Below are 57,671 nucleotides of genomic sequence, written 5' to 3' on the forward strand. Positions count from 1 at the left end.
CGGTTGGCGCTGGAAACCGGCACCAGCTGCAACTTCAGTTTCATCTGTTTGGCAAGGTACTTCGCCATATCAATATCGTAGCCCTGCGGCTGCAAATCGGTGCCCACCGAGCCGAACGGCGGGAAATCCTGCGGTACCGCCACGCGGATCACGCCGCGCTTCTGGATATCCTGCAACTGATCGGCCATCGCGCTACCGACCTGCGCCATCAGCAAAGCCGCGCCCGCTACCGCCAATAATACTTTTTTCATTATGCACCCCGGTGAGTTTACGTGAAACAAAAGATTCTTGATGAATCATTCTGCAACTAATGTGCCAACCGCAGCGTCAGGGAAAGAAAGAGGAAAAAATGAGGTTTTACTGAATACAAGGCGAAAAAAACGGGCCTAGCGCCCGTGGAAGTTAACGTTCTAAAACAGTGCAACGCACCAAAATGGCGCCCGTTAACGGTGTTCCAGCTCGTCGAGATGCTGATAAAGATCGGCGATTTGATGGATGCGCTGACGCCCCTGCGACAACATTTCATGTAGCAAAGCGTTGGCCAGCAGATTAATCAGGCTCATGGCGGAGGCGTAGCTATCAAAGGCGGAAACGCTATCGAGCGATGCACACAGCTGCCAGCGCGCCAGCGTAATGATGCCCTGCGCCTGCGGCTCACACAGCGCCAGCACCGGAATGTTGCTCTGCTGCAGCTGCTGCATCAGCGGACGAATGATGCGCGGGCGGCGGCGAAACGCCATCACCACTACAATGTCCTCCGGCGTGATGTCCACCAGCTCTTCGCCCAGCGTCTGGCCCGGCTGCGGCAGGACATGCACCTGTGGACGCGCCTGCATCAGCTGCTGACGCAGGTGCAGCGCCACCGGATACGCATTGCGCATGCCGATGATAAACACCCGTTTAGCCACGCCCAGCGCCGCAATCACTTCACCGAACTGCTGCGGATCGATGCTGTTAACCCACTGCGTCAGATTCGCCATTTCTTGCTTGTAGTGGCGTGACAGTAAGGTGTTGCCCTGCACCGCATCGCGATTGTCGGTGAGCGGCATGCCGCTCTGGCGCAGGATGCGCAGCTCATCGCGCATGTCCTTGTATTTTTCGTAACCGAGACGCTTGAATAAACGACTGACCGTGGCCTTTGAGACACCGCTCAATCGCGCCAGCTCGGCGCTGTTGTAGCTGATCAGGTCATCAAAATGGTCAAATACGAAGTCGGCAATGCGCTGCTCCTGCGGCGACAGTTGCGGATAGTGACTACGAAGTCGTTCATCAAGTTGTTTCATCATCGGTCCTGTAACTTTTGTTTCATCACAAGCTAGCATAAATCGATCCAGATTGATGTCCGAGCAAAACTGGAACAGCTCTTGCTTAGGTTTATGCAGGATCTGCCAGGTGCGCATAAACCCGCACATTCCGTAGCGGCGCGATTTATCGCGCAATAAATTGCGCCGCTACGGAATGTGCGGGGATTAAATAGCGTGCTCACAAAAGAACAAGAGAAGAAATCACTATGATACAGAGCAATATGGCGCCGTTAGGCATGGCCGTTACGCCGCATCATCTTGCCAGCGAAAGCGCGTTAGCGGTGCTGCGTGAAGGCGGCAGCGCAATTGAAGCGATGGTGGCTGCGGCCGCCACCATCGCCGTGGTTTATCCGCACATGAACGGTTTGGGCGGCGACGGTTTCTGGTTGGTGGTGCCACCTAACGGCGATCCCATCGCCATTGACGCCAGCGGGGCGGCCGGTTCGCTGGCGCATGTCGATTTCTATCACGGCGAAACCCATATTCCGCATCGCGGGCCGAAAGCGGCATTAACCGTTGCCGGCACCGTGAGCGGCTGGCAGGAAGCCTTAACGCTGGCGCAGGAACTCGGTGCCGCGCAGCTGCCGTTAACGCGCCTGCTGCGCGATGCGATTCGCTATGCCGCCGACGGCATTCCGGTCACCGCTTCGCAAGCCGCCGCCACCGCCGCTAAGCAGCATGAGCTGCAGCATCAGCCCGGTTTCGCCGCCACTTTCCTGCCAGATGGCAACGTACCGACTGCGGGCAGCCGCTTTACCCAACCGGCGCTGGCCAATACGCTGAGCATGCTGTGCGATCACGGGCTGGAGAGTTTTTATCGCGGCGAACTGGCGCACCATCTGGCGCGCGAAATGACCGCACTCGGGATGCCGATCACCCTGGAAGATTTGCAAACCCACCAAGCGCGGCGCTGCACGCCACTGCATCTGGCACACAGCGAAGGCGATATCTGGAACATGACGCCGCCGACGCAGGGTTTGGTGTCGCTGGCGATCCTCGGCATTACCGATCGGCTCGCTATGGCAGACGCCGATGAGGCACAAACCGTGCACCGCATCGTTGAAGCCACCAAAAAAGCCTTCGCGCTGCGCGACCAGCACATCACCGATCCGCGCCACATCGACATTAATGTGCAGAGCCTGCTGGACGCCGAACATCTCAGCACGCTGGCGGCACAGGTAGACGACAGGCAAGCCGCGTCGTGGGGCACCGGGCGCGGACCCGGCGACACGGTGTGGATGGGCGTGATGGACAGCAGCGGGCTGGCGGTCTCCTTTATCCAGAGCATCTACCACGAATTCGGCAGCGGCGTGGTATTGCCCGGCACCGGCATCACCTGGCAAAACCGTGGCGCTGCGTTCAGCCTGCAGCCCGACCATCTACTGGCGCTGCAGCCGGGCAAACAGCCGTTCCACACGCTTAATCCCGCCGCCGCGCGTCTTAAAGATGGCCGCACCATGGTGTATGGCTCAATGGGCGGCGACGGCCAGCCGCAAACCCAGGCGGCGATTTTCACGCGCCATGTGATTCAGGGGCAGCCGTTGCAACAGGCAGTGAGCGCGCCGCGCTGGCTGCTGGGGCGCACCTGGGGACAATCATCGGACTCGCTCAAGCTTGAAGCTCGCATCGCGCCGGAAACGGTGCAGCAGCTGCGCACGCTCGGCCATGAGGTGGAACTGCTGCCTGATTTCAGTGAAGTGGTCGGCCATGCGGGTGCCATCGTTCGACATAACAACGGCATGCTGGAAGGCGCGTTCGATCCGCGCAGCAACGGCAGCGCCGCCGGTTTCTAACGGAGATTATTGATGAGTTCACAACCGGACTGGGCCTCCTATATCGCCCAAATGGAGCAGATTCTGGCGCTGGAGCTGGACGATGCGCGCCGTGCCGAATTGCTGACGCAATTTAATCGCATCGCCGCGATGGCCGAGCCGCTGATGGCGCTGCCGCTCGACGATCGGCTGGAAGTGGCGGGAGTGTTCCATCCATGAAACTGTCGTCATTATCGATTAACGCCCTGCATCAGGCGCTCAGCCTGGGTGAAATTAGCGCCCGCGAGATCGCACAAACGACGCTGGCAGCGATTGAGCAACATAACCCGGCGCTCAACGCCTGGACCGAAGTGACCGGCCAACGCATGCTGCGTGAAGCCGAGCAACTCGATCAGCAACGCCAGCGCGGCGAGACATTAGCGCCGTTGGCCGGCATTCCGTATGCGGTAAAGAACCTGTTTGATGTCGCTGGACACAGCACTTTAGCCGGTGCCAGCCTGTTCAGCGATCGCGCCGCGGCACGCGAAGATGCCTGGGCGGTGAGCAAACTGCGTCAGTCCGGCGCGCTGCTCTCCGGTATGTTGAATATGGATGCCTACGCTTACGGCTTTACCACCGAAAACACCCATTATGGCGCGACGCACAACCCACGAGATCTAACCCGCGTGGCGGGCGGCTCGTCCGGCGGTTCGGCGGCGGCGGTTGCAGCGGGTTTGGTGCACTTTTCACTCGGCACCGACACTAACGGTTCGATCCGCGTACCCGCTTCGCTGTGCGGCATCTTCGGTTTAAAACCCACTTTTGGTCGCCTGTCGCGCAGCGGCAGCCATCCGTTTGTCGCCAGTCTCGATCACATCGGCCCGTTTGCCCGGTCGGTGGAAGATTTGAGCCTGGTGTATGACACTCTGCAAGGCGCGGATGCCAGCGATGCCTTCCAGGCCGCGCAGCCGGTTGCGCCGGTCAGCGATTTACTGCGCCATGGCGCAGAAGGCGTGCGCAGCGCAGTGCTCGGTGGTTTCTTCTCAACCTGGTGCAGCGATGAAGCGCGTGCAGCCGTCGCAGTGGTCGCCAAAGCGTTAAATGCCGTGGAGGAAGTCAGCTTACCCAATGCTGAAATCGCGCGTTCGGCGGCCTTTATCATGACCGCTGCCGAAGGTGGCAATCACTATTTACCTGCGCTGCGTAGCCAGCCGGAGCAGTTCGAGCCTAATTCGCGTGAACGCTTGCTGGCTGGCGCAATGCTGCCTTCGGCGTGGTACGTGCAGGCACAGCGTTTCCGCCGTCACTTCCAGCAGCAGGTGCTACCGCTGTTTGAGCAGTTCGACGTGCTGATCGCCCCTGCCACGCCGTGCACCGCCACCACCATCGGCCAGGAAACCATTCACATCAACGGCCAGGATTTACCGACGCGCGCCAGCATGGGCATGCTCACCCAGCCGATCTCCTTCCTCGGCTTACCGGTGTGCACCGTACCGCTGCACACCGCCAGCGGCTTGCCAATTGGTTTGCAATTGATCGCCGCACCGTTTAAAGAACATCTGGCACTGCGCGCCGCCTGGGCACTGCAACAGCAGGGGCTGACGCTGCCACAAACCACCTTATTGGACGCCTGAAGATGACACCTGAAGATATCGACCGCCCGGCGGTACTCGCCGACGTCACCGCCGCCTTTTATCGCTACGAGCAAGCGCTGATTAGCAATGACATCGCGGTGCTGGATGAGCTGTTCTGGCACGACCCACGCACCGTGCGCCTGGGTGCGGGTGAGAATTTATATGGCATCGACGAGATCCGCGCGTTTCGCGCCGCGCGCCCGTCAAAAGGCCTGGATCGTACGCTGCGCAATACGGTGATCACTACCTTTGGTGATGATTATGCGGTGTGCAGTACTGAGTTTACGCGCGCGGGCGTGGAGAAGATTGGGCGTCAACAACAGACGTGGGTGAGATTGCCTTGCGGCTGGCGGATTGTGGCAGCACAAGTGAGCTTGATGAGCTGAGGGCGCAGCGTTTCGCCCTGATTGGCAATCAGACTGCTTTTTTCAACGTCCACTTCAAGGTCAAGGTCAAGGTCAAAGTCAAGGTCAAGGTCAAGGGCGGTTTCGATCGGCTTTCAGCCGACCGACCCAGGGGAGGCAGTCGCCCCTCCCCTGGGAACCCGGGCTTTTCGGCAGCACTCTCGCCCGCTACGCGGGTTCCCTCGTCAAATCCCACTTCCTGACGGACCGGCCCTGATTCGCCATCCTGGCTCAGCAGGCCCTTTCGCCGCCGTCCTGGCGGCTCATCCTGGAAGCAGGCTTCTCCTCGGCGAAAGTGATGCCGACTCAACACCCCCGCGGCAAGATTTTTAATAAAATCAAATATTCTTATCGCGATGCGATCTCTTTTTTGGTGCAGAGGTTTTGCAGCGGGAGAGTGTCGTCAGAATTGCCGAACGGAGGGGGGATTCCAGGATGAGCCGCCAAGACGGCGGCGAGAGGCTGCGCTGAGCAGGAGCGAATCGCAGCCGGTCCGTCAGAAATTCACCTGAAGTGAGGGGACCGCGCAGCGGCAATTCTGCCGACAAAGAGACCGGGTCCCCAGGGGAGGGGCGACTGCCTCCCCTGGGTCGGTTGTCCGCAGGACAATCGAAACCGCCTTTGACCTTGAAGTTGCCTTTAAAAAAGCGGTCTGGCAGCCCGCCAGCGCCCATCAAGCATCCGGCGCGGGATGCGTCTTAATCCAATGGTCGGCAATTTGCTGCCTCGTACACACCCATACATCCTCATGCTGCTGAATATGATCGAGGAAGCGCTGCAGTCCGCGGAATTTCCCCGGACGCCCCAGCAGGCGACAGTGCATGCCAATCGACATCATCTTCGGCGCGGTTTCGCCCTCTTCATACAGCACATCAAAGGTGTCACGCAGGTAGGTGAAGAACTGCTCTGCGGTGTTGAAGCCCTGCGGCGAGGCGAAGCGCATGTCGTTGCACTCCAGCGTGTAGGGAATGATCAGATGCGGTTTTACCGTGCCGTCCTGACAGGTGACCTGCGTCCAGAATGGCAGGTCGTCGCCGTAGTAATCGCTGTCGTAGCTGAAGCCGCCCTGCTCGACCACTAAGCGACGCGTGTTGGGGCTGTCGCGGCCGGTGTACCAGCCGGTCGGCGCTTTGCCAAACAGATCGGTTAACACATCAACCGCCTGCTGCATATGCTGGCGCTCGGTTTTCGCGTCCATCGCCTGATAGTGGATCCAGCGCCAGCCATGGCTGACTACATCGTAATCTGCCGCTTTAATCGCGTTGACGATTTCCGGATGACGCGCCAGCGCCATCGCCACGCCAAACACCGTTAACGGCAAACCGCGCTTTTGAAATTCATTATGGATGCGCCAGAAACCGGCGCGTGAGCCATATTCATACAGCGAATCCATCGACATATGACGATCGGCGTAGCTGGCCGCACCGATAATATCGGAAAGAAACTGCTCGGAACCGGCATCGCCGTGCAGCACGTTATTCTCGGCACCCTCTTCGTAGTTGAGGACAAACTGCACCGCCACCCGCGCCTTGCCTGGCCACTGCGCATGCGGTGGGTTGCCGGCATAGCCGATCAGATCGCGTGGATAGTTCTTGTTGAAGCTGTACTCTTTCTTTTCAGATACATCATTCATTCTGCAAGTTCCTGTCGTCAGTCCTCAACCAGCACTTAGTTTAGGTGCTGAAATGCCCCGCTGAGCGGTTTTTCGAGCGGATAATCGAGATCGCCATGCTTACTGGTGCCGAAGCCTAGCGCCACCAGCGACTCCACCATTTTCACCGCGGCGCTTACGCCGTCGATCACCGGCAATCCAAGCTCTTTGGTTAACTCTTGCGCCAGCGATGCCATGCCGCCGCAACCTAAGACAATCGCACCGCTGCCATCTTCACGTTTCGCCTGAATGCAGCGCTGACGCACCTTCTCCTGCGCCACACCGCTACCGTCCTCCAGCGCCAGCACCGGCAGATCGATGGCGTGCAGCGCAGCGCAATGGTGGGTAAAACCGTATTGCTGCAGCAAATGGCGGGCAATTACCAGCGTGCGCGGCAAGGTGGTGACGATTGAGAAGCGCGTTGCCACCAGCGTGGCGGTGTGCATCGCCGCTTCTGCAATGCCGATCACCGGTCCGCTCGCCAGTTCGCGCGCCGCCAGTAATCCCGGATCGCCAAAGCAGGCAATAATATGGCCGATAACCCCCTGCTCTTTACCGCGCTTCACCTGCTCCAGCACGCCAATTGCCGCAATGGCTTCATCAAAATGCCCTTCAATCGACGGCACGCCGTGGTCTGGACATACCGCCAGAATCTCGGTGCCCGGTGCGGCGACCGCGCGGGCGGCGGCGCCAATGGTTTCCGTCATCGCCAGGCTGGTATTGGGATTGATCACCTGGATCAGGCTCATGATGCCGCTCCTTTGTTACCGGCAAATAACCGGGAGAAATCGGGTAACGTTTCGCCGCTGCGCTCAAAGTGCAGACTGCTAACAATGTGCTCAAAGTGGTGCTGCAGAGCGGCGGTTAACGCCGGCAGATCTTTTTTTCGTAGCAGATCCACGAGCCGATCGTGATGATCGCAACGGCAGCCGCGCTGCCACGGCGCGCCGTAAGCGGCGATCACCAGCGACGAGCGCTGCGTTAAACGCGTCACCATATCGGTAAGCACTGCATTACCGGAAATCGCCTGCAGCTGAATATGGAAGGCGGCGGATAAGCGGATCGCGGCGGCACCATTGTGCTGCTGGTGCGCCTGCTGTTCGGACTCAATCAGATCGGCCAGCGCAGCCAAATGCGGTTGCTGCACATGGCTCAGCACCGCCGGCAGATTTGCACACTCCAATAAACTGCGAGTGGTGAAGATATCGCGTGCTTCATCCACGCCCGGCGTCGCCACTTGTGCACCACGTCTGGGCGACAAGGTGATCATTTGCACCGCGGCGAGGCGTTGCAGCACTTTACGAATGCCGGTGCGGCTCACGCCAAATACTTCTGATAAGGCTTCTTCCGGCAATTTACTGCCCGGCGGCAGTTGATGTTCAACGATGGCGGTGAGAAGCGCCTGGTAGATGGGTTCATCGCGATCGGTCAGATCGGCAGCCGTTTTCTGGCCTGTTTCACTCTTCATTACCTGCTCCGGTAAGTGCCTGTGTGCTGCACATCGTATACGTGAAATTAATTTTTTGTATACAAGAAATCAATTCTGGCCTGGATCCTGCAATACCGTTTCACGCTGTGATTATTTTTCCATGATGTTGAGAGGAGCAGGTTTCATGCCAAAACATTCTGAAGTGACCTCGCGGGTGGCCTCTGAAGCCAACGCGCAATACAGTCCGCGCCTGTGCAATGACGATCTGGCGCCAACGCGCGATCAGAACTGGTCGTGGTACAACATCTTTTCATTCTGGATGTCGGATGTGCATAGCATGGGCGGCTATGTCGTTGCCGCCAGCTTCTTTACCTTAGGCCTGGCGAGCTGGCAGGTTCTGCTGTGTTTGTTAGTGGGCATCTGCATCGTGCAGCTGTGTGCCAATCTGGTGGCCAAACCAAGCCAGATGGCGGGCGTGCCGTACGCGGTGATTTCGCGTCAGGCGTTTGGCGTATTCGGTGCCAACATCCCGGCCATCATTCGCGGGCTGATCGCCTTCGCGTGGTATGGCATCCAGACATATCTGGCGGCCAACGCCCTGATGCTGGTGCTGCTGAAGTTCTTCCCGACGCTTAGCAGCATGACGCAAAGCAGCTGGCTCGGCTTATCGCAGCTTGGCTGGTGCTGTTTCGGCGTGATGTGGTTACTGCAGGCAATGGTGTTCTGGCATGGGATGAGCGCCATTAAACGCTTTATCGATGTCGCGGGTCCAGCGGTATACGTAGTGATGGTGGCACTGGCCGGCTGGATTGTATACAAAACCGGTTTTGACGGCATCTCCTTTACACTGGCCAGCAAACAGTTGAGCACCGGCGAGCAAACCTGGCAGATGATCACCGCTACCGCGCTGGTGGTCTCTTACTTCTCCGGTCCGCTGCTCAACTTTGGTGACTTCTCGCGCTACGGCAAAAGTATGGGTGAAATTCGTCGCGGTAACCGCTGGGGCTTGCCGTTCAACTTCCTGCTGTTCTCGATTGTCACCGTGGTCATTGTCTCCGGCACGCAATCGCTGTTCGGCAGAATGATCACCGATCCGATTGAGACCGTGAGCATGGTAGGTAACGACGTGGCGGTAGCGATTGGTCTGCTGACCATGATTATCGCCACCATCGGCATTAATATCGTGGCCAACTTTGTTTCGCCCGCGTTCGATTTCTCTAACTGTTCGCCGCAGAAAATTAGCTTCCGTACCGGTGGCATGATTGCCGCCGTCGGCTCGGTGTTGCTGACGCCGTGGAACCTGTTTCAGTCACCGGAATTGATTCACTATACGTTGGATGTACTGGGCGCGTTCATTGGACCGCTGTTCGGAATTTTGATTGCTGATTTCTACCTGATTAAACGCAGCAAAGTGTACGTTGACGATCTGTTTGATGACACGCCGAAAGGACGTTACTGGTATCGCGGCGGCTTCAACCCGAAAGCAATTGCTGCGCTGCTGCCGTCGGTGGGCATCGGTTTAGTGATTAGCTTTATTCCCTCACTGCATGCAGTGGCGAACTTTAGCTGGTTTATCGGCGTGGCGTTGGGCGCCGGCTGCTACCGCTGGCTGGGGCGCGCCGACCGTGAAGAATCTGTGGCGACGTATCACGTGGCGGTGCAGAAAGATTAATTGTGTGCTGGTCGCCATGAATGGCGACCCTACGCTGGATGTGTAGGGCTGGCATTTATGTCAGCCAGAAAAAGCAAAAAGCCGATGCATTTCTGCATCGGCTTCTTTAAATAGATTGGCGGAACGGACGGGGCTCGAACCCGCGACCCCCTGCGTGACAGGCAGGTATTCTAACCAACTGAACTACCGCTCCGCGCTTTGTTCCCCGTCGAGAACGAGGCGCATATTAATAGCAGCTTCCACACCCGTCAACGCTTTTTCTGTGGGAATGTTTCGTTTGCCGCTTTTTTCAGCTTAACGTCGATTATGCGTGCAAAACCAGCCGTTTTACGCGCGCCACAGGCAGCTGCCGCCCTTCTTCTGCACTAAATCCAGACGACCTTCATGCGCAACGATCTCTTCATCACTGGCGCTAACCACGCGCAAGCCTGAACTCGGGCGCACAATGCGCTGAATACTTTCACCGGAGCCCTGATTGTTCTGCTCACCGTCCAGTGAAAACGAGAGTGAGGTTTGGCCACCGGTCATCATCAGGAACACTTCTGCCAAAATCTCGGCATCGAGCAGTGCGCCGTGCAGCGTACGTTTACTGTTGTCTATTTCATAACGGTTGCACAACGCATCAAGGCTGTTGCGCTTGCCGGGATACATCTTACGCGCCATTGCCAGGCTATCGGTGATCTGGCAGAAGGTCTCGGTTTTGCCGATATCCCGCTTCAGCATGCCGAATTCGTAATCCATAAAACCGATATCGAACGAGGCGTTATGGATCACCAGCTCCGCGCCGCGAATGTACTCAAGGAATTCGTCGGCAATATCTGCAAACAGCGGCTTATCCGCGAGAAACTCATCGGCAATGCCGTGCACGCCGAAAGCTTCGGGATCTACCAGCCGATCGGGCTTCAGATACATGTGGAAGTTGTTGCCGGTCAGGCGACGGTTGATCACCTCAACCGCACCAATTTCAATGATGCGATGCCCTTCATAATGCACACCGATCATGTTCATGCCGGTGGTTTCAGTATCGAGGACAATCTGGCGGTTATTTGCAGTGCTCATAGGACTCGTTTTATGTCAGACTTGGCGTTTTGTCAGAAGGAAGTCTACCAGAGATGCGCAAACAGGTAGAAATATTCACCGATGGATCTTGCCTGGGCAATCCCGGTCCCGGCGGTTATGGTGCCATTCTCCGCTATCGCGAACACGAAAAATTATTCAGCACCGGCTATCGTCTCACGACCAATAATCGCATGGAATTGATGGCGGCGATTGTGGCGCTTGAAGCGTTGACGCAGCCGTGTGACGTGGTAATCAGCACCGACAGCCAATATGTACGCCAGGGGATCACCAGCTGGATCCATAACTGGAAGAAGCGCGGCTGGAAAACGGCCGATAAGAAGCCGGTGAAGAATGTCGATTTGTGGAAACGCCTCGATCTGGCGCTCAGCAATCATGAAATTAAGTGGGAATGGGTAAAAGGCCATGCCGGTCATCCAGAAAACGAACGCTGCGACGAATTAGCACGCAGCGCGGCGGGCAACCCAACCCAGGATGATATTGGATATCAGGTTGAGTCCTGATCCTTCACTTCACGAAACTGGCGCGTCACGTTGACGGTTTGGCGCAGTTGGCTTTGACTCAGACTCTTCTTCATTTTGGTGGGCGTTAGCGGGAACGTGCGCTTACGTGCCACCACAATATTCAGACAGCCCAGCGCAGGTAAATGCGCACTAATCACTCGGCCGCCTTGCCGATGCCACGGCACCACCTGAAAACGCGTGCGATATACTACTTCATAATTGAGCAGGCTTAGCCAATCGAGCAGACGAACCTGACTGAACATGCGTCCACTCCACGGCGCGCGCGAGTGCAAGCCCGGAATGACTTTACTGATACCGAGTAAACTGAAGGGATTGAAGCCGCTGATGATCATCCAGCCATCATCGATTAATACCCGATCCACCTCGCGCAACACACGATGTGGATCCTGACTCCAGGCCAGCGTGTGCGCGAGTAAGCAGGCATCAATCGATTTAGATTCAAAGGGTAATTGTGTGTTATTGGCGATAACCTGCAACTCATCGCCCTCAATGCCCACATTCACCTGGTGCGATATGGCACACTGACTCGTATTGATTTCTGCGCTAAGACTGCCAATTTTAAGCATATGAAAGCCATACAGCTTTCCGAGGTAGGGCTGCAGTTGCTGCGTGAGCGCATCGCGAAAATAATCTCCCATGGGCATATCGCGCCAGGAGCGCGGTGCAGTCAGGATTTGGCGTGTTTTAGCCGGCTTCATGCTCTACCATTTTCCTTTTTCTACGACCTGAGAGGTGTTTATGAATCTTACCAGCATTCCCGCATTGCAGGATAACTACATCTGGACACTGACGGACGAGGATAACAAGTGCCTGATTGTCGATCCCGGCGAAGCACAGCCGGTAATGGATAAAATTAAGGCCAATCGGTGGCAACCGGTCGCGATTTTATTGACCCATCATCATCACGATCATGTTGGCGGCGTGGAGGAGCTGTTGCAGCACTATCCCGATCTGGAGGTTTTCGGCCCACAGGAAACGGCAGATAAAGGTGCAAAACGTATTGTGGCTGAAGGAGATGAATTTACGCTGCTTGGGCTAAACTTCTGTGTCATCGCCACCCCCGGCCACACTTTAGGACATATCTCATATTTCAGTTCTCCTTATCTTTTCTGTGGCGACACGATGTTTTCTGGTGGCTGCGGGCGTCTTTTTGAAGGCACTGCAGAACAAATGTTTGATTCATTTCAAAAGCTTAATCAGCTTCCTGAAGATACTCTTATTTGCTGTGCGCATGAATACACTTTATCCAATATGAAGTTTGCGGCAGCAATTTTGCCTCATGACCCGAAAATTTTGGCAAGGTATCAGCAAATTAAGGACTTACGCGCAGAAAATCGCATTACTTTACCGACAAAACTGGCCCTTGAGCGAGAAATAAATTTATTTTTACGCACGCAAGATCCTGATTTACAACAGGCTTTAGGCGGTAATGTCTCATCGTCGGCGTTATGGCAAACTTTCGCCGATCTACGCGAGAAGAAAGACCGCTTTTAATTTTTGAGGTTGTGTTGTGGCGGACCGTCACGTATAGTTGCTCGTCTTTTAAGCGAACTATTGACACACACATGAAGGCTAAAGCGATATTACTCGCCTCGGTCTTGCTGGTAGGATGTCAGGCATCAAGGAATGACGCCAATATCCCCGTACAGCATGCACAGAGTCTGTCTTCAGCTGGTCAAGGTGAAAATGGAAAGTACGGAGATCGATTGTTGTCGCCGCGATGGCAGGATGATGGAACAAGCCTCGCAGAAGATACTGATCTCTGGAATCACATTAGTGACGAGTTGAAGATGGGGATTCCGGAAAACAGCCGGATCCGCGAACAAAAAACAAAATTTTTAAAAAATAAGAGCTATCTCCACGATGTAACATTACGGGCAGAGCCGTACATGTACTGGATAGTCGAGCAGATACAGAAACGTAAAATGCCGATGGAACTGGTACTGCTACCCATAGTGGAGAGCGCTTTTGACCCACACGCAACATCGTCTTCCAATGCCGCCGGCATCTGGCAGATTGTTGCACAAACGGGCAAAAACTATGGTTTGAAACAGAACCAATGGTATGACGGGCGCCGCGATGTGGTGGCCTCGACCAAAGTAGCGCTGGATATGATGCAGCGTCTAAACGGTATGTTTGACGGTGACTGGTTACTGACCATCGCCGCCTACAACAGCGGTGAAGGACGAGTGCTGAAAGCGATGAAACAGAATAAGGCGCGCGGCAAGCCGACTGACTTCTGGAATTTATCGTTACCACGCGAAACGACGGTCTATGTACCTAAAATGTTGGCCTTGAGTGAAATTCTCAAGAACAACAAGCGTTACGGTATCAAACTGCCGACCCCGAACGAGAGCCGTGCGTTAGCTCGCGTAGAGGTGGGACAGCAGATGGAACTGACGCAAGCCGCAGATATGGCCGGTATGTCTCTCAGTAAACTGAAGACATTCAATGCCGGTTATAAAAACGGTGCGACGGCGCCTAATGGACCGCACTACATTATGGTGCCAAAGTCCAATGTTGCTAAGCTGCGAGATTCACTGGCTTCCGGTGATATTGCTTCCGTGCAGCCTACCGAGATGGCGAAAGCCAGCGCGGCAGGAAATAGCTACACGGTGCGCAAAGGCGACACCTTGTCTGGCATTGCCAGCAAGCTTGGCGTAAGCGTCAGTACACTGAAACAGCAGAACAATCTGCGCAGCGCTTCAGTTCGCACGGGTCAAACATTGACCGTAAGCGGCAAAGCGTCCACGCAATTGGCTGATAACGGCAACAGCATCACCTATCGTGTACGTAAGGGTGATTCTTTTGCCAGTATTGCAAAACGTCATGGTGTGAATACCAAAGATGTGATGCGCTGGAACAGTGACGCTAAAGACATCCAGCCGGGCGATAAGCTCACGCTGTTTGTGAAGAATAGCGCAACACCTGATACCTAATGCGTCGAAAAGGCTGACTTTTGTCAGCCTTTTTCATTTTCAGCTTTTGCCAAATTGTGTACTTCCCCGACTCTCCAGCCTTTAGCTAACTCATCAGCTGTACTCGGTTCTGGCCATTTTCGGCTGTAGCAGAGTGGGAGCCTGAGCGCCTTTAGTTAACGCTCAATGCCATAGAGAGAATTGAATTCAACCAGCAGCGGGTTGTGATCGGAAGCTCGTGTTACCAGTACAGAAGCGTCACTCACCTTCATATCACGATAGAAAACGAAATCTAGCGGTCGGCCAAAGGCTTTCCGGCGGTGGTCGTCAGTGAAATTAACTTCCCGCAGCGACATCTCCCGCGCAAAACGATATAACGCATTCATACGCTGGCGGCTCCAGGCATTGAAATCGCCTGCCATAATTACCGGCCCGCGATGATGCTGAATCTGTTCGCCAATCGGCCCCAGCTGTTTGCTGTAGACATCGACACCCAGGCTAAAATTCACCGCGTGGATATTTACTACCATCAGCATTTCACCGGTGGGTAATGGGTACGCCGTAACGAGCGCCGATTTGGCAAGGCGCAGCAGCGGTTCGCGCTCACGTAGAGGACAGCAATACACAGGATGCGCAGAAGCCAACGTCATGACGCCAGAAGGATGTTGCGGTAAGACAAAGGCAGGCACCTGATCGGCCGCGAGATAGTTGCTGGTGGCGAATTTGACCAACTCAGGGGTTGCCTGTGCTTCCTGCAGCAATACCAGATGGGCATGCTTGCCGAAGCCCTGCAGGACTGACATCCAATCGGCACGCTGCTGTTTAAAGATATTCCAGACTAAAACCCGCAAAGTGGGATCCGCTGGCAGGGGCGCGCCAGGCGGCAGTGCCTGGCCAAGATGCAGCATTGCCCCTGGCGGAAAGATTCGCTCAGCTGGCTGACCTGCTACATAACGCATTGAATAAGTTTTTTTCCGCACTTTCCCGCCTGGCTGATTTACGACTAGTACTTCACCTGACTGTTATAGGGATTTTAGTGCGGGGTTTCAATTGGTGTTGGTAATTGTCGGAATTCACCTCACAGCATACCCATGCAATAGCCTGCCGGTTGGCAGGCTATTGTGTAGATTATTCCATTGCTATCGCACTCTTCGGTTTATCGAGCTGGCCACTCAGTCGCACCAGCAATAATGCGCCCAGCACAATCACTGCGCCTACCCATGGTGTTTGCGCCAGACCATAGTGCTCAACGATATAGCCCCCTACAGTGGATCCCAGAGCAATACCAATATTGAAGGCCGCAATATTTAAACCTGAAGCGACATCAACCGCACCTGGCGCATAGTGTTCTGCTTTCTGCACCACATACACCTGCAGACCAGGCACGTTGGCAAAGGCAAAGATTCCCATGAGCAATACGGTTACCAGTGACATGATGTGCATACTCGCGGTGAACTGGAACACCATCAGTAAAATGGCCAGTGCCATAAAGATCAGTGTCAGTGCGGGAATTGCACCGCGACGATCGGCCAGTTTACCGCCCCATATATTGCCTATGGCAACAGAAATGCCGTATCCCAACAGAATCATGCTCACCGCAGTAGGTGAATAACCTGCCAGCGACTGCATCATCGGCGCAAGGAAAGTAAAAGCGGTGAATACGCCACCATAACCGAGTGCTGTAATTGCATAGATCAGCAACAAACGAGGATTAACCATTACCCTCGCCTGCTGTGCTAGCGTAGTAGAAGGTGGTTGAGCAATATTGCGCGGAATGAGCACCTGGCTTGCTACCAGAGCAATAACGCCCAGTAACGATACGGCGAGGAAGCTTTCACGCCAGCCGAAATGTTGCCCAATCAATGTTCCCAATGGAACACCGGTCACCAGCGCTACCGTTAAACCACCAAACATAATCGCGATGGCGCTCGCAGCCTTCTCTTTACTCACCAGACTCGTTGCAATCGTCGAACCGACTGAGAAGAAAACGCCATGCGCAAGTCCTGTGAGCAAGCGCGCAATCACCAGCGTTTCATAATTGGGTGCCAGCCAGGCAACCAGATTACCGACGGTGAAGAGTACCATCAGCCCCATCAATAATTGCTTACGCGCTAATTTACCGGTTAAAGCCGTGAGCACTGGAGCACCAACGGCCACACCCAATGCATAAATGGATACCAGCATTCCCGCCGAAGGTAGCGTAATACTGAGCTGTTCAGCGATGGTCGGAATGAGTCCGACAATAACGAACTCGGTGGTTCCGATCGCATAGGCACTGATAGTAAGCGCCCAAAGTGCAAGTGGCATGATTGACTCCCATTGAGGTTTTGATGGGCGTTAGTATCACTTCATGCTTTAATGACAAAAAGATGCAAAATGAGAATAGACTTTTGTCCCTGAGGGAATAATGAAAGCATCATCAGAAGAGCTGAAGGTATTCATTGCCGTAGTTGAGAGCGGTAGTTTCAGTCGTGCTGCGGAACAGTTACACATGGCCAACTCTGCTGTGAGCCGTACTGTAAAAAAGCTGGAAAACAAGCTGGGTGTTGCCCTATTGACTCGTACGACTCGTCAGCTAGCGTTAACCCACGAAGGCGAACACTACTTTCGTCGCGTGCAAAAGTTAATGCAGGAGATGTCTACGGCCGAAAGTGAATTATTAGAGCGTCAGATGGCTCCACGGGGCATACTGCGCATTGATGCCGCTACGCCTGTGGTTCTTCATCTTCTACTGCCTATGATCAAGCCCTTTCGCGAACGTTATCCAGATGTCACGCTTTCGCTGATTTCCTCTGAGAGTTTTATCAATCTTATTGAACGCAAAGTTGACGTTGCGATTCGTGCAGGAAACCTGGTGGACTCCACACTACGTGCTCGTTGGCTTTTTACGAGCTATCGTAAATTAGTGGCTACGCCGGCTTATCTGGCAACGTATGGCGTTCCAACATCCGTTGCTGATTTGGCACATCATGAATGTCTTGGCTTCGTTGAAACACCACGCTTAAATCGCTGGCCCGTGGCCGACGAAAGCGGCGTGCTTTACGATATCGTTGCTGGGATATCATCTAACAGTGGTGAGACGCTCAAGCAATTGTGTTTAGACGCTCAAGGCATTGCCTGTTTATCGGATTTTATGGTGGACAGTGAAATAGCAGATGGCACTTTTATCGAATTATTAGCTGAGCAGCGAGTGGCAGTAGAGATGCCTTTTAATGCGGTATATTACAGTGATTTAGGGGTAAGCCAGCGCGTGCGCGCTTTTATCGATTTTCTCAGTGAATGGGTAAAAGATCAGCCCTGGCGAGTGCAGGGCTGAATACCGAGGAGATTAATCCCAGTCTGGTGCCAGACCTTCCGGGCTAACTAATCGCTGCTGGCGATCCAGCGCTGCAATACTTGCCATGTCTTCTTGATCCAGCGTTAGATCCCTCGCAGCCATATTGCTGGCCAGATTTTCACGCTTAGTGGATGACGGGATCACCGCATAACCTAACTTCATCGCCCAGGCCAAAACAACTTGAGCCGGAGTGGCTTGATGCTTTTCTGCAATTGCATTAATCACGTCATCCTTCAGCGCCTCACCATAAGCCAGCGTCATATAGGAAGTGATATGCAGACCTTGCTGTTTAGCAAAGTCGACCACCTGACGATTCTGCAGGAAGGGATGCAATTCAATTTGGTTAGTGGCAATGTTTTCTACACCAACGGCTTCAATAGCCTCTTTCATCAAGGCAATGGGGAAATTCGAAATACCAATCTGACGCGTCAGTCCCGCTTCTTTTGCGGACATCAATGCCAGCATGCTCTCTTTTACCGAAACTGCCGAGCCAGGCGAGGGCCAATGAATCAATGTAAGATCGACATATTCGGTACGCAGCTTTGTTAGGCTCTCTTTTAAACTCGGGATTAACTTATCTGCAGAGAGATTTTCTATCCAAATCTTAGTCGTAATAAACAGTTCATTACGATCTATGCGGCTTTCTTCGATCGCCTGACCCACAGCTGCTTCATTTTCATAGATTTGAGCGGTATCAACCGTGCGGTAACCAAGCTCAAGCGCGGTCTTAACTGAATGGATTACAACATCGTCTTGCAGACGGAAAGTACCTAAACCAAAAGCGGGGATTGTCATGATTTCCTCATCGGATTGTGTTGTGCTTCGATGAGAACATTCTGGCAGGTTTATTGTTGCTGAAAAATCCGCTTATAAGCAGAAGAATATTGATTAACAATCAACAATAACGGCTGAATTATAAACATGAAAAAGCCCTGACTTTGCAGTCAGGGCTTATCAATTAAGTGGCGGAACGGACGGGGCTCGAACCCGCGACCCCCTGCGTGACAGGCAGGTATTCTAACCAACTGAACTACCGCTCCACCGATTCTGTACTGATATCAGAAAATCGTTCTGATTTCAGGTGTTTCACCCTTTCCGCGTCACCGGGAAGGTCACGACCCGATAACGGGTCTTAAATTGATGCCTGGCAGTTCCCTACTCTCGCATGGGGAGGCCCCACACTACCATCGGCGCTACGGCGTTTCACTTCTGAGTTCGGCATGGGGTCAGGTGGGACCACCGCGCTACAGCCGCCAGGCAAATTCTTTTCGCTCTGTCCTGTGTCTTTTACGCTGCTGCTGCGTTGGCCGCTCTCGCGCTACTCCGTCACATACCCTCGTATGCTCCCTCGTAGCGTCTCGTTTGCCGCCTTGCTTCAGCGCAAAATCCTTCGGACCTAACTCCGCAGGACAAAACTGAATTCTTTATCCGGTAAAACAAGCTGAAAATCTCTGGTCTCTCTCACCAAAACGCCTCTGGCGTTGTAAGGTTAAGCCTCACGGGTCATTAGTACCGGTTAGCTCAACGCATCGCTGCGCTTACACACCCGGCCTATCAACGTCGTAGTCTTCAACGTCCCTTCAGGACTCTCAAGGAGTCAGGGAGAACTCATCTCGGGGCAAGTTTCGTGCTTAGATGCTTTCAGCACTTATCTTTTCCGCACTTAGCTACCGGGCAGTGCCATTGGCATGACAACCCGAACACCAGTGGTGCGTTCACTCCGGTCCTCTCGTACTAGGAGCAACCCCCCTCAATTCTCCAGCGCCCACGGCAGATAGGGACCGAACTGTCTCACGACGTTCTAAACCCAGCTCGCGTACCACTTTAAACGGCGAACAGCCGTACCCTTGGGACCTACTTCAGCCCCAGGATGTGATGAGCCGACATCGAGGTGCCAAACACCGCCGTCGATATGAACTCTTGGGCGGTATCAGCCTGTTATCCCCGGAGTACCTTTTATCCGTTGAGCGATGGCCCTTCCATTCAGAACCACCGGATCACTATGACCTGCTTTCGCACCTGCTCGAGCCGTCACTCTCGCAGTCAAGCTGGCTTATGCCATTGCACTAACCTCCTGATGTCCGACCAGGATTAGCCAACCTTCGTGCTCCTCCGTTACTCTTTGGGAGGAGACCGCCCCAGTCAAACTACCCACCAGACACTGTCCGCAGCCCGGATCACGGGCCTACGTTAGAACATCAAACATTAAAGGGTGGTATTTCAAGGTTGGCTCCACGCAGACTGGCGTCCACGCTTCAAAGCCTCCCACCTATCCTACACATCAAGGCTCAATGTTCAGTGTCAAGCTATAGTAAAGGTTCACGGGGTCTTTCCGTCTTGCCGCGGGTACACTGCATCTTCACAGCGATTTCAATTTCACTGAGTCTCGGGTGGAGACAGCCTGGCCATCATTACGCCATTCGTGCAGGTCGGAACTTACCCGACAAGGAATTTCGCTACCTTAGGACCGTTATAGTTACGGCCGCCGTTTACCGGGGCTTCGATCAAGAGCTTCTCCTTGCGGATAACCCCATCAATTAACCTTCCGGCACCGGGCAGGCGTCACACCGTATACGTCCACTTTCGTGTTTGCACAGTGCTGTGTTTTTAATAAACAGTTGCAGCCAGCTGGTATCTTCGACTGGCTTCAGCTCCGGGAGCAAGTCCCTTCACCTACGCGCCAGCGTGCCTTCTCCCGAAGTTACGGCACCATTTTGCCTAGTTCCTTCACCCGAGTTCTCTCAAGCGCCTTGGTATTCTCTACCTGACCACCTGTGTCGGTTTGGGGTACGATTTCGTGTTACCTGGAGCTTAGAGGCTTTTCCTGGAAGCAGGGCATCAGTTACTTCACCACCGTGGTGGCTCGTCGTCACGCCTCAGCCTTAAGACACCCCGGATTTACCAAAGATGTCAGCCTACACGCTTAAACCGGGACAACCGTCGCCCGGATAACCTAGCCTTCTCCGTCCCCCCTTCGCAGTAACACCAAGTGCAGGAATATTAACCTGCTTCCCATCGACTACGCTTTTCAGCCTCGCCTTAGGGGTCGACTCACCCTGCTCCGATTAACGTTGAACAGGAACCCTTGGTCTTCCGGCGAGCGGGCTTTTCACCCGCTTTATCGTTACTTATGTCAGCATTCGCACTTCTGATACCTCCAGCAACCCTCACAGGCCACCTTCAACGGCTTACAGAACGCTCCCCTACCCAACAACACATAGTGTCGCTGCCGCAGCTTCGGTGCATGGTTTAGCCCCGTTACATCTTCCGCGCAGGCCGACTCGACCAGTGAGCTATTACGCTTTCTTTAAATGATGGCTGCTTCTAAGCCAACATCCTGGCTGTCTGTGCCTTCCCACATCGTTTCCCACTTAACCATGACTTTGGGACCTTAGCTGGCGGTCTGGGTTGTTTCCCTCTTCACGACGGACGTTAGCACCCGCCGTGTGTCTCCCGTGATAACATTCTCCGGTATTCGCAGTTTGCATCGGGTTGGTAAGCCGGGATGGCCCCCTAGCCGAAACAGTGCTCTACCCCCGGAGATGAGTTCACGAGGCGCTACCTAAATAGCTTTCGGGGAGAACCAGCTATCTCCCGGTTTGATTGGCCTTTCACCCCCAGCCACAAGTCATCCGCTAATTTTTCAACATTAGTCGGTTCGGTCCTCCAGTTAGTGTTACCCAACCTTCAACCTGCCCATGGCTAGATCACCGGGTTTCGGGTCTATACCCTGCAACTTAACGCCCAGTTAAGACTCGGTTTCCCTGCGGCTCCCCTATACGGTTAACCTTGCTACAGAATATAAGTCGCTGACCCATTATACAAAAGGTACGCAGTCACCCCATAAATGAGGCTCCCACTGCTTGTACGTACACGGTTTCAGGTTCTGTTTCACTCCCCTCGCCGGGGTTCTTTTCGCCTTTCCCTCACGGTACTGGTTCACTATCGGTCAGTCAGGAGTATTTAGCCTTGGAGGATGGTCCCCCCATATTCAGACAGGATACCACGTGTCCCGCCCTACTCTTCGAACTCACAGAATGTGCACTTTCGTGTACGGGACTATCACCCGGTGTCGTGCGACTTTCCAGACGCTTCCACTAATGCACAAACTGATTCAGGTTCTGGGCTGCTCCCCGTTCGCTCGCCGCTACTGGGGGAATCTCGGTTGATTTCTTTTCCTCCGGGTACTTAGATGTTTCAGTTCCCCGGGTTCGCCTCGCAACACTATGTATTCATGTTGCGATGATGCACTGAGTGCACCGGGTTTCCCCATTCGGACATCGTCGGCTGTAGCGGTTCATATCACCTTACCGACGCTTTACGCAGATTAGCACGTCCTTCATCGCCTCTGACTGCCAGGGCATCCACCGTGTACGCTTAGTCGCTTAACCTCACAACCCACAGGCGTTTTGCAACGCTGCAGACTGTAAGCATTTGAGAGACTCGAACATGTTGTTATTCATTTCTTATTACGGAGAAATGAACCAACACGTCGTTTCAATTTTCAGCTTGTTCCGGATTGTTAAAGAGCAGTATCTCAAACATGACGGTTACGTCAGTTTTGAGATACATCGTGGAGACACCTTTCACCTGTCACCAAGCAAGTGGCGTCCCCTAGGGGATTCGAACCCCTGTTGCCGCCGTGAAAGGGCGGAGTCCTAACCGCTAGACGAAGGGGACACGATAGTGTCACGACTTCGCAGCCGTCTTGCTCATTACTTTTCTATCAGACAATCTGTGTGAGCACTTCGCGGGAAGGTATCTTCAGGTAAGGAGGTGATCCAACCGCAGGTTCCCCTACGGTTACCTTGTTACGACTTCACCCCAGTCATGAATCACAAAGTGGTAAGCGCCCTCCCGAAGGTTAAGCTACCTACTTCTTTTGCAACCCACTCCCATGGTGTGACGGGCGGTGTGTACAAGGCCCGGGAACGTATTCACCGTAGCATTCTGATCTACGATTACTAGCGATTCCGACTTCACGGAGTCGAGTTGCAGACTCCGATCCGGACTACGACGCACTTTATGAGGTCCGCTTGCTCTCGCGAGGTCGCTTCTCTTTGTATGCGCCATTGTAGCACGTGTGTAGCCCTACTCGTAAGGGCCATGATGACTTGACGTCATCCCCACCTTCCTCCAGTTTATCACTGGCAGTCTCCTTTGAGTTCCCGGCATTACCCGCTGGCAACAAAGGATAAGGGTTGCGCTCGTTGCGGGACTTAACCCAACATTTCACAACACGAGCTGACGACAGCCATGCAGCACCTGTCTCACGGTTCCCGAAGGCACCAAGGCATCTCTGCCAAGTTCCGTGGATGTCAAGAGTAGGTAAGGTTCTTCGCGTTGCATCGAATTAAACCACATGCTCCACCGCTTGTGCGGGCCCCCGTCAATTCATTTGAGTTTTAACCTTGCGGCCGTACTCCCCAGGCGGTCGACTTAACGCGTTAGCTCCGGAAGCCACTCCTCAAGGGAACAACCTCCAAGTCGACATCGTTTACGGCGTGGACTACCAGGGTATCTAATCCTGTTTGCTCCCCACGCTTTCGCACCTGAGCGTCAGTCTTTGTCCAGGGGGCCGCCTTCGCCACCGGTATTCCTCCAGATCTCTACGCATTTCACCGCTACACCTGGAATTCTACCCCCCTCTACAAGACTCTAGCCTGCCAGTTTCGAATGCAGTTCCCAGGTTAAGCCCGGGGATTTCACATCCGACTTGACAGACCGCCTGCGTGCGCTTTACGCCCAGTAATTCCGATTAACGCTTGCACCCTCCGTATTACCGCGGCTGCTGGCACGGAGTTAGCCGGTGCTTCTTCTGCGGGTAACGTCAATCGGTGAGGTTATTAACCTCACCGCCTTCCTCCCCGCTGAAAGTACTTTACAACCCGAAGGCCTTCTTCATACACGCGGCATGGCTGCATCAGGCTTGCGCCCATTGTGCAATATTCCCCACTGCTGCCTCCCGTAGGAGTCTGGACCGTGTCTCAGTTCCAGTGTGGCTGGTCATCCTCTCAGACCAGCTAGGGATCGTCGCCTAGGTGAGCCATTACCCCACCTACTAGCTAATCCCATCTGGGCACATCCGATGGTGTGAGGCCCGAAGGTCCCCCACTTTGGTCTCGCGACGTTATGCGGTATTAGCTACCGTTTCCAGTAGTTATCCCCCTCCATCGGGCAGTTTCCCAGACATTACTCACCCGTCCGCCACTCGTCACCCGAGAGCAAGCTCTCTGTGCTACCGTTCGACTTGCATGTGTTAGGCCTGCCGCCAGCGTTCAATCTGAGCCATGATCAAACTCTTCAATTTAAGTTTGATTTGCTTAAACAAGTTAAGCATGCTCATCTGTAAAACGTCATAATGAATTTCATTATGTGTTCACTCGTGAGACTTGATATTTTGTTGCGTCCGGAGACGCTGATATCAATCCTGCGAGTGCCCACACAGATTGTCTGATAAATTGTTAAAGAGCGTTGCGAACAGCGGGTTAACCGCCTGTCGCGAGGTGGCGTATATTACGCTTTCCCTCTTCAGAGTCAAACACTTTTTTCAGCGCTTTCATCCGGCGGGATGAATTTCTTCACTCCCTGCTGAGCCGCCTGCGTTGCCGCTTTGCCGTCTCAGTGGTGGCGCATTATAGGGAGTTATTCGGAGCTGACAAGTGCAAATTTCAACTTTTTTGCCGTTCGCTTGAAATTTGCACAAAGAGCCCGCTTTTAGGCCTTTTTGATGCGCGCAGGCAGCTCTGCCAGGCTATTAATAACCCAATCTGCTGCAGCTTCGCCTTCTGCCGTTACCGGCTTACCGCTACGCACCAGCACTTTAGTACCCACGCCTGCCGCTTGCGCCGCCTGCATATCTTCTATTTTGTCGCCTACCATATAAGAAGCAGCCATATCGATATCCAGATGCTGCTGTGCGGAGAGCAACATACCCGGCTGCGGTTTACGGCAATCACAGTTTTGGCGATAGGCTTCTACCGGAGCATCAGGTAAATGCGGGCAGAAATAGATGCCATCCAAATCAACATCACGATCGGCCAGCGACCAATCCATCCATTCGGTAAGCTGCATAAACTGATCTTCAGTAAACATGCCACGCGCAATGCCCGACTGATTCGTCACCAACACCAGCGCATAGCCCATCTTCTTCAGCGCCTGCAGCGCTTCGATGGTGCCATCAATAAATTCAAAATTATCGATTTCATGGACATAGCCGTGATCGACATTCAAGGTGCCATCACGATCAAGGAAAATAGCCGGGACTTTGTTCGCCACGTAGAAACTCCTGCTGCAAATAGAGCTGCTAAGTATCGCATGATTGCGTGCAGCGAGAGAATGGCAGATTGAATGACTACGATTGATTTAGCCGTCTGGATGCCTTAACATCCATCCAAATTTCGTTCAGCCCGGCTGAGTGAATCCTGACACACCACGGACCATGCAACACGATAATAAATAACCTAATGATTAAACTTGAGAATATAACCAAAGTGTTCCAGCAGGGCTCACGCACTATTCAGGCGCTGTCAAATGTCAGCCTGCACGTGCCTGCTGGGCAGATTTACGGCGTCATCGGTTCATCCGGTGCCGGTAAAAGTACCCTTATTCGCTGCGTCAATCTGCTGGAGCGTCCAACCTCTGGTCGTGTTCTGGTTGATGATCAGGAGCTAACCACACTTTCATCAGGTCAGTTGACACTGGCGCGCCGTCAGATTGGCATGATCTTCCAGCACTTTAATCTGATGAACTCACGTACCGTTTCCGGCAATGTGGCACTGCCACTGGAGCTAGGTAATCTTTCGCGCGAGCAAATTAAAAAGCGCGTCACCGAGCTGCTCGAACTGGTGGGCTTATCCGACAAGCACGATAGCTGGCCGGCAAATCTCTCTGGCGGACAAAAACAGCGTGTGGCCATTGCCCGAGCGCTGGCAAGTAGTCCCAAAGTTTTGCTGTGCGATGAAGCCACCAGCGCACTGGATCCCGCTACGACACGTTCCATTCTGGAGCTGCTGAAAGACATTAACCGCCGTCTCGGTATTACCATTCTATTGATCACTCACGAAATGGATGTGGTGAAGCGTATCTGCGATCAGGTTGCGGTCATCAGCAATGGTGAGCTGATCGAGAAAGACAGCGTTAGCGAAGTGTTCTCACATCCAAAAACACCGCTGGCGCAGCAATTTATTCAATCTACTTTGCATCTTGATATTCCCGACGACTACCAGCAACGCATGGTGCCACAGGCAACAGCCGAGAGTGTGCCGTTACTGCGTATGGAATTCACTGGTAAATCGGTTGATGCCCCGCTGCTCTCCGAAGCGGCACGCCGCTTTAACGTTAACAACAACATTATCAGTGCGCAGATGGATTACGCCGGTGGCGTGAAGTTCGGCATCATGTTGGCCGAAATGGATGGCAGTGAAACAGATACACAAGCCGCAATTGCCTGGCTGAAAGAAAATCATGTGAAAGTAGAGGTGTTGGGTTATGTCTGAAGCGATGATGTGGTTACTGACGCGCGGCGTCTGGGAAACGCTGATGATGACCTTTGTCTCCGGTTTCTTTGGTTTTGTCCTCGGTCTTCCAGTTGGCGTGCTGCTGTATGTGACGCGTCCGGGTCAGATTCTGGCCAACAATGCGCTTTATCGCGTGTTGTCAGCGCTGGTGAATATCTTCCGTTCGATCCCATTCATTATCTTATTGGTGTGGATGATTCCCTTCACGCGCGCCATCGTCGGCACGTCCATTGGTTTGCAAGCCGCCATCGTGCCGCTGACCGTGGGGGCCGCGCCATTTATTGCACGTATGGTCGAGAACGCACTGCTGGAGCTGCCAACCGGTTTGATTGAAGCCTCGCGCGCCATGGGCGCCACGCCGCTGCAGATTGTGCGTAAAGTCCTGCTGCCAGAAGCCCTGCCGGGTCTGGTGAATGCCGCTACAATTACGCTGATTACGCTGGTCGGCTACTCTGCAATGGGTGGCGCAGTGGGTGCTGGCGGTCTGGGCCAGATTGGCTATCAATATGGTTACATCGGCTATAACGCCACCGTCATGAACACCGTACTGATCCTACTGGTCGTTCTGGTGTATTTAATCCAATTCTGTGGCGACCGCATCGTGCGTGCTGTGTCCCATAAGTAAGCAAGCAACATCAATAGTCCTCTATTAAGGAAGGGATATGTCTTTTACATTTAAAAAGATTGCCGCTGTGGGTGCTCTGATTGGCGTGATTGCGCTGGCAGGATGCGATCAGAAAGCAAAAGATCCAAACCATATCAAAGTGGGTGTAATCGTCGGTGCTGAGCAGCAGGTTGCTGAAACTGCTGTGAAAGTCGCTAAAGAGAAATATGGCCTCGATGTTGAGCTGGTGACCTTTAACGATTACGTGCTGCCGAATGAAGCGCTGAGCAAGGGGGATATCGACGTGAACGCCTTCCAGCATAAGCCGTATCTGGATCAACAGATCAAAGACCGTGGCTACAAGCTGGCCGTTGTTGCCAACACCTTCGTTTACCCAATTGCAGGTTATTCCAAGAAAATCAAATCGCTGGATGAGTTGCAGAATGGTTCTCAGGTCGCTATCCCGAACGATCCGACTAACCTTGGCCGCTCCCTGCTGCTGCTGCAGAAAGTAGGCCTGATTAAATTGAAAGATGGCGTTGGTCTGCTGCCAACCTCTCTGGATATCACAGAAAACCCGAAAAACCTGAAGATTGTTGAGCTGGAAGCGCCGCAGTTGCCACGTTCACTGGACGATCAGCAGATTGCACTGGCGGTGATCAACACCACTTACGCCAGCCAGATTGGCTTGACGCCAGCCAAAGATGGCATCTTCGTGGAAGACAAAGATTCACCGTATGTGAACCTGATTGTGAGCCGTGAAGACAACAAAGACGCTGAGAACGTGAAGAAGTTTGTTCAGGCCTACCAGTCAGACGAAGTGTCTGAAGCGGCCAACAAGATCTTCAACGGTGGTGCCGTGAAAGGCTGGTAATTTTCACCTTTCATGCCTTGCAGGGCGGCTTCGGCCGCCCTTTCTTTTGCCATAAATTGCACCTGACTTGTTATTTATTGTCGTCCTTGTTTCAATAACGCCACTTTTTATTACTTGAGGATGTTGCCATGCGTTTTTTACCGCTCTGCTTGTTGGCATTGATGCTAACTGGGTGTGTGCGTGAATATCACCCGATAAGCAGTGCTCCATCTCGACCGCAACAGGCATCCAACCAACCAGAACGCAAGCCTGCGGCACGTCCCGCACCGGTGAAGATCTACACCGATGCGACCGACCTGGTTAGCAACCCGTTCCGCGATTTAGGTGAAGTTTCTGGCGAAGATTGCCAAAGCAGCAACCAGGATTCCCCCCCGAACATTAACACCGCACGTAAGCGTCTGCAGATCAAAGCGGCTAGCATGAAAGCTAACGCCGTGCTGCTGCATAAATGTGAAATTGTCTCGAGTACGCCCGGCTGCTATCGCCAAGCCATTTGCCAAGGTTCCGCACTGAAAGTCTCGAATCAATGAGTGAGTTTGCCTGCGCGCAAATCGGCGTGATTCGTTCACCGTGGAAAGAGAAGTTTGCCGTCCCGCGCCAGCCCGGTCTGGTGCAGGATGGCGGCGGCGAGTTGCATCTCTTACCGCCTTACAACCAGCCGGAAGCGGTACGCGGGCTGGAAGATTTCAGCCATCTGTGGATTCTGTTTATCTTTCATCAAACCATGGAAGGTGGCTGGCGTCCGACGGTGCGCCCACCGCGTCTCGGCGGCAATGCGCGCATGGGCGTGTTCGCCACCCGCTCGACCTTCCGCCCCAATCCTATTGGCATGTCGCTGGTTGAGCTAAAAGGCATTCGCTGTGAGAAGCAGCAGGTCATTTTACAGCTTGGCAGCCTCGACTTAGTCGATGGCACGCCGGTGGTGGACATCAAACCCTACCTGCCCTTTGCCGAAGCGCTACCTGATGCGCGCGCCGGTTTTGCCCAGGCCGCTCCGGATGCCACTATGCCGGTACGCTTTTCGCCGCTGGCGCAGAGCCAGCTTGAGCAGCACCTGAAAACATACCCGCAGCTGGCACGTTTTATCACCGACGTACTGGCGCAGGATCCACGTCCCGCCTACCGTAAAGGTGAAACGCAGGATCGTGAATATGCCGCATGGCTACTCGACTTTAACGTGCGCTGGCGCATTGATGAGGCAGGAACCGAGGTGATCGCCCTCGATCCACGCTAAAACGCGCTTTTGAGTGATTGATCTCACTGGTACACTAGCCGCCAGAAAAATTTTGTCAGTTTCCTTCCGTATAACTGGAATCGTAATCAATGCGTACTACTCAATATCTGCTCTCCACTCTGAAGGAGACACCTTCCGATGCAGAAGTGATCAGCCACCAGCTGATGCTGCGCGCCGGCATGATCCGCAAACTGGCTTCCGGTCTCTATACCTGGCTGCCAACCGGTATTCGCGTATTGCGAAAAGTTGAAAATATCGTGCGTGAAGAGATGAATAACGCCGGTGCGATTGAGATCTCCATGCCGGTGGTTCAGCCTGCCGATTTGTGGGAAGAGAGTGGCCGCTGGGAGCAGTACGGCCCGGAACTGCTGCGCATTAAAGATCGCCATGAGCGTCCTTTCGTGCTGGGTCCAACCCACGAAGAAGTGGTGACCGATTTGATCCGCAACGAGCTGAGCTCTTATAAGCAGTTGCCGCTTAACCTGTATCAGATCCAGACCAAATTCCGTGATGAAGTGCGCCCGCGTTTTGGTGTGATGCGTTCACGCGAGTTCATCATGAAAGATGCTTACTCGTTCCACACTACGCAGGAATCGCTGCAGGAAACCTACGATGCGATGTACCGCGCCTATAGCCAGAGCTTTAGCCGTATGGGTCTGGATTTCCGTGCGGTACAAGCGGATACCGGTTCGATCGGCGGTAGCGCATCGCACGAGTTCCAGGTCCTGGCGCTGAGCGGTGAAGACGATGTGATCTTCTCGAGTGAGTCTGATTACGCGGCCAACATTGAGAAAGCTGAAGCCTTAGCGCCGGCTGGCGAGCGTCCGCAGGCATCACAGACGATGACGCAGTTCGATACGCCAAATGCCAAGACTATCGCCGAGCTGGTTGAGCAACATCAGCTGCCGATCGAGAAAACCGTCAAGACGCTATTCGTCAAAGCCACCGAAGAGAGCGGCCACACGCTGGTTGCCCTGCTGCTGCGCGGCGATCATCAGCTAAACGAAATCAAAGCTGAAAAGCTGGATATCGTGGCAGCACCGCTGGAAATGGCCAGCGAAGAAGAGATTCGCGCATTGTTAGGCGCAGGCCCGGGCTCACTCGGTCCGGTTGGTTTGACCATGCCCGTGATTGCCGATCGTACCGTGGCGAAAACCAGCGACTTCTGCGCCGGCGCGAACATCGATGGCAAGCATTTGAGCGGCATCAACTGGGGTCGCGATCTGCCAGAACCCCGCGTGGAAGATATCCGTAACGTGGTTGAAGGTGACCCTAGCCCGGACGGTAAAGGCACGCTGCAGATTAAACGCGGTATTGAAGTCGGTCACATCTTCCAGCTGGGAACCAAGTACTCGGAAGCGATGAAAGCGGCGGTACAGGGCGAAGATGGCCGTAACCAGGTGATGACCATGGGTTGCTACGGCATCGGTATCACGCGCGTGGTGGCAGCGGCAATTGAGCAGAACAACGATGAGCGCGGCATCATCTGGCCTGCAGCGCTGGCACCGTTCGAAGTCGCCATTTTGCCGATGAACATGCACAAATCTTTCCGCGTGCAAGAGCTGGCAGAAGAGCTGTACAACACGCTGCGTGCAAAAGGCATCGACGTAATTCTGGATGACCGTAAAGAGCGTCCAGGCGTGATGTTTGCGGATATGGAGCTGATCGGCGTACCGCACACTATCGTGATTGGCGATCGTAATCTCGATAACCAGGAAATTGAGTACAAGGCGCGTACCGCCAGCGAGAAGCAGATGATTAAGCAGCACGACATCGTCGACTTCCTTGTGCAAGCGCTCAACAAGTAACACTGAAACGCCTCCAAACGGAGGCGTTTTTTATTGCACTTTTCCGCGCATCGCCTTCACGTTACTGCGCCGCGTTTTGCCTTCCAGTCGCCTCACTTTAGAACCGTGCGTCGGTTTCGTGGCGCGCCGGACTTTTTCCACCGTGGTTAACTCCTGAATCAGGTTGATCAGACGCTGCACAGCCGCTTCGCGATTCATTTCCTGACTGCGGTGCTCCTGCGCTTTGATGATCACCACACCTTCCGCCGTGATCAAATGGTGGCTCGCCGCCAGCAGCCGCTCTTTGTAAAATGGCGGCAGCGACGACGCATTAATATCAAACCGCAGGTGAATAGCCGTTGAGGTTTTATTCACATGCTGCCCGCCGGCACCTTGTGCCCGGATGGCACTGAGTTCCACTTCATTATCGGCCAGTGAAACCGAACGAGACAGCACAATCATCTGTCACCTACCGTTTGTTTCGACGCTATGACGCGTAATAACCTGTTCATCAACTTAACCTTTTGTGCGCATGCAGAGCGCGTAAGACCAGCGCAATGTGTCACTTTTGTCCTGCTGTTTGCATCATTCCCGTGACGACCGGGCTGATTTCCATGAATTCCCTGTGATATAGTCGCCTATCATCCAGAGTATCAAGCTCTGCTGAGGAGGTGTATGTGCAAAAGTATTGTGAGTTAGTTCGCCAGAAGTATGCCGAAATTGGTAGCGGCGACCTTGGGTATGTGCCAGACGCGATAGGTTGTGCGTTAAAGGCTCTCAATGATATTGCCGCTGATTCTGCGCTAAACTCTTCTCTCAGGGAACAAGCAGCGTATGCCGCTGCAAACTTATTGGTGAGCGACTATGTTGACGAATGAAGCCTACAAACCCATCAACTGCGATGACTACGACAACCTCGAACTCGCCTGCCAAAAAAACTGGACGCTGTCGCTGGAGTTAAAAAACGGCGATCAGATCAAGGCGAAAGCCGTGGACATGGTCTCACGTAAAAACGTCGAGTACCTTGCCGTCGATCTCTCCGGCGAGACCCGCGAAGTGCGGCTCGACCACATCGCCAGCTTCACCCATCCGGAGCTGGGCACCGTCGTCGTTAGCGAAGAGTAAACCTCTCTCAGGGCGGGAATCCTATCCCGCCCACCTCGCTTAAGGCTTTAACGAACTGTAATACGCCGACAAATCTTCCATATCCTGATCGCTCAATCCCGCTACAAAGGCTTTCATTACTTCCGCCTGGCCGCCGCTGCGTTCGCCTTTTTTGTAGGCCTGCAGCGAGTGCAGCAGATAAGGCGCATGTTGCCCCGCCAGGTTCGGATAAAGCGGCACTGCACTTTTGCCCTCCGCGCCGTGACATGCCATACAGCTTGCCGCTTTTTGCGCACCAGCATTGACATCGCCCTCGGCAAACGCCGGCAGCGTCGCAGCGCATAAAAGCGCAGCAATTAAATACTTCATCATTGCTCTCCATTTTATTGTTGTGGTAACCAGATCGCCTGCCAGCCTTGCTTATTACTGGCTGCGCCTTCGCGCGTGATAAACAGTCCCGGCGCGCAAATGAGCGTCTGGTTGTAGTAAATCAAGGGGATACGTTCGCGTTGCCAGGGCGCAACGCCCAACTCTTGCCAAAGCTTTTTGATCTCGCGGCCACCCGCGCGACCCAGCAGGTGATAATAGCCTTGTGCCTTGAAGCGAATAGTGATCTCTTCATCCGCATCAGGCTGCCGTAACTCTGCAATCTCGCCGTTGGCGTGCAGAACACCTAAACCTGCCGGTAAATCGAGCGGCTGGCTGCGGTCTTGCCAGGTTAGCGAGTGCTGACTCAGCGATGGCTGCGGCCTTAGCCAGTAGAGTTGCTGGCGATAGCGGCGCAGCTCAAATGCGCCAAAACGCAGGCAAGGTCTGGCATCTTCACGGCTGTTGATGACTTCATCGGTAATACGTTTTAGTGCCTCGCGCGAGGGCATTGCGCCGCCCTGCTGGGCAATCCAGCGGCGTAACAGCGCATGGCGCCGCGCTTCACTCATGGTAACCAACGGCGGGAAATGCAGGGCACCGCGCCCATCGGTAAGCTGCACCAACTGTTCCGCCAGTAGCTCATCCAACAGCTGCTCCTGCTCGCCACAGAGTGCGGCACTACGTGCGCTGGCGGCACTGAAATGTGGCCAGCGCGCCTGCAGCAGCGGCAAAATCTGCTGGCGCAGGAAGTTGCGGTCATAGCGGCTATCAGCGTTACTTTCATCTTCAATCCAGCGCAGATGATGTTCCGCGGCGTAGGCTTCCAGCTGCTGCCGAGGGATATCGAGCAACGGGCGCAGGTGCACGCGATCGCCAACGCTGCGCTGCGACGGCATCGCCGCCAAACCGGCCGGTCCACTGCCGCGTTTTAACGCCAGTAGCAGCGTTTCAGCCTGATCGTCGAGGTGCTGTGCAGTAAGTAAGTGCTCACCGGGTTGTAGCTGCTGAAACAGCGCCTGGTAGCGCGCCTCGCGTGCTGCCGCTTCAATGCCATTGTGGCGGCCATCAACCTGTACACGCAGAATCTCACAAGGAATCTGCCACTGCTGGCAAATCTGCTGGCAATGTTGCGCCCAGCTATCAGCATTGGGGCTTAAGCCATGATGAACATGTAACGCACGCACGCGCAGCTGCGGCTGCTGACCTTGCCAGCAGACCAACTGATGCAGCAGCACGGTTGAATCGAGTCCGCCACTGAACGCCAGCACACAGCGGGCGTCGGGTGTCAGCAGCGAAGCAAGATGAGATAAAGACATGAGCGCGTTCCGTCCAAGCGAGCCACCGAATTGCGGCTCGCGGCGGACGCTAGTTTACGCCTGATACAGCTCCAGCGGCAAACCGTCCGGATCGGGGAAAAAGGTGCAGGCTTTGCCAGTTAGCGCATCGATACGAATCGGTTCGCACATCACGCCTTTTTCCGCCAGCGCGGCAATCGACTGCTCAACATCATCCACGCAAAATGCTAAATGGCGCAGGCCACAGGCTTCCGGCCCGCTGACGCGCGGAGGTGGTGATGGGAATGAGAAAAGCTCAATGGTGTAAACCCCATTCAGGCCGAGGTCGCCTTTCCAGGAGTCGCGCTCGGCGCGATAATATTCACCCAAAAGTTCAAAGCCCAGCACGTCACAGTAAAACGCCTTACTGCGCTGGTAATCGGTGGCAATAATGGCAATGTGGTGGATCTGTTTAATCTGTAGCATAGCGGCTCCGGTTGTCACATCAGCCGCTTACCCTACGTGGCAAAAGCGGCAATGGAAAGAGGGGATTATCCTAAGTTAGCGATCGTCTTCTTCACGCAATACGCGCACCAGATAGCGGCCATCTTCGGTCAGCGTCGCGCCATGGATATCGGTTTCGAAGCCGGGATAATGGCGCCCGATGGTACAGAGCATCAGCAGAAAATCGAGCACTGAACGGCTCTCTTCAGTGATCATCTCGCCCGGCATCACGACCGGCACGCCTGGTGGGTATGGCAAAATCATGTTGGCCGAGATACGTCCCACCAGCTCACCAATATCAACGGTTTCAACCTGGCCTTTTACCTGACGCTGAAAGGCCTGATGCGGTGTCATTTTCATCTCAGGCAGCACGTCAAATGCCTTCAGCATCAGACGCGGCAGATCGTGTTGCAGAATCAGCTGATGAATCCCCTGCGCCAGCGTTTGAATACGCATATTGCGATAGAAATCGGGATCTTCAGCGTAGAGATCCGGCAGCATGTTTTTTACCCGCAGATTGAGATCGTAGGCGCGCTTAAATTCGGTAAGACCACGCAGCACGCTCATCGCCTTGGTTTTATCGATACCGATGCTGAACAGGAACAGCAAATTGTAGGGTCCGGTTTTCTCCACCACGATGCCGCGCTGGTCGAGGAATTTCGCCACCAGCGCGGCGGGAATGCCCTCTTCCGCCATCTTTCCGAGCTCACTCATGCCCGGCGTCAGGATGGTGACTTTGATCGGATCGAGATACATGTGATCGCGGTCGGCGTTGGTGAAGCCGTGCCAGTCGTCTTCGCCCGGCTGGATCGGCCAGCATTCAGCTTGATCGACTCGCTCGGGCTGCCAGATATCAAAGAACCAGCCATCGGATTCTTCGCGTAAGCGCTGAATCTCACGGCGAAAATGCAGCGCACGCTCAACAGACCGATTGATCAGCCGCTTGCCCGGATTGCCGCGCAGCATCGCGGCCGCCGTTTCAATCGATGACACGATCGCGTAGCTCGGCGATGTGGTGGTGTGCATCATGTAGGCTTCGTTGAAAGTGTGCTCGTCGTAATCGCCTTTGATGTGAATCAGCGAAGCTTGCGAGAACGCCGCCAACAGTTTGTGCGTCGATTGCGTTTCATAGATCACTTTGCCGGGAATACGATCGCCGCTCATGCCGCTTTTTCCCGCATAGATCGGATGGAAATTGGTGTACGGCACCCATGCTGAATCGAAATGAATCGACGGCACATCCAACGTTTGCTTGATGAACTGCGTGTTATACAGCAGGCCATCGTAAGTTGAGTTGGTGATCACCGCATGCACAGGCCAACTGGCGCGCGGCGTGGCGTTGACCTTTTGCTGAATGCTGTCGCGCGTAAATTCACGCTGCGGGATACCACCAAGAATGCCTAGCGCGTTACGCGTCGGCTTGAGCCAGATCGGGATAATATCGCTCATCATCAGTAAATGGGTCAGCGATTTATGGCAGTTACGGTCAATCAATACCGTGCTGCCGGCGGGAGCCGCGTACATGCCGACGATTTTGTTTGAGGTCGAGGTGCCGTTGGTCACCATGTAGCTTTGCTCAGCACCAAAGGTGCGCGCGACATACTCTTCCGCTTCCAGATGCGGACCGGTGTGGTCGAGTAACGAACCTAATTCTGTTACCGAAATCGAAACATCGGCTTTTAAGGTGTTCGAGCCAAAGAAATCATAGAACAGGCTGCCGACCGGACTTTTCTGGAAGGCACTACCGCCCATATGACCAGGCGTGCAGAAAGTGTATTTGCCCTCTTTGACGTAGGTGAAGAGGGCTTTCGTCAGCGGCGGCGTAATGTTATCGATGTACTCATCGGTGTACTGACGGATATGCAATGCGATGTCGTCGGCTGCGCTTAAGGCGTACTCAAAGAAGTGCAGCGCCATACGCATCTCGTTGATGCTGACATCCATTTGTGAATGGGTGTTGATGAAGGCGTACAGCGGCAGATATTCGTTGAGCTGATTGATGTCGCTACATAGCGCCAGACTGTATTCGTCCCAGTCGAAAATCACGCCGCAGATGCGCGGATTGTGTTCGATCAGTTTCACCAGGTCGCTGGCATTATTGGGATAAACGGTTTGGAAGCCCTGCTGTTTCAGTGCGGCATCCAGTTCGCGAATAGGCTCATCTTTGTAGAAAGCGCCGTGCGGTCCCATGATCGCAATAATATTCACTGCTCACCTCCTGTGGTGTTGTGGCACTGAATAAGGATAGCGAAAAGCGGACAAGGATGGACCTGGAATGCTCTGCTGTTACCCGGTTATCCTAACGTTAATGATGTGGGCGTATAAAAGGTCGTCATAAATGACGCCCCTACGGAAGGCGGTGCGGTTTTGCAGGGGGCGCCATTTATGACGACCGATTCATAATCAGGCGTATCGAAGGCATAAAAAAAGCGGACCGAGGTCCGCTTCTTGCTAAGCCTAATGTATCAAGCGTAGCCGTAATTCATCAGGCGCTGATAACGACGGTTGAGCAACTCTTCGGTGCTCAGCACATCAAGATCGGCAAGATCCGCTAACAGCTGCTGCTTGAGGCTGGCAGCGATGTCCAGCGGATGACGATGCGCACCACCCAGCGGTTCTGGAATGATGGAATCGATCAGTTTCAGCTCTTTTAAGCGCTCAGCGGTGATGCCCATCGCTTCTGCAGCTAACGGCGCTTTATCGGCGCTTTTCCACAGAATTGACGCACAGCCTTCCGGTGAAATCACCGAATAAGTGCTGTACTGCAGCATGTTCACCTTGTCACCCACGCCGATGGCCAACGCCCCACCGGAACCGCCTTCACCGATGACGGTACAAATCACCGGAATTTTCAGGCCAGACATTTCGCGCAGGTTACGGGCAATCGCTTCAGACTGGCCGCGCTCTTCTGCGCCCACGCCCGGATACGCACCCGGCGTGTCGATGAAGGTGATCAGCGGCATCTTGAAGCGTTCAGCCATTTCCATCAGACGCAGCGCTTTACGGTAACCTTCTGGTGCTGGCATACCGAAATTACGGCGGATTTTCTCTTTAGTTTCGCGACCTTTCTGGTGACCAATGACCATCACTGGACGACCGTCTAAGCGCGCAATACCGCCGACAATCGCTTTATCATCGGCGTAAGCACGATCGCCAGCCAGTTCGTCGAAATCATCAAACGCGTTGCGGATATAGTCCAGTGTATAAGGACGCAGCGGATGACGCGCAAGCTGCGCCACTTGCCAGGCGCCTAAATCAGAGAAGATTTTACGGGTCAGCTCGACGCTTTTTTCGCGCAGACGCTGCACTTCTTCATCCAAATTAATATCGTGTTTTTCATCCGAACGACCAATCGATGTTAACGAGTCGATTTTCGCTTCAAGCTCTGCGATTGGCTGTTCAAAATCCAGGTAATTAAGACTCATAATGTTCCTGTTTTAGTCAAACTCCAGTTCCACCTGCTCCGATCCTACTAACGACCGCAAATCGTTGAGTAAACGATCGCTGGGCGAAATTCGCCACGCTGCACCAAAGCGCAGCTTCGCCCGCGCATCGGCTCTCTGATAGTAGAGATGCACCGGAATGGTCCCGGAGCGATGAGGCTCCAGAGACTGGCGGAGACGGTTTAAAAGCTGGTCATCAATTTGCCTGTCCGTCAGCGAGATAGCAAGTCCGCGCGCGTATTTTTCCCGCGCTTCGTCGATGTCCATAACTTCTCTGGCGGTCATTTTAAGGCCACCGCTAAAGTCATCAAAGCTGACCTGTCCGCTGACGATCAGGATACGGTCCTTCTCCAGCAACTGCTGGTATTTATCTAACGCATCGGTAAATAACATCACTTCAAGACGACCAGAACGATCGTCAATCGTACAAATACCAATTCGGTTGCCGCGCTTAGTCACCATCACCCGGGCGGCAATCACCAGCCCCGCTGCGACGGTTACTTTACCACGATCTGTCGGATGCATGTCTTTCAGCCGCATGCCGCCGACGTAACGCTCAATTTCTTTCAAATACTGATTAATCGGATGGCCGGTAAGATACAAACCGAGCGTCTCACGTTCGCCATCCAACTGAACCTGCTCTGGCCAGGGCGTAATGCTGGCGTAGGATTTCTCCACCTGCTCCGGCTCTTCTGCCAGCACACCAAACATATCGGCCTGGCCGATGGCTTCGGCTTTGGCGTGCTGATCGGCGGCTTTTAACGCATCGCCAAGCGCACTCATCAACGCCGCACGATGCGGCCCCAGACGATCAAACGCCCCCGACATGATCAGTTTTTCCATCACGCGACGGTTGATCTTCTTGGTGTCAGTGCGCGCACAGAGATCGAACAGCTCTTTGAAGTAGCCGCCTTCGTTACGCGCATCAATGATCGCTTCAATCGGGCCTTCGCCCACGCCTTTGATCGCGCCGATGCCGTAAACGATCTCACCTTCATCATTAACGTGGAACGGATAGAGGCCTGAGTTGATGTCAGGTGGCAGCACTTTAAGGCCCATGCGCCAGCACTCATCCACCAAACCGACCACTTTCTCGGTGTTATCCATATCGGCGGTCATTACCGCTGCCATAAACTCTGCCGGATAGTGCGCTTTCAGCCACAGCGTTTGGTAGGACACCAGTGCGTAAGCCGCGGAGTGTGACTTGTTGAAGCCATAACCTGCAAACTTCTCTACCAGATCGAAGATTTTCATCGACAGTTCGCCGTCGACGCCCATCTTCTCCGCCCCGTCCTGGAACACCGAACGCTGCTTCGCCATCTCTTCCGGTTTCTTTTTACCCATCGCACGACGCAACATATCTGCGCCACCCAGCGTATAGCCAGATAGCACCTGCGCGATCTGCATCACCTGTTCCTGGTACAGAATGATGCCGTAGGTCGGCTCCAGCACCGGCTTCAGGGTTTCGTGCTGCCACTGAATATCCGGATAGGAGATCTCTTCGCGGCCGTGCTTACGGTCGATGAAGTTATCGACCATGCCGGATTGCAGCGGACCCGGACGGAACAGCGCCACCAGTGCGATCATGTCTTCGAAGCAGTCAGGCTTCAGACGTTTGATCAGATCTTTCATGCCGCGCGATTCAAGCTGGAACACCGCAGTGGTTTCCGAGCGTTGCAGCATGTCGAAGCTTTTCTTGTCATCCAGCGGGATGGCGGCGATATCGATCGGCGGCAGACCCTGCTTTTCACGGCGCGGGTTAATCATCTTCAGCGCCCAGTCGATGATGGTGAGCGTACGCAGGCCGAGGAAGTCAAACTTCACCAGCCCGGCGTACTCCACGTCATTCTTATCAAACTGGGTAACCGGGAACTGTCCGTTCTCATCGCAGTATAGCGGAGCAAAATCGGTAATCTTAGTCGGCGAAATCACCACACCACCGGCATGTTTACCGGCGTTACGCGTGACACCTTCCAGTTTGCGCGCCATGTCAATCAGCGCTTTAACCTCTTCGTCTGCCTCATAGATCTCCGGCAGCTGCGGTTCAGCCAGGAAGGCTTTTTCCAGCGTCATGCCCGGATCCGGCGGGATCAACTTGGAGATACGATCGACGAAACCATACGGATGACCCAGCACGCGTCCAACATCGCGGATTACCGCTTTCGCCGCCATGGTACCAAAGGTGATGATCTGCGATACCGCTTCACGCCCGTACATCTCGGCAACGTGATCGATAACCTGATCGCGCTTCTCCATGCAGAAGTCGACGTCGAAGTCGGGCATCGACACACGTTCCGGGTTAAGGAAGCGTTCGAACAGCAGGTCAAACTCCAGCGGATCGATATCGGTAATCTTCAGCGCATACGCCACTAACGAACCCGCACCCGAGCCGCGGCCTGGGCCAACGGGAATGCCGTTGTCCTTCGACCACTGGATAAACTCCATCACGATCAAGAAGTAACCGGGGAACCCCATCTGGTTGATAACGGTAAGTTCAATTTCCAGACGTTCGTCATATTCCACGCGTTTCTCGGCGCGTACTGCGGCATCGGGGAAGAGAAATTCCAGTCGCTCTTCCAACCCTTCACGCGATTTCGCCACAAGGAAATCTTCGGTGCTCATCTCTCCGGTGGGGAACTGCGGCAGGAAATATTCACCGAGGCGCACCGTCACGTTACAGCGCTTAGCAATCTCTACGCTATTTTCCAGCGCTTCCGGGATGTCCGAAAACAGCTCGCACATCTCCTCTTCACTGCGCATATATTGCTGAGGACTGTAATGACGCGGACGTTTCGGATCGTCCAACGTATAGCCGTCATGAATCGCTACGCGGATTTCATGCGCATCAAAATCTTCTTCATTCAGGAAACAGACTTCATTGGTGGCAACGACCGGCACGCCTTCGGCAATCGCCAGCTCCACGGCAGCGTGCAGATAGGCTTCTTCATCGGCGCGGCCGGTGCGTATCAGCTCAAGGTAATAGCGATTGGGGAAGTGTTCCTGATAGAAGCTCAGGCACTGCGCCACCATGGCACTGTTGCCGCGCAGCAAGCTACGACCGACATCACCACGGCGTCCGCCGGACAGGAGGATCAAACCTTCGCCTAACTCAATCAGCCAGTCACGATCAATAATCGGCCCTGCAATACCATAACCGCGCTGATAAGCGCGCGAAATCAGCAGGGTGAGATTTTGATAACCGGTATTATTCGCTGCCAGCACGGTTAGCTGCGTCAGCTCGTCGCCCATTAATTCACTGGCGACGTGGAAGTCAGCACCAACAATCGGCTTGATCCCCGCGCCGTGCGCGCTGCCGTAAAAACGCACCAGCCCACAGAGGTTGATGTAATCGGTAATCGCGATTGCCGGCATACCCAGCGCAGCCGCCTTCTTGACCAAAGGTCCGGTTTTCGCCAGACCATCAACCATGGAGTAATCGCTATGGACGCGCAGATGTATAAAACGAGGTTCAGCCATATCAGTTTCCGGTTAAAACAGCGTCAGGCTATTAAAGCGTAGTTGGCTGGCGCGCGGCCAGCACGTCGGCATCAATCAGGGCATTACGCACCGGCGCAAAGCTGCGACGATGGTGAGGTGTGGCGCCATGCTGTGTCAGCTTTTCCATGTGCAGCGCAGTAGGATAACCTTTGTGCTGCGCAAAACCATATTGAGGGAACAGCAGATCCAGCTCGGCCATTTCCCGATCGCGCGTGACTTTGGCGATAATCGAAGCCGCGCTAATCTCTTGCACCAGACTATCGCCCTTCACCACCGCCTGCGATGGCATGGATAATGCCGGACAGCGGTTGCCATCAATCAGCACAAAATCCGGCACGATGGGTAAACCCGCCACCGCGCGCTGCATCGCTAACATGGTAGCGTGCAAAATATTGAGCCGATCGATCTCTTCAGGTTCAGCACGGCCAAGACTCCATGCCAGCGCCTTCTCTTTGATCTCGTCATACAGCGCTAAACGGCGCTTCTCGGAGAGCTTTTTTGAGTCCGCCAGCCCTACAATTGGGTTGGCGGGATCGAGAATCACCGCAGCCGTTACGACGGCACCCACCAGTGGGCCACGCCCGACTTCATCAACGCCTGCAATGAGCTGGGCGTTGGGATAGATAAATTCAGCCATTGATGATCTCCAGCACCGCATCCGCCGCCTGCTCGTCGGCATTCCAGCGAATCTGTTGATGCAGTTCGGTGAACGTGTTCAGCAGCGCTTCGCGTTCAGGTCCGGCATGCAGCAACGGCTCCAGCGCTGCAGCCAAGGCTTCAGGCTGGCATTCATCTTGCAGCAGCTCTTTCACCAGTTCGCGGCCCGCCAGCAAATTAGGCAGCGAAACATACGGTGTTTTCACCAGGCGTTTTGCCAGCCAAAAGGTAAACGGTTTCATGCGATAGCCGACCACCATTGGGCATTTTGCCAGCATGCACTCTAGCGCGGCAGTCCCGGAGGCAAGAATAGCGGCATCACTGGCCAGCATCGCCTGACGACCTTTACCATCCAGCAGATGCATCGGCAGTTCCGGTGCAACCTCCGCTTTAATCTGCTCGAACTGTTCGCGGCGCTTGACGTTCACCAGCGGCACGACGATTTCCAGCGTCGGATAACGCTGGCGAAGCAGCTGTGCGGCGCGCAGAAAATCGGCGCTGAGCATTTCAACTTCAGCACCGCGGCTGCCCGGCAGCAAACCAAGGCAAATCGCGTCATCCGCGATGCCTAATTCGCGGCGTGCCGCCAGCTTATCAGGCTGCAACGGCATCGCATCGGCCATGGTGTGACCAATAAAGCGGCACGGTACGTTAAAGCGGTCATAGAAAGCTTTTTCAAACGGCAAAAAGGCCAGCACCAGATTGGTGTTGCGGCCAATTTTAAACACGCGCTTTTGACGCCACGCCCATACGGAAGGACTGACGTAATGAATCGTGCGAATGCCCGCGCGCTTGAGATTGCCTTCCAGCGTAATATTGAAATCCGGCGCATCAATGCCGACGAAAACATCGGGCTTGAGTTCACTAAAGCGCTGCGTTAGATCGCGGCGAATTTTTAGCAAGCGGCGCAGGCGCCCCAAAACTTCGACAATGCCCATCACCGCCAGCTCTTCCATCTCATACCAGGCTTCGCAGCCTTCGGCTTGCATCAGCGGGCCGGCCACGCCAACAAAGCGAGCATCAGGATGGCGTGCTTTTAACGCACGGATGAGGCCTGCACCAAGAATATCGCCGGAGGTTTCTCCGGCGACCAAGGCAATCGTTAGAGGACGCGATGACATGGATTAACGAATCAATCCACGCGTTGAACGAGCAAAGAAGTCATAGAAAGGTTGCACTTCGCTGTGTTGTTTCGCCAGCTCTTCAATCTCTGGCTTCACTTCATCCAACGTTTTGCCGCTGCGGTACAGCAGCTTGTAAGCATTGCGAATGGCATGCAGCGCTTCTTTGCTAAAGCCGCGACGCTTCAGACCTTCGATATTGATCCCAAACGGCGTTGCGTGATTGCCCTGCGCAATGACGTACGGTGGTACATCCTGCGCGACGCCTGAACAACCGCCAACCATCACGTGAGCACCAATGGTGCACCACTGGTGAACCGCTGTCATGCCGCCAATAATAGCGAAATCATCAACGGTAACGTGCCCACCCAGCGTAGCATTGTTAGCAAAGATGCAGCGGTTGCCAATCACGCAATCATGCGCGATGTGAGCATTCACCATCAGCAGATTATCGCTGCCAATCTTCGTCACATTACCGCCCTGAGTCGTGCCACGATGAACCGTGACGCTTTCGCGGATGCGGTTGCGGTCGCCAATTTCAACGCGCGTGGGTTCACCGGCATATTTCAGATCCTGATTCACTTCACCAATGGAAGCAAACTGGTAGATCTGATTGTCTTTACCGATTCGCGTATGGCCGTTTACGACTACGTGCGATTTAAGTACTGTCCCTTCACCAATTTCCACATGAGCGCCGATAAAACAAAACGGGCCGATATGAACATTGGCACCGATGACGGCACCTTCTTCAATGACAGAACTGGGATGGATATTGGCGGTTGAATCAATCACTTATTATGCCTCCCGGCTACGGGCACACATCATGGTCGCTTCACAGACAATTTTGCCATCAACGGTTGCCACGCCTTTAAAGCGCGTCAGGCCACGACGGGTTTTCTCGAATGTCACTTCCATGATCATCTGATCGCCCGGGACAACCGGACGTTTGAAACGGGCTTCATCGATACCGGCGAAGTAATAGAGTTCGCCGGGTTCCAGTTTGCCAACGCTTTTGAACGCCAGAATACCGGTCGCTTGCGCCATCGCTTCCAGGATCAGAACGCCTGGGAAAATCGGCTTACCAGGGAAATGTCCCTGGAAAAACGGTTCGTTAACAGAAACGTTCTTCACCGCGCGCAGATATTTATGCTCTTCAAAATCCAGCACGCGATCAACCAGCAAGAAAGGATAGCGGTGTGGCAGCAGTTCTAAAATCTCTTCAATTTTCAGAGTATGCGTTTCAGTAGTCAAAATACTCTTCCTGTCCTAAAAAATCTGATGGCAACAATAACACGGCCTGCACCGATCAAAATGATCTTCCGCAGGCCGCAAATCAGTTCGGGGGCGTTTCGCTTACCTAAGATACCTGCTGCCGCGCTCGGGTTGCCCTGAGCGGAAAGAAAGTACGCTTTTTATTATGAAAGCGAATAGCGTGGGATGCGTTTAGTCGTCTTTGCCGACCTTACGTTCGATGGCTTTTAAGCGTTTGCTTATGTCATCGATATTCATCACCAGCGCTGCTGTTTTACGCCAGCTTTTGTTGGGTTGCAGTGGAATACCCGACGAGTATACCCCTGGTTCTGTGATGGGGCGCATTACCATGCCCATGCCCGTTACGGTCACTTTGTCACAGATTTCCATATGGCCGTTAATGACGCTGGCGCCGCCAATCATACAGTAACGTCCAATCTTCAGACTACCCGCCATGATCACACCACCAGCAACCGCGGTGTTATCACCAATCACAACGTTGTGCGCAATCTGACACTGGTTGTCTATGATAACACCATTGCCGATCAGAGTGTTATCCAGTGCGCCGCGATCAATGGTGGTACAGGCGCCAATTTCCACCCGATCACCAATCACTACGGTACCCAGCTGCGGAATTTTCACCCAGTTACCGCGATCGTTAGCATACCCGAAACCATCGGCACCGATGACCGTGCCGGACTGAATCAGACAATCCTGACCGATCTGGATTTCGTGATAAAGGGTGACGTTAGCCCACAAGCGTGAACCACGACCGATACGCGTCTGCTTACCCACAAAACATCCTGCGCCAATAACGACGTCGTCACCCAGCTCAACGCCGGACTCGATCACCGCATTCGCACCCACCGAAACATTCCTACCCAGCTTAGCAGTTGCATCGATCACCGCACTGGGCGCGATATTCTGCGCGGGCTGCGGCGTTGTGTCCAGCAGTTGTGCCATGCGGGCATAAGTTAAGTAGGGATTTTTTACCACCAGGGCGGCCGTTTTACACCACTCCAGATCCGCTTCCGTCAGCACCACGGCTGAAGCCTGAATAGTAGCGAGCTGCTCGCGGTAGCGGCTGTTTGCAAGAAAAGTGATTTGGCCAGTTGTGGCGGATTGCATAGAAGCAATGCCGGAGATGACGATATCGCCATCTCCGTGCAATTCTGCATCCAACTGCTGGGCTAAATCAGCCAGTCGAATTGATGACATCAATTATTTAACCTGTTTAACAACGTCAGCAGTGATGTCTTTAGCATCAGATGAAGAGTACAGAACGGCCTGAGAGTCCAGCACCAGATCGTATCCTCCGCTTTTCGCTACAGACTGAACGGCTGTCTGGATTTTAGCCAGCAGCTTGTTACGTTCTTGCATCTGACGAGTCTGGTTGTCTTTGTCAAAAGCCTGCGCTTTTTGTTCAAAGGCAGCACGCTCAGAAGAAATTTGCTTCTCTTTCTTCGTACGATCGCTTGCTTTCATGGTCGATGCGTTACGCTGCAGATCCTGAATCTCTTGCTGGATCTTTTGCTGCTGAGACTGGAGGTCAGAGGCGCGGCTCTGGAATTCACCCTCAAGTTGCTTAGCAACAGCGGCACGCTGTGGAGACTGCTGGAAGACCTGGCTCAGGTTAACAACAGCAACTTTATCAGCCGCTTGGGCACCCGCAGAAGCAGCTAATGCAACACCCAGAGCAGCGGCACAGAACAACTTTTTCACTATAAACTCCTTACCTCAACGTGTGTGTTTGCAGCGTGTCATCTTATTAAGCGACACGCCTGCAAGACGGTATTTTCACTTCCCTGCTCAGAGCTTTACCAGGTTTTACCAATGTTAAACTGGAACTGCTCTGACTTGTCTCCCTCGACTTTCTTCATTGGCTGGGCGTACGAGAAGACCAGCGGTCCCAACGGCGACATCCACTGCAGTGCCACACCGGCAGAGACACGAATGTTGTTTGGATCGCTGTAGTCTGGCACACCCGCAGCACGTGTTTCTGCGGTATTCTGCCATTTGGTATCCCAAACGGTACCGGCATCCATAAACACCGAGGTACGGACAGAGTTCGCGTACTTCTCGCTCAGGAATGGCGTTGGCGTAATCAGCTCAAGGCTGGCAATCGCCATCGCGTTACCCCCTACCGCATCATCCGACTTACAAACGCCGTTCGGGTCAGTCAGATTACAGGTAGAAGAATGATCGTTCAGGTACGCTGCTTTAGGACCAATGGTATTGGACTGGAAGCCACGAACCGTGCTCGAACCACCGCCGTAGAAGTTCTCATAGAACGGCATCTCTTTTCCACCGAGTCCGTCACCATATCCAACACGACCACGGCCTAACACCACCCATGTGCCATCGCGATTAAGCGGCACATATTGCTGGCTGTCCAATGTCGCTTTGTAGAACGCGTTATCGGAGCCTGGAATGGTCACTTTACCGTTCAGGTTGGTGCGGTTACCGCGCGTAGGGAAGAAGCCACGGTCTAAGGTGTTGTACGTCCAACCGTAGTTGAAGGTGAAGTCATCTGCAGAGAAATCACCGTCATCATTCAAGCCCTGATGACGACCTACTGAATCAAGATAACGCCACATTGCGATCTGAGGACGCATATTGGACAGGTCGTTATGTACATAGCCTAAACCAACGCGCAGCGTATTGTTTTCGTTGACCGGGAAGCCCAGCGTCCCATCAAGACCATAACTTTTATTGGTATAGTCAGAGAGATCGGCGTCATCCGCTTTGAAGTCGTTATAGAACAGGCGACCGCCAAGACTCACGCCATCGACCGTAAAGTACGGATCGGTCAGCGAGAATTCAGCATAGGTCTGGTAATCGTTCTTAGTACCGCTGATGCCCACGGTGTTACCGGTGCCGAGCCAGTTTTCCTGGGTCACACCCACCTGGAAGCTCACCCCGCTTTCAGTACCGTAACCGACACCAAAGTTAAAGGTACCGGTATTACGCTCTTTCACCTTGTAGACCACGTCAACCTGATCGGGCGCACCCGGCACGCGTTGCGTATCCACATCGACGGTTTCGAAGTAACCCGTCCGGTTCAGACGCTCTTTACCCTGATCAACGAGGTCGCTGCCCAACCAGGCACCTTCCATTTGACGCATTTCACGGCGCAGTACGGAATCTTTTGAGGTGTCGTTACCTTCGAAGCGCACTTTACGCACGTAGTAACGGTTGCCCGCATCCACGTTAATATGCAGCTTGACGGTTTTATCAGCATCGTTAATTTCTGGCTGCGTCACGACACGCGGATAGGCGTAACCGTAGCGACCCAGCAATTTCTTAATGTCATCTTCCATCTGGGTGACTTTGGTGCCGTTATACAGCTCGCCCGATGGAATTTTGGTCATCTGTTCGATTTCCGCCGAGTGCCCTGCCATGCTGCCGTTCACGATCACGCCAGCAATTTTGTACTGATCGCCTTCGTTGATGTTAACGGTGATGTAGATGCCTTTTTTATCTGGCGTCAGGCTCACTTGGGTAGAATCGATGTTGAAACGCGCATAACCGCGATCCAGATAGAAGCTGCGCAGGGTTTCGAGATCGCCTGCTAACTTCTGCTTCTGGTATTTACGATCGCCCACCACGTTCCACCACGGCACTTCATCGCGCAGTGAGAAGCGCGAGATCAGTTCGTCAGAGCTAAACGCTTTATTACCCACGATGTTGATCTGCTGGATCTGCGCTGAAACGCCTTCCTGGAAGACAAATTTCAGATCAACGCGGTTACGCGGCAGCGGCGTGGCAATCGCTTTGACGCTGGCGGTGTATTTACCGACGCTGTAATAGAAATCTTCCAGCCCCTTCTCGATAGAAGAGAGCGTGGTGCGGTCCAGCGCTTCGCCGACGCGAACGCCAGAAGCCTCCAGATTCTGTTTCAGCTGATCTTCTTTCACCGCTTTGTTGCCGGAGAAAGTGATGTTGGCAATGGTTGGACGTTCTTTCACCTGAACAATCAGGGTTGTACCATCACGCAGAACCTGCACATCTTCAAAGTTACCGGTGGCGAACAGTGAGCGAATGGTATTTCTGACGTCATCGTCATTCACCGTATCACCGACGCGTACCGGCATGCTGAGCAGAGCCGCGCCGACGGCGACTCGTTGTAGACCTTCGAAATGAATGTCCTTCACTACGAAATCGTCTGCACCGTAAACGGTGGCGCTGCTAAACAGCAGCGACGCTATGAGCAACTTTTTCATCGCCATCGTTGTTATGCGTTTTCCTAACACATCCCGCGCCTGTATGCGTTCCAGCTATTACAAACGAGAGAAATCATTGAAAAGTGCAAGCCCCATTAACAGCACCAGCAAAATTGAGCCAATGCGATAACTAAAGTCCTGAACTCGCTCGGACACCGGTCCACCTTTGATCTTTTCGATCGCCAGAAAGAGCAGATGACCACCATCTAAAACCGGCAGAGGGAACAGGTTAATGATGCCCAGATTGACGCTGATGAGCGCCAGGAACATCAGGTAATAAATCACCCCGTACTCTGCTGATAACCCGGCACCTTGCGCAATCGAAATTGGCCCGCTCAGATTATTCAGCTTCACATCCCCGATTATCAACTTGCCCAGCATGGAAACTGTCAGCTTCATCAGCTGCCAGGTTTTTACACTGGCTTCGCCGATCGCCGCAAAAGGTCCATACTGCCTTACCGTTTTGTACTCATCGGGCAGCGGAATCACGCGCGGTATAACTCCCGCAAATCCTTCCGCTTCTTTGCCCGGTTTCGCTTCCGGCGTCAGCGTCAACGCCACAGGTTCACCGTTGCGCTCAATATCTAGCGCCATGTTTTTGCCCGGGTTATCCCGCACCTGTGCCGCAAAAGCCTGCCACTGTGACAATGGCTGACCATCGACTTTAACGATCCTATCGCCCGCTTGCAAACCAGCGTTGCTTGCCGGTGAGTTTGCCTGAACTTCAGCTAAGGTCGTTTCGATCTGCGGCCCACGTGGACGAATACCTAAAGCAACCACCGGATCCTGTTTATCTGGTTCAAACTGCCATTCGCGTAAATCTAATTGCTTTTGCTGCGTAGCTTCTTCACCAAATTGCGAGACCGTAAGCGTGGCGTCGCTGTCACCGATTTTGCCGATCAGCGCCATACGCACAGCATCCCAATCAGGCGTTTCGATACCATCTACCGCTTTAAGTTCCATGCCAGAGGTAATTTGCGCTTCAGCGGCAACGGAACCGTTCAGAATTTCACCTACCACTGGGCGTACACCCGGCACGCCGTGGATGAAAACGACCCAATAAGCGAAAATGGCAAAAATGAAGTTAGCGATAGGACCGGCTGCGATGATAGAAGCGCGCTGCAGCACCGTTTTGTTGTTGAAGGCTTGATGACGAAGTTCAGCGGGGACGCTCTCAACGCGTTCATCCAGCATTTTGACGTAGCCGCCAAGGGGGATCAGCGCGATAACATATTCAGTGCCCTGACGATCGGTGCGACGCCACAGCGCCTTACCAAAGCCAATCGAGAAACGTTCAACCTTGACGCCGCAACGGCGCGCGACCCAAAAATGGCCAAATTCGTGCACCGTAATTAGCACGCCCAGCGCCACGATAAAGGCGGCAAAACTCCAAAGTATACTCAACATCGCCTGTTATCCTCAGAGGGTGCGAAACACCAACAGCAGCAGGCAGGCAAATACCGGCACCGCAGCAGTCAGGCTATCAATACGATCGAGGATACCACCGTGCCCCGGGATCAAGTTACCGCTGTCTTTAATGCCCGCTTCACGTTTGAACATGCTTTCCGTAAGGTCGCCCAGTACCGAAGCCAGCGTGGCAATCACGGCGCAGATAATCAGCGTGCCTGGCGCGATCGACAGTGGCGCTAATAGCGCAAACAGCCAGGCAATAAGGGCAGACGACAGGAGGCCACCAAAGAAACCTTCCCAGGTTTTACCCGGTGAGACTTTAGGTGCCAGTTTATGTTTGCCAAACAAACGACCGAACATATAAGCACCGGAGTCGGCGCCCCAGACAATGAACATAACGAACAGCAGCCACCATGCACCGGCGAAGTGATCGGTATCGTAATGATACTGACGCAGCGCCATCATTCCCCAGAAGAAGGGGATCACGGTGAGGAGACCAAATAGCAGACGCAGCGGACGCGATGAGCGCCACAGCGCCGCAGAGGCGGGATAGAACAGCACTAAAAATAGCGCGACAATCCACCATCCCAGCGCGGCCCAAAGCGAGCCTTCCATCTGGAATTGATGCAGATTGCGTTGATAGGGTTGCAGGCTAAAGAGCATTGCGGACAACAACAGGCCGCATAGCACGGCCAGCCAGATACGCTGCTGGCGCGTCTTCATACCCGCCAGCTGCCCCCATTCCCAGGCAGCAAGCATACAGATGATGATGGTGGTGATCGCAAAACCGTACAGCGGTAACCAGAACAGTGCAGCGATCACCAGCGGAATCAAAATTAACGCGGTGATCAGACGAGACTTCAGCAAAGGTTACCCCCAAATTGCTTAGGCGCCGCCTGGTGCAGTACCGCCATAGCGTCGCTCCCGCGTAGAGAATGCATTCAGTGCACCTTCAAAAACGTGTTCATCAAAATCAGGCCAAAGAACATCGGTAAACCAAAACTCAGCATAGGCGATTTGCCACAGCAGGAAGTTGCTAATCCGATGCTCTCCCCCGGTCCTTATCACTAAATCCACTGGCGCCAGCTCCTGCATACACAGATACGGAGCCAGGCTTTCTTCGGTAATCTGGTCAGGCCGCAGCAAACCTTCCTGCACCTGTTCAGCCAGTTTTCTGGCACCCTGGATAATATCCCAACGGCCGCCATAATTGGCAGCAATGTTAAGAGTTAGTCCATTATTTTGCTGAGTCAGTTCCTCGGCGCGGCGAATGCGTTCCTGAATACGGTTATTGAAACGGCTGATATCACCAATAATGCGTAGACGCACATTGTGTTTGTGCAGGCTTTTGACTTCGCTGTCGAGCGCCCAAACAAACAGCTCCATTAACGCTGTCACTTCCTGAACCGGACGGCTCCAGTTTTCACTGCTGAACGCATACAGCGTAAGCGCTTCCAGTTTATGACTGACCGCGAAGCTAACAGCCCGACGTACTGATTTTACCCCGGCTTTATGGCCTGAAATACGCAGTTTGCCCTGATTTTTTGCCCAGCGACCATTACCATCCATAATGATGGCCACGTGACGTGGCGTGCAGTACGACTCGTCATCGATTGTATTGTGATTGTTGGACGACATAACGCGTAATAATTCCTTTCATCAGAAATGCTGTGGTTTCTGAATACATTGCGCCTGCAGCAAACTCCGGTAAACACACCGGATGACATCGAAACAATGTCGGGCTGTGAAACGCGAGCGAGCGACTATACCATTTTCACCCAGAGCGAACAAATAGCGGGAACTATCAACCTGCTAAACGAAAGCGCGGTAACAATTCATTGGCACGCACGCGCGCTAACCGATCAATCTCCATCACCTCGTCGATGCTGCCAGGCTCCTGACACGTCAGGGATGCCAGCACTTCGCTGTTGATGGCGGCAATGTCGGTAAAGCGAATCTGGTGCTGCAGAAAAGCCGCAACCGCCACTTCATTCGCTGCATTCAGCGTCGTCGTAGCGGCCTGACCTGTGGCACAGGCATCAATCGCGAGCTTCAGGCAGGGATAGCGCTCGTAGTCCGGTTCGGCAAACGTCAGCGACTTCATTCGAGTGAAGTCGAGCGGCGTTACGCCCGCAGAGATACGTGCTGGCCAAGCCATGCTGTGCGCTATTGGCGTTCGCATATCCGGTGAACCGAGTTGCGCCAGTACACTGCCGTCGCAATAACGCACCATCGAATGGATAACGGACTGCGGATGCAGGATGACCTCCATCTGCGCGTCAGTTGCATTAAATAGCCAGCGGGCTTCAATGTATTCAAGACCTTTATTCATCATGGTGGCCGAATCAACGGAGATTTTTCGTCCCATTGACCAGTTCGGATGCGCACATGCCTGATCTGGCGACATCGCGGCTAAATCCGCTAATGGCGTGTCACGAAAAGGACCACCCGATCCCGTAAGGAGAATCGACTCGATGCCATTCCCCCGCAGATCAGCGTACCCCAACTGATGCTGTATGGAAGCGGGTAAACTCTGAAAAATGGCATTGTGCTCGCTATCCACCGGCAGCAACTGCGCCTGATGTTGGCGCACTGCCTCCATAAACAGGCGGCCGCATGTGACAAGCGATTCTTTATTGGCGAGCAGCACGGTTTTACCGGCGCGAATCGCCGCCAGGGTAGGTTGCAGACCCGAGGCGCCAACAATCGCCGCCATCACCTGATCCACCTCATCTAGCGCAGCCAGTTCGCACGCGGCCTGAACGCCGGAGAGCACTTCGGTATTCACGTTGAGTGCTTTCAGTCGCTCACGCAGCGCCTGTGCGGAGGCCTCATCAGACATCGCGGCATAGCGTGGCTGGAATTGCTGGCACTGTTCAGCCATCAACGCCACATTTTGGCCAGCTACCAGCGCAGTTACCTGATACAGCTCAGGATTCGCGGCAACCACTGCCAGCGTGCTGGTGCCAATTGAGCCGGTCGATCCCAGCAAAGTTAATCGCTTCATCATGCTATCCCTGTGAAGTCGTGGACTGTGACCGCAACAGCGCCGGACACAATGTAAAACGCCGCCAGAGTCGAATACATCTCGTCTCTGAACGGCGTTTTTAAAAAGAAGATGATGGCGTTAGAAATCCATCAGTTCCTTTTCTTTTTCGGCCAATGCCGCATCCACACTTTTGATGTGCGCATCGGTCATTTTCTGGATCTCGTCCTGCGAACGACGTTCGTCGTCTTCGCTGATCTCTTTGTCTTTCAGCAGCGCTTTGATCTTATCGTTCGCGTCGCGGCGGACGTTACGGACAGATACACGACCCTGCTCAGCTTCGCCACGGACGATCTTGATCATATCTTTACGACGCTCTTCCGTCAGCGCTGGCAGCGGCACACGAATGTCGCTACCGGCCGAGCTTGGATTCAGGCCCAGATCAGAAGACATGATGGCTTTCTCTACCGCGGCGCTCAGCGAGCGATCAAATACGTTGATTTTCAACGTACGTGAATCCTCTACCGTGACGCTAGCCACCTGACGCAGCGGCGTAGGTGTACCGTAGTAAGGCACCATAATGCCGTCGAGCAGTGAAGGCGAAGCACGACCGGTGCGCACTTTGCTGATGGTGTTTTTGAATGCATCCACACACTTTTCCATGCGCGTGTCTGCATCTTTTTTAATGTCGTTAATCACGTTGAAACCCTTGGATTCGGTTTGACCTGGCCATTTCCGGGCTAACCGGAAGCGGTATCGATAAACATCGATCATCCTAATTGCTGCGCGATGACAGAGCATCGCGGCAAAAGAATATACCTTATTTTAACCTGCGTCGGGTATTAATGCGTAATCAGGGTGCCTTCTTTTTCACCCATCACTACGCGGCGCAGCGCACCAGGCTTGTTCATGTTGAAGACGCGGATAGGCAGTTTATGGTCACGCGCCAGCGTAAACGCCGCGAGATCCATCACTTTAAGCTCTTTATCCAACACTTCTGCATAGCTCAGCTGATCGTACAGCGTTGCATCCGGATTTTTTACCGGATCTTCAGAGTAAACGCCGTCTACTTTGGTGGCTTTCAGTACCACGTCGGCTTCGATTTCGATACCGCGCAGGCAGGCTGCAGAGTCAGTGGTAAAGAATGGGTTGCCGGTACCGGCCGCAAAGATAACGACGCGGTTATTACGCAGCAGGCTGATCGCTTCTGCCCAGCTGTAGTTGTCGCACACGCCATTCAGTGGAATCGCCGACATCAAACGCGCATTGACATACGCACGGTGCAGCGCATCACGCATTGCCAGGCCATTCATTACCGTTGCCAGCATGCCCATATGGTCGCCGACCACACGGTTCATTCCGGCCTGTGCCAGACCTGCGCCACGGAACAGGTTACCGCCACCAATAACCACACCCACCTGGATGCCCAGTTCAACCAGCTCTTTCACCTCTTGCGCCATGCGGTCAAGCACGCTCGCGTCGATACCAAAACCTTCGGCACCTTGCAGTGCTTCGCCACTCAGTTTTAGCAGGATACGTTGATATACAGGTTTTGCGTTGGTCGCCATGGTCGATTCTTCCTGGAAGATATGATGAAAAGGAGAAATAAAATCTGGTCGATCATCCGTAAAGCACGCGAGAAAAGCTATTGGGATGAGACTGAAAGTGCTGTACTAAATTGCAGGCAAAAAAGAACCGCCTTTTGGCGGTTCTTTCAGACCATTAAGACTGTTTGGACATTGCAGCAACTTCTGCTGCGAAGTCAGATTCAACTTTCTCAATGCCTTCGCCCACTTCGAAGCGGATGAAGTTGATGACGTCAGCGTTTTTCTCTTTCAACGCCTGGCCAACAGTTTTGCTTGGGTCGATAACGAAAGCCTGACCGGTCAGAGAAACTTCGCCGGTGAATTTCTTCATGCGGCCTTCAACCATTTTCTCTGCGATCTCTTTTGGCTTGCCAGACTGCATGGCGATGTCCAGCTGAACCTGGTACTCTTTCTCAACCACATCAGCAGACACGTCTTCTGGCTTAACGAATTCTGGCTTGCTTGCAGCGATGTGCATTGCGACTTGCTTGCTCAACTCTTCGTTAGCGCCGGTAGTAGAAACAACGACACCGATGCGTGCGCCGTGCTGATAGCTGTTCAGCTCAGCACCTTCAAGGATAGCAACACGACGGATGTTGATGTTCTCACCGATTTTCGCAACCAGCGCTACGCGTTCTTCTTCGAACTGCGCTTTCAGAGCTTCCACATCGGTAACTTTGCCAGCAGTTGCTGCATCCAGAACTTTGTCAGCAAATGCCTGGAAACCGCCATCTTTAGCAACGAAGTCAGTCTGGCAGTTTACTTCCAGAATCACCGCGTAGCCGTCAGCGATTTTAGTTTTGATCACGCCATCAGCAGCCACGTTGCCTGCTTTCTTAGCAGCTTTGATTGCGCCAGATTTGCGCATGTTCTCAATTGCCAGCTCGATGTCGCCGTTCGCTTCAGTCAGCGCTTTTTTGCAGTCCATCATGCCTGCGCCAGTACGCTCACGCAGTTCTTTTACCAATGCAGCGGTAATATCAGCCATTCCAGAATCCTCGATTCGTCTCTGTGTGTTCACACACTGTCAGAAACTTGTTGCGGAAATTTACTCTGCCCCGCTCTCAAATGTGAGCGTGACAGACTTAGATAAAATAAAGGGGCCTGAACGGCCCCCTTAACAGATAACATCTGATGTCTAAGGGCTCTTAGAAAGAGCGAACCTTATTAAGCTTCAGCAGCTTCTTCAGCCTGCTCAGCCAGATCCTGTGAACGGCCTTCGCGCACAGTAGTGGCAACGGCAGTCAGGTACAGGCTTACAGCACGGATCGCATCGTCGTTACCTGGGATAACGAAGTCAACGCCGTCTGGATCAGAGTTGGTATCAACGATAGCAAATACTGGGATACCCAGGTTGTTTGCTTCTTTGATAGCGATATGCTCGTGATCAGCGTCAACAACGAACAGTGCATCCGGCAGACCGCCCATGTCTTTGATACCGCCCAGGCTGTTTTCCAGCTTGGCCAGTTCGCGAGTGCGCATCAGCGCTTCTTTCTTGGTCAGTTTGTCGAAAGTACCGTCCTGAGACTGAGACTCAAGATCTTTCAGGCGTTTGATTGACTGACGAACGGTTTTCCAGTTAGTCAGCATGCCACCCAACCAGCGATGGTTTACGAAGAACTGGTCGCAGCTCAGAGCTGACTCTTTTACCGCTTCGGCAGCAGCGCGCTTAGTACCAACGATCAGGATCTTACCTTTACGGGAAGAGATCTTTTTCAACTCAGCCAGAGCGTCGTTGAACATTGGCACAGTCTGCTCGAGGTTGATGATGTGAACCTTGTTACGTGCGCCGAAGATGAATGGCTTCATTTTCGGGTTCCAGTAACGGGTCTGGTGACCAAAGTGAACACCAGCCTTGAGCATGTCGCGCATTGAAACAGTTGCCATGATTACCTCTAAAGTTTGATTTGGGGTTGGGCCTCCATGTATCCCATACGACCGACCTCTTTCAAGGCACCCCGGCGTATGTGTCGATACATGTGTGTTTTAGTACACATAATGAGTTTTATGCGTTTCCTGCCAGCCAATAACCTGGCGACAGAGAATCGTCGGCGCGCTTTATACCACAATGCGCAGTAATACGCCAATAGTAGTTAGCGGCGAGAGGCGCAGACAATCCCCATTTGGCAGCCCATTTGCTGGCTGCTAACATGTTTGCCACAGAACTCATTATTGTCGAAAATTTCGACGATTGCGGATTAATTTAATGGCTATTTCAATTAAAACCCCTGAAGAAATCGAAAAAATGCGCGTCGCGGGCCGTCTTGCCGCTGAAGTGCTTGAGATGATTGCGCCGCACGTGGTGCCTGGTGTTACCACCGGTGAACTTGACCGCCTCTGTCACGAACATATCACGCAGAAGCAACAGGCCATTTCCGCTTGCCTGGGTTATCACGGCTTCCCGAAATCAGTCTGTATCTCCGTGAATGAAGTGGTCTGTCACGGTATTCCGAGTGACGATCGCGTGCTGAAAGATGGCGATGTCGTGAACGTCGATGTCACGGTGATCAAAGATGAATATCACGGCGACACCTCAAAGATGTTTATCGTCGGTAAACCGACCATTCAGGGCGAGCGCCTGTGTCGCGTCACGCAGGAAAGTCTGTATATCGCGCTGCGTTTGGTAAAACCGGGGATTCGCCTGCGCGAGCTCGGTCGTGCCATTCAGCAGTATGTGGAAGCGCAGGATTTCTCGGTGGTGCGCGAATATTGCGGTCACGGTATCGGCAAAGGCTTCCATGAAGAACCGCAGGTGCTGCATTACGATGCGGACGACAGCGGCGTGGTGCTGCAAGCAGGTATGACCTTCACCATCGAACCGATGGTCAATGCCGGTGATTACCGCATCCGCACCATGAAGGATGGCTGGACCGTGAAAACCAAAGATCGCAGCTTGTCCGCGCAGTATGAGCATACTATTGTGGTCACAGAAAACGGCTGTGAGATTCTGACGCTGCGTGAAGACGACACCATTCCAGCGGTGCTCGAAAACGTCGCGTAATCATCTCCCTGACAGTACCAGGCCGGCTCATAGCCGGCCTTTTTTATGTTTGACGCGTAATGAAGAGGCATGTTGATGAGTGGTAGCGTGACCGAAGCAGTACACAAAGGCCTGACCGATTCCCCCGCCAGCTGGCCCGATGAAGCCCTGACGCGCGACAAGCTCAAACAGTATCTTGAGCAATTCCACCAGCATCTCGGTAGCGCGTTTGATGCGGGCACCGATATCGAATCCCTGATCGATGCGCGCACCCTGTTTATTGACCGCTTACTCCGTCGCCTATGGCGCTTCTTTGGTTTTGATCGGCTGAAAGAGATCGCGCTGGTTGCCGTAGGCGGTTATGGCCGCGGTGAACTGCATCCGCTCTCTGACATTGATGTGCTGATCCTCAGTCGTCAACCGCTGGACGACGCTGCGGCACAGCGCACCAGTGAACTGTTAACGCTGATGTGGGATCTGAAGCTGGAAGTCGGCCACAGTGTGCGCACGTTAGAAGAGTGCTTGCTGGAAGGATTATCCGATCTC

The 57,671-nt window shown here is 53.7% G+C and carries 51 protein-coding genes, 3 tRNA genes, 3 rRNA genes and 1 pseudogene (2 of these 58 cut by a window edge); 19 read left to right on the plus strand and 39 right to left on the minus strand.

The window, feature by feature from the left end; translation table 11 throughout:
• Both AAGR08_RS14755 and hpxU read right to left on the minus strand, forming a co-directional pair.
• Positions 1-251: the 5' portion of a transporter substrate-binding domain-containing protein gene (locus AAGR08_RS14755; protein ID WP_345827220.1), read on the minus strand. Its footprint begins 535 nt before the window's first position; 251 of the gene's 786 nt are visible here — the first part of the coding sequence; its start codon is at positions 249-251; its stop codon lies off the left edge, out of view.
• A gap of 192 nt (positions 252-443) precedes the next feature.
• Positions 444-1,283: a MurR/RpiR family transcriptional regulator HpxU gene (gene hpxU, locus AAGR08_RS14760; RefSeq protein ID WP_345827221.1), complete on the minus strand. Its 840-nt coding sequence runs from the start codon at positions 1,281-1,283 to the stop codon at positions 444-446.
• A 227-nt stretch (positions 1,284-1,510) separates the two neighbouring features.
• Here hpxU and AAGR08_RS14765 point away from each other — a divergent pair, with 227 nt between their 5' ends.
• Genes AAGR08_RS14765 through hpxZ form a run of 4 tightly spaced genes read left to right on the plus strand, consistent with a single transcriptional unit; the run spans position 1,511 to position 5,075 of the window.
• Positions 1,511-3,097 carry a gamma-glutamyltransferase family protein gene (locus AAGR08_RS14765; protein WP_345827222.1) on the plus strand — a complete coding sequence of 529 codons (1,587 nt, stop codon included), beginning with the start codon at positions 1,511-1,513 and terminating at the stop codon, positions 3,095-3,097.
• 12 nt (positions 3,098-3,109) lie between these two features.
• A complete protein-coding gene (gene hpxX / locus AAGR08_RS14770; RefSeq protein WP_097094838.1) occupies positions 3,110-3,295 on the plus strand; it encodes an oxalurate catabolism protein HpxX in 186 nt (61 codons plus the stop codon).
• Positions 3,292-4,689, plus strand: coding sequence for an AtzE family amidohydrolase (locus AAGR08_RS14775; RefSeq protein ID WP_345827223.1), 1,398 nt, complete (start codon positions 3,292-3,294; stop codon positions 4,687-4,689). The genes hpxX and AAGR08_RS14775 overlap by 4 nt, the downstream gene beginning before the upstream one ends.
• A 2-nt stretch (positions 4,690-4,691) precedes the next feature.
• On the plus strand, positions 4,692-5,075 hold the full coding sequence (gene hpxZ / locus AAGR08_RS14780; RefSeq protein WP_345827224.1) for an oxalurate catabolism protein HpxZ: 384 nt from the start codon (positions 4,692-4,694) through the stop codon (positions 5,073-5,075).
• A gap of 691 nt (positions 5,076-5,766) precedes the next feature.
• Here hpxZ and puuE read toward each other — a convergent pair.
• The 3 genes from puuE to AAGR08_RS14795 are packed head-to-tail and all read right to left on the minus strand — an operon-like array spanning position 5,767 to position 8,212.
• The gene (gene puuE, locus AAGR08_RS14785) at positions 5,767-6,726 is read right to left on the minus strand and encodes an allantoinase PuuE (protein ID WP_345827225.1); all 960 of its coding nucleotides are present in this window, start codon (positions 6,724-6,726) and stop codon (positions 5,767-5,769) included.
• Positions 6,727-6,761: 35 nt separating this feature from the next.
• On the minus strand, positions 6,762-7,493 hold the full coding sequence (gene hpxA, locus AAGR08_RS14790; protein WP_345827226.1) for an allantoin racemase: 732 nt from the start codon (positions 7,491-7,493) through the stop codon (positions 6,762-6,764).
• On the minus strand, positions 7,490-8,212 hold the full coding sequence (locus tag AAGR08_RS14795) for a GntR family transcriptional regulator (protein ID WP_345827227.1): 723 nt from the start codon (positions 8,210-8,212) through the stop codon (positions 7,490-7,492). Before AAGR08_RS14795 ends, hpxA begins: the two co-directional genes overlap by 4 nt.
• A 145-nt stretch (positions 8,213-8,357) precedes the next feature.
• Between AAGR08_RS14795 and AAGR08_RS14800 the strand changes: the two genes are divergently transcribed.
• Complete coding sequence (locus AAGR08_RS14800) at positions 8,358-9,845, plus strand: NCS1 family nucleobase:cation symporter-1 (RefSeq protein ID WP_345827228.1); 1,488 nt, start codon at positions 8,358-8,360, stop codon at positions 9,843-9,845.
• Positions 9,846-9,961: 116 nt separating this feature from the next.
• Here the strand turns inward: AAGR08_RS14800 and AAGR08_RS14805 are convergent.
• Positions 9,962-10,038 (minus strand) — tRNA-Asp (locus AAGR08_RS14805).
• A gap of 134 nt (positions 10,039-10,172) precedes the next feature.
• On the minus strand, positions 10,173-10,904 hold the full coding sequence (gene dnaQ, locus AAGR08_RS14810) for a DNA polymerase III subunit epsilon (protein ID WP_097094845.1): 732 nt from the start codon (positions 10,902-10,904) through the stop codon (positions 10,173-10,175).
• Here dnaQ and rnhA point away from each other — a divergent pair.
• Positions 10,858-11,425 (plus strand): annotated as a pseudogene (gene rnhA, locus AAGR08_RS14815) (ribonuclease HI). The gene dnaQ and the pseudogene rnhA overlap by 47 nt on opposite strands.
• Here rnhA and AAGR08_RS14820 read toward each other — a convergent pair.
• Positions 11,410-12,144 (minus strand): class I SAM-dependent methyltransferase, encoded by a 735-nt coding sequence (locus AAGR08_RS14820; protein ID WP_345827229.1) that lies wholly within the window; start codon positions 12,142-12,144, stop codon positions 11,410-11,412. The pseudogene rnhA and the gene AAGR08_RS14820 overlap by 16 nt on opposite strands.
• A gap of 40 nt (positions 12,145-12,184) precedes the next feature.
• Here AAGR08_RS14820 and gloB point away from each other — a divergent pair, with 40 nt between their 5' ends.
• Both gloB and mltD read left to right on the plus strand, forming a co-directional pair.
• The gene (gloB, locus tag AAGR08_RS14825) at positions 12,185-12,940 is read left to right on the plus strand and encodes a hydroxyacylglutathione hydrolase (RefSeq protein WP_097094847.1); all 756 of its coding nucleotides are present in this window, start codon (positions 12,185-12,187) and stop codon (positions 12,938-12,940) included.
• A gap of 71 nt (positions 12,941-13,011) precedes the next feature.
• A complete protein-coding gene (gene mltD / locus AAGR08_RS14830) occupies positions 13,012-14,385 on the plus strand; it encodes a murein transglycosylase D (RefSeq protein ID WP_097094848.1) in 1,374 nt (457 codons plus the stop codon).
• A gap of 155 nt (positions 14,386-14,540) precedes the next feature.
• Here mltD and AAGR08_RS14835 read toward each other — a convergent pair whose 3' ends face one another.
• The gene (locus tag AAGR08_RS14835; RefSeq protein WP_097094849.1) at positions 14,541-15,344 is read right to left on the minus strand and encodes an endonuclease/exonuclease/phosphatase family protein; all 804 of its coding nucleotides are present in this window, start codon (positions 15,342-15,344) and stop codon (positions 14,541-14,543) included.
• Positions 15,345-15,492: 148 nt separating this feature from the next.
• Positions 15,493-16,671, minus strand: coding sequence for an MFS transporter (locus AAGR08_RS14840; protein ID WP_097094850.1), 1,179 nt, complete (start codon positions 16,669-16,671; stop codon positions 15,493-15,495).
• Positions 16,672-16,771: 100 nt separating this feature from the next.
• Between AAGR08_RS14840 and yafC the strand changes: the two genes are divergently transcribed.
• Positions 16,772-17,680 carry a DNA-binding transcriptional regulator YafC gene (gene yafC / locus AAGR08_RS14845; protein WP_097094851.1) on the plus strand — a complete coding sequence of 303 codons (909 nt, stop codon included), beginning with the start codon at positions 16,772-16,774 and terminating at the stop codon, positions 17,678-17,680.
• A gap of 12 nt (positions 17,681-17,692) precedes the next feature.
• On the opposite strand, the gene dkgB is transcribed toward yafC, so the two are convergent.
• The 7 genes from dkgB to gmhB form a co-directional block, all read right to left on the minus strand.
• Positions 17,693-18,496 (minus strand): 2,5-didehydrogluconate reductase DkgB, encoded by an 804-nt coding sequence (dkgB, locus tag AAGR08_RS14850; protein ID WP_345827230.1) that lies wholly within the window; start codon positions 18,494-18,496, stop codon positions 17,693-17,695.
• Between the two features lie 168 nt (positions 18,497-18,664).
• Positions 18,665-18,741, minus strand: a tRNA-Asp gene (locus tag AAGR08_RS14855).
• Positions 18,742-18,843: 102 nt separating this feature from the next.
• Positions 18,844-18,959: ribosomal RNA gene (rrf, locus tag AAGR08_RS14860) — 5S ribosomal RNA — on the minus strand.
• Between the two features lie 227 nt (positions 18,960-19,186).
• A 23S ribosomal RNA gene (locus AAGR08_RS14865) occupies positions 19,187-22,092 on the minus strand.
• A gap of 214 nt (positions 22,093-22,306) precedes the next feature.
• Positions 22,307-22,381 (minus strand) — tRNA-Glu (locus AAGR08_RS14870).
• 89 nt (positions 22,382-22,470) lie between these two features.
• A 16S ribosomal RNA gene (locus AAGR08_RS14875) occupies positions 22,471-24,011 on the minus strand.
• The 16S, 23S and 5S rRNA genes sit together here with 2 tRNA genes alongside, the layout of an rRNA operon.
• Before the next feature lie 407 nt (positions 24,012-24,418).
• Positions 24,419-24,979, minus strand: a complete 561-nt coding sequence (gene gmhB / locus AAGR08_RS14880; protein WP_097094853.1) for a D-glycero-beta-D-manno-heptose 1,7-bisphosphate 7-phosphatase — start codon at positions 24,977-24,979, stop codon at positions 24,419-24,421.
• Positions 24,980-25,167: 188 nt separating this feature from the next.
• Here gmhB and metN point away from each other — a divergent pair, with 188 nt between their 5' ends.
• The 6 genes from metN to proS all read left to right on the plus strand — a co-directional run bounded on the left by metN (position 25,168) and on the right by proS (position 30,740).
• Positions 25,168-26,199, plus strand: coding sequence for a methionine ABC transporter ATP-binding protein MetN (gene metN / locus AAGR08_RS14885; protein WP_345827231.1), 1,032 nt, complete (start codon positions 25,168-25,170; stop codon positions 26,197-26,199).
• Positions 26,192-26,845 carry a methionine ABC transporter permease MetI gene (locus tag AAGR08_RS14890; RefSeq protein WP_007893963.1) on the plus strand — a complete coding sequence of 218 codons (654 nt, stop codon included), beginning with the start codon at positions 26,192-26,194 and terminating at the stop codon, positions 26,843-26,845. Before metN ends, AAGR08_RS14890 begins: the two co-directional genes overlap by 8 nt.
• Before the next feature lie 37 nt (positions 26,846-26,882).
• Positions 26,883-27,698: a MetQ/NlpA family lipoprotein gene (locus AAGR08_RS14895; RefSeq protein WP_097094855.1), complete on the plus strand. Its 816-nt coding sequence runs from the start codon at positions 26,883-26,885 to the stop codon at positions 27,696-27,698.
• A 128-nt stretch (positions 27,699-27,826) separates the two neighbouring features.
• Positions 27,827-28,228 carry an Rcs stress response system protein RcsF gene (rcsF, locus tag AAGR08_RS14900; protein ID WP_345827232.1) on the plus strand — a complete coding sequence of 134 codons (402 nt, stop codon included), beginning with the start codon at positions 27,827-27,829 and terminating at the stop codon, positions 28,226-28,228.
• Positions 28,225-28,932 carry a tRNA (N6-threonylcarbamoyladenosine(37)-N6)-methyltransferase TrmO gene (tsaA, locus tag AAGR08_RS14905; RefSeq protein WP_345827233.1) on the plus strand — a complete coding sequence of 236 codons (708 nt, stop codon included), beginning with the start codon at positions 28,225-28,227 and terminating at the stop codon, positions 28,930-28,932. The genes rcsF and tsaA overlap by 4 nt, the downstream gene beginning before the upstream one ends.
• A gap of 89 nt (positions 28,933-29,021) precedes the next feature.
• Entirely contained in the window at positions 29,022-30,740 is a 1,719-nt protein-coding gene (gene proS / locus AAGR08_RS14910) for a proline--tRNA ligase (protein ID WP_345827234.1), read from the plus strand.
• 30 nt (positions 30,741-30,770) lie between these two features.
• Here proS and arfB read toward each other — a convergent pair whose 3' ends face one another.
• Positions 30,771-31,181, minus strand: coding sequence for an alternative ribosome rescue aminoacyl-tRNA hydrolase ArfB (gene arfB, locus AAGR08_RS14915; protein WP_007893949.1), 411 nt, complete (start codon positions 31,179-31,181; stop codon positions 30,771-30,773).
• A 215-nt stretch (positions 31,182-31,396) separates the two neighbouring features.
• On the opposite strand from arfB, the gene AAGR08_RS14920 reads away from it, so the two are divergent.
• Both AAGR08_RS14920 and rof read left to right on the plus strand, forming a co-directional pair.
• On the plus strand, positions 31,397-31,597 hold the full coding sequence (locus AAGR08_RS14920; RefSeq protein ID WP_036622231.1) for a YaeP family protein: 201 nt from the start codon (positions 31,397-31,399) through the stop codon (positions 31,595-31,597).
• Complete coding sequence (gene rof / locus AAGR08_RS14925) at positions 31,584-31,844, plus strand: Rho-binding antiterminator (RefSeq protein WP_097094859.1); 261 nt, start codon at positions 31,584-31,586, stop codon at positions 31,842-31,844. The genes AAGR08_RS14920 and rof overlap by 14 nt, the downstream gene beginning before the upstream one ends.
• 39 nt (positions 31,845-31,883) lie before the next feature.
• Here the strand turns inward: rof and AAGR08_RS14930 are convergent, their stop codons facing one another.
• The 21 genes from AAGR08_RS14930 to rpsB form a co-directional block, all read right to left on the minus strand.
• On the minus strand, positions 31,884-32,192 hold the full coding sequence (locus AAGR08_RS14930) for a cytochrome c (protein WP_345829926.1): 309 nt from the start codon (positions 32,190-32,192) through the stop codon (positions 31,884-31,886).
• A 14-nt stretch (positions 32,193-32,206) separates the two neighbouring features.
• On the minus strand, positions 32,207-33,508 hold the full coding sequence (tilS, locus tag AAGR08_RS14935) for a tRNA lysidine(34) synthetase TilS (protein ID WP_345827235.1): 1,302 nt from the start codon (positions 33,506-33,508) through the stop codon (positions 32,207-32,209).
• A 54-nt stretch (positions 33,509-33,562) separates the two neighbouring features.
• On the minus strand, positions 33,563-33,952 hold the full coding sequence (locus AAGR08_RS14940; protein ID WP_097094862.1) for a VOC family protein: 390 nt from the start codon (positions 33,950-33,952) through the stop codon (positions 33,563-33,565).
• 75 nt (positions 33,953-34,027) lie between these two features.
• On the minus strand, positions 34,028-36,178 hold the full coding sequence (locus AAGR08_RS14945; protein ID WP_097094863.1) for a lysine decarboxylase LdcC: 2,151 nt from the start codon (positions 36,176-36,178) through the stop codon (positions 34,028-34,030).
• Between the two features lie 257 nt (positions 36,179-36,435).
• On the minus strand, positions 36,436-37,395 hold the full coding sequence (gene accA / locus AAGR08_RS14950) for an acetyl-CoA carboxylase carboxyl transferase subunit alpha (RefSeq protein ID WP_097094864.1): 960 nt from the start codon (positions 37,393-37,395) through the stop codon (positions 36,436-36,438).
• Between the two features lie 12 nt (positions 37,396-37,407).
• Positions 37,408-40,890 (minus strand): DNA polymerase III subunit alpha, encoded by a 3,483-nt coding sequence (gene dnaE / locus AAGR08_RS14955; RefSeq protein ID WP_097094865.1) that lies wholly within the window; start codon positions 40,888-40,890, stop codon positions 37,408-37,410.
• A 31-nt stretch (positions 40,891-40,921) separates the two neighbouring features.
• Entirely contained in the window at positions 40,922-41,548 is a 627-nt protein-coding gene (gene rnhB, locus AAGR08_RS14960; RefSeq protein ID WP_097094866.1) for a ribonuclease HII, read from the minus strand.
• The gene (gene lpxB, locus AAGR08_RS14965) at positions 41,541-42,689 is read right to left on the minus strand and encodes a lipid-A-disaccharide synthase (protein ID WP_097094867.1); all 1,149 of its coding nucleotides are present in this window, start codon (positions 42,687-42,689) and stop codon (positions 41,541-41,543) included. Before lpxB ends, rnhB begins: the two co-directional genes overlap by 8 nt.
• 3 nt (positions 42,690-42,692) lie before the next feature.
• A complete protein-coding gene (lpxA, locus tag AAGR08_RS14970; protein ID WP_097094868.1) occupies positions 42,693-43,481 on the minus strand; it encodes an acyl-ACP--UDP-N-acetylglucosamine O-acyltransferase in 789 nt (262 codons plus the stop codon).
• A 3-nt stretch (positions 43,482-43,484) separates the two neighbouring features.
• Entirely contained in the window at positions 43,485-43,940 is a 456-nt protein-coding gene (fabZ, locus tag AAGR08_RS14975) for a 3-hydroxyacyl-ACP dehydratase FabZ (protein WP_007893924.1), read from the minus strand.
• A gap of 192 nt (positions 43,941-44,132) precedes the next feature.
• A complete protein-coding gene (gene lpxD, locus AAGR08_RS14980; protein ID WP_097094869.1) occupies positions 44,133-45,158 on the minus strand; it encodes a UDP-3-O-(3-hydroxymyristoyl)glucosamine N-acyltransferase in 1,026 nt (341 codons plus the stop codon).
• A 3-nt stretch (positions 45,159-45,161) separates the two neighbouring features.
• Positions 45,162-45,662 carry an OmpH family outer membrane protein gene (locus tag AAGR08_RS14985; protein ID WP_097094870.1) on the minus strand — a complete coding sequence of 167 codons (501 nt, stop codon included), beginning with the start codon at positions 45,660-45,662 and terminating at the stop codon, positions 45,162-45,164.
• Positions 45,663-45,757: 95 nt separating this feature from the next.
• A complete protein-coding gene (bamA, locus tag AAGR08_RS14990; RefSeq protein ID WP_345829928.1) occupies positions 45,758-48,169 on the minus strand; it encodes an outer membrane protein assembly factor BamA in 2,412 nt (803 codons plus the stop codon).
• Positions 48,170-48,220: 51 nt separating this feature from the next.
• Positions 48,221-49,570, minus strand: a complete 1,350-nt coding sequence (gene rseP / locus AAGR08_RS14995) for a sigma E protease regulator RseP (RefSeq protein WP_345827236.1) — start codon at positions 49,568-49,570, stop codon at positions 48,221-48,223.
• Between the two features lie 12 nt (positions 49,571-49,582).
• Positions 49,583-50,440, minus strand: coding sequence for a phosphatidate cytidylyltransferase (gene cdsA / locus AAGR08_RS15000; protein ID WP_345827237.1), 858 nt, complete (start codon positions 50,438-50,440; stop codon positions 49,583-49,585).
• An 18-nt stretch (positions 50,441-50,458) separates the two neighbouring features.
• The gene (ispU, locus tag AAGR08_RS15005) at positions 50,459-51,211 is read right to left on the minus strand and encodes a (2E,6E)-farnesyl-diphosphate-specific ditrans,polycis-undecaprenyl-diphosphate synthase (RefSeq protein ID WP_097094874.1); all 753 of its coding nucleotides are present in this window, start codon (positions 51,209-51,211) and stop codon (positions 50,459-50,461) included.
• Positions 51,212-51,377: 166 nt separating this feature from the next.
• Positions 51,378-52,580, minus strand: a complete 1,203-nt coding sequence (gene ispC, locus AAGR08_RS15010) for a 1-deoxy-D-xylulose-5-phosphate reductoisomerase (RefSeq protein WP_345829929.1) — start codon at positions 52,578-52,580, stop codon at positions 51,378-51,380.
• Positions 52,581-52,700: 120 nt separating this feature from the next.
• A complete protein-coding gene (frr, locus tag AAGR08_RS15015) occupies positions 52,701-53,258 on the minus strand; it encodes a ribosome recycling factor (protein WP_097097592.1) in 558 nt (185 codons plus the stop codon).
• A gap of 143 nt (positions 53,259-53,401) precedes the next feature.
• Positions 53,402-54,127 carry a UMP kinase gene (gene pyrH / locus AAGR08_RS15020; RefSeq protein WP_007893903.1) on the minus strand — a complete coding sequence of 242 codons (726 nt, stop codon included), beginning with the start codon at positions 54,125-54,127 and terminating at the stop codon, positions 53,402-53,404.
• A gap of 154 nt (positions 54,128-54,281) precedes the next feature.
• Complete coding sequence (gene tsf / locus AAGR08_RS15025; RefSeq protein WP_097094876.1) at positions 54,282-55,133, minus strand: translation elongation factor Ts; 852 nt, start codon at positions 55,131-55,133, stop codon at positions 54,282-54,284.
• A gap of 179 nt (positions 55,134-55,312) precedes the next feature.
• Entirely contained in the window at positions 55,313-56,032 is a 720-nt protein-coding gene (gene rpsB, locus AAGR08_RS15030; RefSeq protein ID WP_007893898.1) for a 30S ribosomal protein S2, read from the minus strand.
• 319 nt (positions 56,033-56,351) lie between these two features.
• Here rpsB and map point away from each other — a divergent pair, with 319 nt between their 5' ends.
• Positions 56,352-57,146: a type I methionyl aminopeptidase gene (gene map, locus AAGR08_RS15035; RefSeq protein WP_097094877.1), complete on the plus strand. Its 795-nt coding sequence runs from the start codon at positions 56,352-56,354 to the stop codon at positions 57,144-57,146.
• Positions 57,147-57,221: 75 nt separating this feature from the next.
• Positions 57,222-57,671, plus strand: the beginning of a protein-coding gene (gene glnD, locus AAGR08_RS15040; protein ID WP_097097593.1) for a bifunctional uridylyltransferase/uridylyl-removing protein GlnD. It continues 2,205 nt past the right edge of the window; the window shows 450 of its 2,655 coding nt (coding positions 1-450); its start codon is at positions 57,222-57,224; its stop codon lies off the right edge, out of view.

The organism is Pantoea sp. BRR-3P (assembly GCF_039621635.1).
Taxonomy (GTDB): Bacteria; Pseudomonadota; Gammaproteobacteria; order Enterobacterales; family Enterobacteriaceae; genus Pantoea; species Pantoea floridensis.

Coding starts and splice junctions, on each gene's coding strand:
- AAGR08_RS14930 (WP_345829926.1), bottom strand. CDS start 32,192: ATGAAGTATTTAATTGCTGCGCTTTTATGCGCTGCGACGCTGCCGGCG.
- lpxB (WP_097094867.1), bottom strand. CDS start 42,689: ATGTCATCGCGTCCTCTAACGATTGCCTTGGTCGCCGGAGAAACCTCC.
- rseP (WP_345827236.1), bottom strand. CDS start 49,570: ATGTTGAGTATACTTTGGAGTTTTGCCGCCTTTATCGTGGCGCTGGGC.
- AAGR08_RS14795 (WP_345827227.1), bottom strand. CDS start 8,212: ATGAAGAGTGAAACAGGCCAGAAAACGGCTGCCGATCTGACCGATCGC.
- hpxZ (WP_345827224.1), top strand. CDS start 4,692: ATGACACCTGAAGATATCGACCGCCCGGCGGTACTCGCCGACGTCACC.
- dkgB (WP_345827230.1), bottom strand. CDS start 18,496: ATGACAATCCCCGCTTTTGGTTTAGGTACTTTCCGTCTGCAAGACGAT.
- rpsB (WP_007893898.1), bottom strand. CDS start 56,032: ATGGCAACTGTTTCAATGCGCGACATGCTCAAGGCTGGTGTTCACTTT.
- tsf (WP_097094876.1), bottom strand. CDS start 55,133: ATGGCTGATATTACCGCTGCATTGGTAAAAGAACTGCGTGAGCGTACT.
- map (WP_097094877.1), top strand. CDS start 56,352: ATGGCTATTTCAATTAAAACCCCTGAAGAAATCGAAAAAATGCGCGTC.
- gloB (WP_097094847.1), top strand. CDS start 12,185: ATGAATCTTACCAGCATTCCCGCATTGCAGGATAACTACATCTGGACA.
- tilS (WP_345827235.1), bottom strand. CDS start 33,508: ATGTCTTTATCTCATCTTGCTTCGCTGCTGACACCCGACGCCCGCTGT.
- accA (WP_097094864.1), bottom strand. CDS start 37,395: ATGAGTCTTAATTACCTGGATTTTGAACAGCCAATCGCAGAGCTTGAA.
- lpxD (WP_097094869.1), bottom strand. CDS start 45,158: ATGTCATCAATTCGACTGGCTGATTTAGCCCAGCAGTTGGATGCAGAA.
- pyrH (WP_007893903.1), bottom strand. CDS start 54,127: ATGGCGACCAACGCAAAACCTGTATATCAACGTATCCTGCTAAAACTG.
- dnaQ (WP_097094845.1), bottom strand. CDS start 10,904: ATGAGCACTGCAAATAACCGCCAGATTGTCCTCGATACTGAAACCACC.
- rcsF (WP_345827232.1), top strand. CDS start 27,827: ATGCGTTTTTTACCGCTCTGCTTGTTGGCATTGATGCTAACTGGGTGT.
- AAGR08_RS14800 (WP_345827228.1), top strand. CDS start 8,358: ATGCCAAAACATTCTGAAGTGACCTCGCGGGTGGCCTCTGAAGCCAAC.
- mltD (WP_097094848.1), top strand. CDS start 13,012: ATGAAGGCTAAAGCGATATTACTCGCCTCGGTCTTGCTGGTAGGATGT.
- AAGR08_RS14890 (WP_007893963.1), top strand. CDS start 26,192: ATGTCTGAAGCGATGATGTGGTTACTGACGCGCGGCGTCTGGGAAACG.
- AAGR08_RS14820 (WP_345827229.1), bottom strand. CDS start 12,144: ATGAAGCCGGCTAAAACACGCCAAATCCTGACTGCACCGCGCTCCTGG.
- rnhB (WP_097094866.1), bottom strand. CDS start 41,548: ATGGCTGAATTTATCTATCCCAACGCCCAGCTCATTGCAGGCGTTGAT.
- hpxX (WP_097094838.1), top strand. CDS start 3,110: ATGAGTTCACAACCGGACTGGGCCTCCTATATCGCCCAAATGGAGCAG.
- hpxA (WP_345827226.1), bottom strand. CDS start 7,493: ATGAGCCTGATCCAGGTGATCAATCCCAATACCAGCCTGGCGATGACG.
- rof (WP_097094859.1), top strand. CDS start 31,584: ATGTTGACGAATGAAGCCTACAAACCCATCAACTGCGATGACTACGAC.
- hpxU (WP_345827221.1), bottom strand. CDS start 1,283: ATGAAACAACTTGATGAACGACTTCGTAGTCACTATCCGCAACTGTCG.
- AAGR08_RS14840 (WP_097094850.1), bottom strand. CDS start 16,671: ATGCCACTTGCACTTTGGGCGCTTACTATCAGTGCCTATGCGATCGGA.
- AAGR08_RS14765 (WP_345827222.1), top strand. CDS start 1,511: ATGATACAGAGCAATATGGCGCCGTTAGGCATGGCCGTTACGCCGCAT.
- ispU (WP_097094874.1), bottom strand. CDS start 51,211: ATGTCGTCCAACAATCACAATACAATCGATGACGAGTCGTACTGCACG.
- dnaE (WP_097094865.1), bottom strand. CDS start 40,890: ATGGCTGAACCTCGTTTTATACATCTGCGCGTCCATAGCGATTACTCC.
- metN (WP_345827231.1), top strand. CDS start 25,168: ATGATTAAACTTGAGAATATAACCAAAGTGTTCCAGCAGGGCTCACGC.
- ispC (WP_345829929.1), bottom strand. CDS start 52,580: ATGAAGCGATTAACTTTGCTGGGATCGACCGGCTCAATTGGCACCAGC.
- puuE (WP_345827225.1), bottom strand. CDS start 6,726: ATGAATGATGTATCTGAAAAGAAAGAGTACAGCTTCAACAAGAACTAT.
- AAGR08_RS14940 (WP_097094862.1), bottom strand. CDS start 33,952: ATGCTACAGATTAAACAGATCCACCACATTGCCATTATTGCCACCGAT.
- AAGR08_RS14775 (WP_345827223.1), top strand. CDS start 3,292: ATGAAACTGTCGTCATTATCGATTAACGCCCTGCATCAGGCGCTCAGC.
- AAGR08_RS14895 (WP_097094855.1), top strand. CDS start 26,883: ATGTCTTTTACATTTAAAAAGATTGCCGCTGTGGGTGCTCTGATTGGC.
- bamA (WP_345829928.1), bottom strand. CDS start 48,169: ATGGCGATGAAAAAGTTGCTCATAGCGTCGCTGCTGTTTAGCAGCGCC.
- proS (WP_345827234.1), top strand. CDS start 29,022: ATGCGTACTACTCAATATCTGCTCTCCACTCTGAAGGAGACACCTTCC.
- tsaA (WP_345827233.1), top strand. CDS start 28,225: ATGAGTGAGTTTGCCTGCGCGCAAATCGGCGTGATTCGTTCACCGTGG.
- yafC (WP_097094851.1), top strand. CDS start 16,772: ATGAAAGCATCATCAGAAGAGCTGAAGGTATTCATTGCCGTAGTTGAG.
- arfB (WP_007893949.1), bottom strand. CDS start 31,181: ATGATTGTGCTGTCTCGTTCGGTTTCACTGGCCGATAATGAAGTGGAA.